General features: G+C 72.6%; 43 protein-coding genes and 1 tRNA gene. 20 read left to right on the top strand and 24 right to left on the bottom strand.

Translation table 11 applies throughout. From position 1 onward, the window contains the following. Positions 1 to 149 precede the first annotated feature (149 nt). Entirely contained in the window at positions 150 to 476 is a 327-nt protein-coding gene (locus AB8A24_RS33010; RefSeq protein ID WP_328959610.1) for a hypothetical protein, read from the bottom strand. Positions 477 to 750: 274 nt separating this feature from the next. Between AB8A24_RS33010 and AB8A24_RS33015 the strand changes: the two genes are divergently transcribed. Continuing rightward, complete coding sequence (locus AB8A24_RS33015; RefSeq protein WP_328959609.1) at positions 751 to 1,263, top strand: nuclear transport factor 2 family protein; 513 nt, start codon at positions 751 to 753, stop codon at positions 1,261 to 1,263. A gap of 66 nt (positions 1,264 to 1,329) precedes the next feature. Here the strand turns inward: AB8A24_RS33015 and AB8A24_RS33020 are convergent, their stop codons facing one another. From AB8A24_RS33020 to AB8A24_RS33030, 3 genes are all read right to left on the bottom strand, one after another. Next, on the bottom strand, positions 1,330 to 2,019 hold the full coding sequence (locus tag AB8A24_RS33020) for an HAD family hydrolase (RefSeq protein WP_328959608.1): 690 nt from the start codon (positions 2,017 to 2,019) through the stop codon (positions 1,330 to 1,332). Between the two features lie 36 nt (positions 2,020 to 2,055). Next, complete coding sequence (locus tag AB8A24_RS33025) at positions 2,056 to 2,433, bottom strand: hypothetical protein (protein WP_328959607.1); 378 nt, start codon at positions 2,431 to 2,433, stop codon at positions 2,056 to 2,058. A 54-nt stretch (positions 2,434 to 2,487) separates the two neighbouring features. Beyond that, a tRNA-Trp gene (locus AB8A24_RS33030) sits at positions 2,488 to 2,562 on the bottom strand. 223 nt (positions 2,563 to 2,785) lie between these two features. Between AB8A24_RS33030 and AB8A24_RS33035 the strand changes: the two genes are divergently transcribed. Further along, positions 2,786 to 3,907 carry a glycosyltransferase gene (locus AB8A24_RS33035; protein WP_328959606.1) on the top strand — a complete coding sequence of 374 codons (1,122 nt, stop codon included), beginning with the start codon at positions 2,786 to 2,788 and terminating at the stop codon, positions 3,905 to 3,907. 15 nt (positions 3,908 to 3,922) lie between these two features. Here the strand turns inward: AB8A24_RS33035 and AB8A24_RS33040 are convergent, their stop codons facing one another. Further along, complete coding sequence (locus tag AB8A24_RS33040) at positions 3,923 to 4,441, bottom strand: hypothetical protein (RefSeq protein ID WP_328959605.1); 519 nt, start codon at positions 4,439 to 4,441, stop codon at positions 3,923 to 3,925. Positions 4,442 to 4,521: 80 nt separating this feature from the next. Next, a complete protein-coding gene (locus tag AB8A24_RS33045; RefSeq protein ID WP_369478352.1) occupies positions 4,522 to 5,274 on the bottom strand; it encodes a dienelactone hydrolase family protein in 753 nt (250 codons plus the stop codon). 400 nt (positions 5,275 to 5,674) lie between these two features. Here AB8A24_RS33045 and AB8A24_RS33050 point away from each other — a divergent pair, with 400 nt between their 5' ends. The 3 genes from AB8A24_RS33050 (at position 5,675) to AB8A24_RS33060 (ending at position 8,326) form a co-directional block, all read left to right on the top strand. After that, entirely contained in the window at positions 5,675 to 7,282 is a 1,608-nt protein-coding gene (locus tag AB8A24_RS33050) for a phospholipase (RefSeq protein WP_328959603.1), read from the top strand. Beyond that, positions 7,222 to 7,773: an NAD(P)H-dependent oxidoreductase gene (locus tag AB8A24_RS33055; RefSeq protein WP_369478353.1), complete on the top strand. Its 552-nt coding sequence runs from the start codon at positions 7,222 to 7,224 to the stop codon at positions 7,771 to 7,773. The genes AB8A24_RS33050 and AB8A24_RS33055 overlap by 61 nt, the downstream gene beginning before the upstream one ends. Before the next feature lie 133 nt (positions 7,774 to 7,906). After that, positions 7,907 to 8,326 carry a hypothetical protein gene (locus AB8A24_RS33060; protein ID WP_328959601.1) on the top strand — a complete coding sequence of 140 codons (420 nt, stop codon included), beginning with the start codon at positions 7,907 to 7,909 and terminating at the stop codon, positions 8,324 to 8,326. 167 nt (positions 8,327 to 8,493) lie between these two features. On the opposite strand, the gene AB8A24_RS33065 is transcribed toward AB8A24_RS33060, so the two are convergent. The 3 genes from AB8A24_RS33065 to AB8A24_RS33075 all read right to left on the bottom strand — a co-directional run bounded on the left by AB8A24_RS33065 (position 8,494) and on the right by AB8A24_RS33075 (position 12,954). Beyond that, positions 8,494 to 9,483 carry a phospholipase gene (locus tag AB8A24_RS33065; protein WP_328965739.1) on the bottom strand — a complete coding sequence of 330 codons (990 nt, stop codon included), beginning with the start codon at positions 9,481 to 9,483 and terminating at the stop codon, positions 8,494 to 8,496. Between the two features lie 146 nt (positions 9,484 to 9,629). Beyond that, a complete protein-coding gene (locus AB8A24_RS33070) occupies positions 9,630 to 10,118 on the bottom strand; it encodes a hypothetical protein (RefSeq protein WP_328959599.1) in 489 nt (162 codons plus the stop codon). A 97-nt stretch (positions 10,119 to 10,215) separates the two neighbouring features. After that, entirely contained in the window at positions 10,216 to 12,954 is a 2,739-nt protein-coding gene (locus tag AB8A24_RS33075) for an AAA family ATPase (RefSeq protein ID WP_369478354.1), read from the bottom strand. Positions 12,955 to 13,088: 134 nt separating this feature from the next. Here AB8A24_RS33075 and AB8A24_RS33080 point away from each other — a divergent pair, with 134 nt between their 5' ends. From AB8A24_RS33080 to AB8A24_RS33090, 3 genes are all read left to right on the top strand, one after another. Beyond that, a complete protein-coding gene (locus tag AB8A24_RS33080) occupies positions 13,089 to 14,093 on the top strand; it encodes a GNAT family N-acetyltransferase (RefSeq protein ID WP_328959597.1) in 1,005 nt (334 codons plus the stop codon). A gap of 44 nt (positions 14,094 to 14,137) precedes the next feature. Continuing rightward, a complete protein-coding gene (locus AB8A24_RS33085) occupies positions 14,138 to 14,350 on the top strand; it encodes a hypothetical protein (RefSeq protein WP_328959596.1) in 213 nt (70 codons plus the stop codon). A gap of 88 nt (positions 14,351 to 14,438) precedes the next feature. Further along, positions 14,439 to 14,780 carry a VOC family protein gene (locus tag AB8A24_RS33090; protein ID WP_328959595.1) on the top strand — a complete coding sequence of 114 codons (342 nt, stop codon included), beginning with the start codon at positions 14,439 to 14,441 and terminating at the stop codon, positions 14,778 to 14,780. A gap of 82 nt (positions 14,781 to 14,862) precedes the next feature. Here the strand turns inward: AB8A24_RS33090 and AB8A24_RS33095 are convergent, their stop codons facing one another. Beyond that, positions 14,863 to 15,321, bottom strand: a complete 459-nt coding sequence (locus tag AB8A24_RS33095) for an RICIN domain-containing protein (RefSeq protein WP_328959594.1) — start codon at positions 15,319 to 15,321, stop codon at positions 14,863 to 14,865. A gap of 157 nt (positions 15,322 to 15,478) precedes the next feature. On the opposite strand from AB8A24_RS33095, the gene AB8A24_RS33100 reads away from it, so the two are divergent. Continuing rightward, positions 15,479 to 19,264: a hypothetical protein gene (locus tag AB8A24_RS33100; protein WP_369478355.1), complete on the top strand. Its 3,786-nt coding sequence runs from the start codon at positions 15,479 to 15,481 to the stop codon at positions 19,262 to 19,264. Positions 19,265 to 19,578: 314 nt separating this feature from the next. Here the strand turns inward: AB8A24_RS33100 and AB8A24_RS33105 are convergent, their stop codons facing one another. The 7 genes from AB8A24_RS33105 to AB8A24_RS33135 form a co-directional block, all read right to left on the bottom strand. After that, positions 19,579 to 20,049, bottom strand: a complete 471-nt coding sequence (locus tag AB8A24_RS33105; protein ID WP_369478356.1) for a hypothetical protein — start codon at positions 20,047 to 20,049, stop codon at positions 19,579 to 19,581. A gap of 139 nt (positions 20,050 to 20,188) precedes the next feature. Then, the gene (locus tag AB8A24_RS33110; protein WP_369478357.1) at positions 20,189 to 20,488 is read right to left on the bottom strand and encodes a hypothetical protein; all 300 of its coding nucleotides are present in this window, start codon (positions 20,486 to 20,488) and stop codon (positions 20,189 to 20,191) included. 61 nt (positions 20,489 to 20,549) lie between these two features. Further along, complete coding sequence (locus tag AB8A24_RS33115; RefSeq protein WP_369478358.1) at positions 20,550 to 20,738, bottom strand: hypothetical protein; 189 nt, start codon at positions 20,736 to 20,738, stop codon at positions 20,550 to 20,552. A gap of 16 nt (positions 20,739 to 20,754) precedes the next feature. Further along, entirely contained in the window at positions 20,755 to 20,961 is a 207-nt protein-coding gene (locus AB8A24_RS33120) for a hypothetical protein (RefSeq protein WP_369478359.1), read from the bottom strand. Positions 20,962 to 20,991: 30 nt separating this feature from the next. Further along, positions 20,992 to 21,198 (bottom strand): hypothetical protein, encoded by a 207-nt coding sequence (locus tag AB8A24_RS33125; protein WP_369478360.1) that lies wholly within the window; start codon positions 21,196 to 21,198, stop codon positions 20,992 to 20,994. Between the two features lie 85 nt (positions 21,199 to 21,283). Then, positions 21,284 to 21,463, bottom strand: a complete 180-nt coding sequence (locus AB8A24_RS33130; RefSeq protein ID WP_369478361.1) for a hypothetical protein — start codon at positions 21,461 to 21,463, stop codon at positions 21,284 to 21,286. Positions 21,464 to 21,757: 294 nt separating this feature from the next. Continuing rightward, positions 21,758 to 24,382 (bottom strand): S8 family serine peptidase, encoded by a 2,625-nt coding sequence (locus AB8A24_RS33135; RefSeq protein WP_369478362.1) that lies wholly within the window; start codon positions 24,380 to 24,382, stop codon positions 21,758 to 21,760. 294 nt (positions 24,383 to 24,676) lie between these two features. Between AB8A24_RS33135 and AB8A24_RS33140 the strand changes: the two genes are divergently transcribed. Then, entirely contained in the window at positions 24,677 to 25,384 is a 708-nt protein-coding gene (locus AB8A24_RS33140) for a BTAD domain-containing putative transcriptional regulator (protein ID WP_369478363.1), read from the top strand. 174 nt (positions 25,385 to 25,558) lie between these two features. Here the strand turns inward: AB8A24_RS33140 and AB8A24_RS33145 are convergent, their stop codons facing one another. Further along, complete coding sequence (locus tag AB8A24_RS33145) at positions 25,559 to 25,729, bottom strand: hypothetical protein (protein ID WP_369478364.1); 171 nt, start codon at positions 25,727 to 25,729, stop codon at positions 25,559 to 25,561. Between the two features lie 994 nt (positions 25,730 to 26,723). Here AB8A24_RS33145 and AB8A24_RS33150 point away from each other — a divergent pair. Continuing rightward, positions 26,724 to 28,733, top strand: a complete 2,010-nt coding sequence (locus tag AB8A24_RS33150) for a DUF6777 domain-containing protein (RefSeq protein ID WP_369478365.1) — start codon at positions 26,724 to 26,726, stop codon at positions 28,731 to 28,733. 315 nt (positions 28,734 to 29,048) lie between these two features. On the opposite strand, the gene AB8A24_RS33155 is transcribed toward AB8A24_RS33150, so the two are convergent. After that, complete coding sequence (locus AB8A24_RS33155; RefSeq protein WP_369478373.1) at positions 29,049 to 29,990, bottom strand: LysR family transcriptional regulator; 942 nt, start codon at positions 29,988 to 29,990, stop codon at positions 29,049 to 29,051. Between the two features lie 107 nt (positions 29,991 to 30,097). Between AB8A24_RS33155 and AB8A24_RS33160 the strand changes: the two genes are divergently transcribed. From AB8A24_RS33160 to AB8A24_RS33170, 3 genes are read left to right on the top strand one after another with little or no spacing between them, the layout of a single operon-like run. Next, positions 30,098 to 31,075: a zinc-binding dehydrogenase gene (locus tag AB8A24_RS33160; RefSeq protein ID WP_328959591.1), complete on the top strand. Its 978-nt coding sequence runs from the start codon at positions 30,098 to 30,100 to the stop codon at positions 31,073 to 31,075. 4 nt (positions 31,076 to 31,079) lie between these two features. After that, positions 31,080 to 31,733, top strand: a complete 654-nt coding sequence (locus tag AB8A24_RS33165) for an NAD(P)-binding oxidoreductase (RefSeq protein ID WP_369478366.1) — start codon at positions 31,080 to 31,082, stop codon at positions 31,731 to 31,733. Beyond that, a complete protein-coding gene (locus AB8A24_RS33170) occupies positions 31,733 to 32,806 on the top strand; it encodes a hypothetical protein (RefSeq protein ID WP_328959589.1) in 1,074 nt (357 codons plus the stop codon). Before AB8A24_RS33165 ends, AB8A24_RS33170 begins: the two co-directional genes overlap by 1 nt. 144 nt (positions 32,807 to 32,950) lie before the next feature. Here the strand turns inward: AB8A24_RS33170 and AB8A24_RS33175 are convergent, their stop codons facing one another. From AB8A24_RS33175 to AB8A24_RS33195, 5 genes are all read right to left on the bottom strand, one after another. Then, complete coding sequence (locus tag AB8A24_RS33175; protein ID WP_369478367.1) at positions 32,951 to 33,784, bottom strand: helix-turn-helix transcriptional regulator; 834 nt, start codon at positions 33,782 to 33,784, stop codon at positions 32,951 to 32,953. A 119-nt stretch (positions 33,785 to 33,903) separates the two neighbouring features. Further along, positions 33,904 to 34,770 carry a helix-turn-helix domain-containing protein gene (locus tag AB8A24_RS33180; protein WP_033226239.1) on the bottom strand — a complete coding sequence of 289 codons (867 nt, stop codon included), beginning with the start codon at positions 34,768 to 34,770 and terminating at the stop codon, positions 33,904 to 33,906. Between the two features lie 440 nt (positions 34,771 to 35,210). Then, positions 35,211 to 35,945, bottom strand: coding sequence for an Ldh family oxidoreductase (locus AB8A24_RS33185; RefSeq protein ID WP_369478368.1), 735 nt, complete (start codon positions 35,943 to 35,945; stop codon positions 35,211 to 35,213). Between the two features lie 154 nt (positions 35,946 to 36,099). Continuing rightward, a complete protein-coding gene (locus tag AB8A24_RS33190; protein WP_369478369.1) occupies positions 36,100 to 38,592 on the bottom strand; it encodes an alpha/beta fold hydrolase in 2,493 nt (830 codons plus the stop codon). A gap of 54 nt (positions 38,593 to 38,646) precedes the next feature. Then, entirely contained in the window at positions 38,647 to 39,045 is a 399-nt protein-coding gene (locus AB8A24_RS33195) for a nuclear transport factor 2 family protein (protein WP_328959585.1), read from the bottom strand. 224 nt (positions 39,046 to 39,269) lie between these two features. Here AB8A24_RS33195 and AB8A24_RS33200 point away from each other — a divergent pair, with 224 nt between their 5' ends. The 6 genes from AB8A24_RS33200 to AB8A24_RS33225 all read left to right on the top strand — a co-directional run bounded on the left by AB8A24_RS33200 (position 39,270) and on the right by AB8A24_RS33225 (position 46,254). Beyond that, positions 39,270 to 40,667 (top strand): MFS transporter, encoded by a 1,398-nt coding sequence (locus AB8A24_RS33200; RefSeq protein WP_369478370.1) that lies wholly within the window; start codon positions 39,270 to 39,272, stop codon positions 40,665 to 40,667. Positions 40,668 to 40,766: 99 nt separating this feature from the next. Then, positions 40,767 to 42,311, top strand: a complete 1,545-nt coding sequence (locus tag AB8A24_RS33205) for an FAD-dependent monooxygenase (RefSeq protein ID WP_369478371.1) — start codon at positions 40,767 to 40,769, stop codon at positions 42,309 to 42,311. Next, positions 42,308 to 43,351: a ketoacyl-ACP synthase III family protein gene (locus AB8A24_RS33210; protein ID WP_328959582.1), complete on the top strand. Its 1,044-nt coding sequence runs from the start codon at positions 42,308 to 42,310 to the stop codon at positions 43,349 to 43,351. Before AB8A24_RS33205 ends, AB8A24_RS33210 begins: the two co-directional genes overlap by 4 nt. Before the next feature lie 64 nt (positions 43,352 to 43,415). Next, positions 43,416 to 44,507, top strand: coding sequence for a ScbA/BarX family gamma-butyrolactone biosynthesis protein (locus AB8A24_RS33215; RefSeq protein ID WP_266385360.1), 1,092 nt, complete (start codon positions 43,416 to 43,418; stop codon positions 44,505 to 44,507). Beyond that, positions 44,504 to 45,199, top strand: a complete 696-nt coding sequence (locus AB8A24_RS33220; RefSeq protein WP_328959581.1) for an HAD-IB family hydrolase — start codon at positions 44,504 to 44,506, stop codon at positions 45,197 to 45,199. Before AB8A24_RS33215 ends, AB8A24_RS33220 begins: the two co-directional genes overlap by 4 nt. Continuing rightward, the gene (locus AB8A24_RS33225) at positions 45,196 to 46,254 is read left to right on the top strand and encodes a 3-oxoacyl-ACP synthase III family protein (RefSeq protein WP_369478372.1); all 1,059 of its coding nucleotides are present in this window, start codon (positions 45,196 to 45,198) and stop codon (positions 46,252 to 46,254) included. The genes AB8A24_RS33220 and AB8A24_RS33225 overlap by 4 nt, the downstream gene beginning before the upstream one ends. Positions 46,255 to 46,286: the final 32 nt, after the last annotated feature.

A 46,286-nucleotide genomic window follows, 5' to 3' on the forward strand; every position in this document is an offset into this window, starting at 1 on the left:
CCGCCCACGGCGCGACCGCCCACGGCGCGACCGCCCACGGCGCGACCGCCCACGGGGCGGCCGGCCCACGACGGCCCGGGGCCGAGGCGGCCGCCCCGACGGTTGACCGGTCCGGACCTCCGGCCCGGCGCACCGCGCCCGAACGTGCGTCAGCCGAACCGCACGGTCTTGAACTCGGCGGAACGGCGCGCCCCGGGCCGTAGGACGACCCCGTCGTCCTCGCAGTCGATGCTCATGTAGAGGGTGGCGGTCCGGTCGGTCGTGTTCCTCGCGGCGCGGGCGCGGCCAGAACCGCCCATGGAGGCGGTCACGTCGATGCACACCCCGTCGGCAGGGTTGTCCAAGGCCCCCGCCCGGCTCTGGCCCGCGGCGGTGAACCGGAAGGTGAACGCCCCCCGCGCCGCCTCGGCGGGCTGTGACGCGGCGAGGATCAGGAGAGCCGCGAGCGGGGCGGCGGCGTGATGTGCAAGACGCATGAGAAGAGGTCCCGTTCCGTGAGCGATCTTCAGTCGAGCGCACGACCGCCGCCGTACCGGGCCCGGACACTCCCACCTCCTCCAGGAGATGACGTCCGGTGGGCCGTCCGGCACGGTCCGGGTGGACACCGGTGGGCAGCGCTGGACAGCCACCGGCCCCGTAGGGCCTGGAGAGTGGACACCGCCCGACACGAGTCTGTGCCCATGAGGCCGCACGACACACCGACGGCCGACCACACCACCCGCCCCCCCCGCACTCCCAGGAGCACCCACCATGACGTCCCGCACGCTGCGCACCCTCACCGTGCTCACCGCCACCGCCACCGCCGCCCTCTGCGCCACCGCCCACGCCGCCCACGCCGCCCAGGACACCGGCCGGCGCACGCCGGGGATCGCCGCCGCCTGGGCCCGCGCCTGGAACGGCACCGACCCCCAGGCCCTCGGCGCCCTGTTCACCGCCGACGGCACCTACACCGACGAAGCCGTCGGCATCACCTTCCGCGGCCGCAAGGAGATCGCGGGATGGAAGGCCCGCGCCGACACCCTCATCGACGACGTCCACGTCACCATCCGCACCACCCGCCTCGACGGCGACCGCATCACCGTCCGGGCCGTCTACTCCGGCCACCTCAAGGGCGCGCCCAAGCCCTTCGCCGTACCGATGACCACCGAGCTCGACCTCGACCGGAACCACTGCCGGATCGCCGCCGACCAGGACCACTACAGCCTGGCCACCGTCCTCACCCAGTCCGGCCTGCCCGCCGACTGGACCCCGCCCACCTCCTGAGTCCCGGGACCGGGTGACGGGACGGTCGGGGCGGCCGGGACGGTCGGGGCGGCCGCCGGCGGGCCGTCAGACCCCGCCGGCCGGGGCGCCGGCCGGTGCCGGTCGCCGCTGCCCGGTGATGAGGCCGGGCAGCTCCCGCATGTCGTCGAAGACGACGGTGCCGGGGCCCACGAGCCGTCCGGACGGGGTGAGCCCGCCCGCGTAGCCGAAGGCGCGCATCCCGGCGGCGCGGGCGGCCTGGACGCCGGGGCGGCTGTCCTCAACGACCACGCACGCGGCGGGGTCGACGCCCATCCGCCGTGCCGCGTGCAGGAAGAGGTCGGGGGCGGGCTTGCCCCGGGCCACCTCGGAGGCGCTGAAGATGCGGCCCGCGAAGCGTTCGTGGAGCCCCGTGACACCAAGGGTGTGGCGCATCTTGTCGTGCGAGCCGCTGGAGGCGACACAGACCGGCAGGTCGATCTCCTCCAGTGCCTCGGGCAGCCCGTCGACCGCCTCCAGCCCGGCGTCCACCGCGTCCCGGTGGCGCCGCAGGAGCTGCTCCCACCAGAAGGCGGCCGTCTCCTCGCCCAGCCGCTGCGCGATCTGTTCGCAGATCGACTCCTTGGAGCGTCCGATGAACCGGTCGACGACGTCCTCGGGGGTCAGCGGCCAGCCGAGTTCCGTTCCCAGGGCGATCTGGACGCGCAGGGCGATGCGTTCGGTGTCGACGAGGACCCCGTCGCAGTCGAATATCACGAGTTCGATCGGCTTGATCATCCCAGCAGCATAGAAAACGAGGGGGCGCGACGCCGCTCAGCGGCCGCGGCGCCCACCGAGGTGCAGCGCGATCCCGGCGGTGGCGGCGAGAGCGGCGGCGGTCGCGGCGGTGACGCCGGCCACCATGAAGCCGTCGCGTGAACGCCAGGACAGCACGGACCGGCGCGACCGCGCGGACAGCAGCGAGCCCGTGCTGAGCCAGGAGGCGGCGGAGAGCACGGACAGCGAGGATCCGATGGAGGCGGCGGACAGCGCGCAGCCCACGGAGCCGATCGACAGCACCGAGCCCACCGAACCGATCGACAGGACCGAGCCCACCGAGCCGATCGACAGGACCGAGTCCTTCGACCAGAGGGAGAGACGGGACCCTTCACCGCGGCACCACGGGTCCGCCCACGCACGAGATTCGGTCACGGGCCCATCCTGACAGGGGCCGAGGTCCCGGGGGACCGGCACGCGCCGGGAGGGCGGAGCCGACCGGAATCGAACCGGCGTCCTCGCGATGTTGGAGACCGCGCGCGTCGACCTCTGCGCTACGGCCCCGCCCGTCCCGGGATCGTAGCGGTGCCGCCCCACGGACGTGACGCCCGGCCCGGCCGCCGCGGCCGCCCCGGCACACCCCCGCCCGGCCGGCCGCGTACCAGAACGTCCGATTATCGATCCTCCCGGGGGGAACGCCGCGCGCACGTCCGTCGGTTCAACCGGAGGGGAACCGGGTCGAGCCCGCCCGGCCCCGACCGGTAGACCGAGGCAAGGAGAAACACCCGTGCGCATACTCTTCACCGGACCGGCCGCGGCCGGCCACCTCTTCCCGATGATCCCGACCGCGCAGGCCTTACGCGCCGCCGGTCACGAGGTGCTGTTCGCGGGCTCGCAGCCGCTCGGCCAACTCCGCGAGACCGGCTTCCCGATCGTCGAGATCGGCGACGGCCGCAGCATCATGGAGGTCTTCGAGCAGTCCTTGGACCAGGAAGTGCGCTACGTCGCACCGGACATGACCACGGAGCAGATCCTCGACAGGGCGGCCCGGGGCTTCGCGCTCGTCTCCCGTTCCACCGTGGACGGTCTGCTGGAGACCGCCGACAGCTGGCGCCCCGACCTGCTGGTCCACGACTCCTTCCAGGCCTCGGCCCCGCTGGTCGCGGCCAAACTCAAGATCCCGTCGGTGGTCCACAACTTCGGCGTCACCTCCGGCATCGACATGGTCGCCCGCCTCGCCGCCAACTTCACCGAGGCGTACGAGACGTACGGGGTGGCCGGCCCCGCCGAGCCCACCGCGCTGAACATCGTCCCCGCCTCGCTCGGCGGCGACCCGGGCGGCCTGCGCGTGCGCTACCTCCCCTACAACGGCGGCGGCACCGTCCCCGCCGGACTGCTCCGGCGCGGCGGCCGTCCGCGCGTCGCCGTCACCCTGGGCACCGTACTCACCGCACTGGACGGCGTCCGCGCCATCGTCCGCCTGATCGAGGCCGCCGCGTCGGTGGACGCCGAGTTCCTGCTCGCCGTCGGCGACGTGGACCTCGGCCCGCTCGGCACCCTCCCGGACAACGTCCGACCGCTGCCCTGGGTCCCGCTCGCCGAGCTGCTGACCACCTGCGACGCACTCATCCACCACGGCGGCTCCGGCACCCTGCTCACCGCCCTGCAGGCCGGTCTGCCCCAACTCCTGCTTCCCCAGGGCGCCGACCACTTCACCAACGCCGACGCGCTCACCGCGACCGGCGCCGCCCTGCGCTCCGCCTCCGACGACGTCGACGCCCCGCTCCTGGCCCGCCTCACCGCCGACCCGGCCCTGCGCGAGGCGGCCGCCCGCCTCCGCGCGGAGAACACGGCCCTGCCGACCCCGGCCGAGACGGTCCCCGCGCTGGAGGCCCTGGCCGCCTCCTGAAGGGTGCCCGCGCGGTCACCGCACGGTCGGCACCCCGGGTCCCTCGGCGCCCGGGGCGGGCAGGGGTGTGCGGCCGACCGCGGCCAGGAGTTCGAGCGGGAGTTCCGTGTCGTGCTGCCCGACGGTGAGGCCGATCCAACGGCCGCCGCCCGGCAGGGGCCACACCCGCATCTCGGTGGCGTTCTGGCACAGGTACCCGATGGGCTCCGGGGTGCCCTTCCCGTCGTCGTCGGCGATCAGGTACGACCACAGGTCGACGACGAGCGGATCGCCCCAACGCACCGTGAGGGCCGCGGCCAGGGCGTCGAGTTCGGCGCCCATCTCCTCCTCGGCCCGGTGCAGGGCCGCATGGTACTCGTCGTCCCAGAAGTCCTGGCTCCTGCGCAACACCCGGACGAGATGGTCCGGGCCGCCGTGGCCGGCGCCGTCGTCGAGATCCACCGGCGGGAAGGGCCGTACGGCCGTCTCGTCGATGATCGGCAGGTATCGCGCGAGCGCCTCCCGAGCGGCGCCTTCCGGGTCTGCGGTGGTCATGGGCACAGTCTGCGGGACGTCCCGGACAACCCCGACGCCGCCCTGCGTCGGGGCTGTCCGCCGCCACCGGGCGGCGGCCCTCAGCCGGCGGTCAGGGTGCGGCCGAGGAGGGGCAACAGGCGGTCCCAGTGGCGCCGGAGCCCGGCGGGGTCGAAGGCGTCGGTGTCGGACATGGTGAAGCCGTGGACGGTGCCGGGGTAGACCTCGCATGTGTGGCGGACCCCCGCCGCGGTCAGGGCCCGGTCGAGCTCGCCGAGGGTCTCGGGCGTCATGTCCGACTCGGCGTGGCCGAGGTGGACCTCGGCGGTCAGCCCGGAGAGCAGGCGGCGCAGGTCGTCGGGCGAGTCGGCGCCCACGGGCCCGTGGAACCCGGCGGCGGCGGCCACCCGGCCGGGGTGCGCCGCCGCGGTGCGCATCGCGAGGAGGCCGCCTATGCAGTAGCCGGTCACCGCGACCGGTCCGGCGTCGACCTCGGGCCGGGTGGTGAGGAACCGGAGGTAGGCGTCGGCATCGCCGAGGACGCGCTCGGTGGTGTGCGCCCGGATCAGGGGCATCAGCCGGGCGAAGACCGCGGTGCGGGCCTCCTCCCCGATGTGCTCGGGAAGGTCGATCACCGGTGCCGGGCCGTGCCGGTGGAAGATGTCGGGGACGAGTACGTAGTACCCGTGCCCGGCCAGTTCGAGGGCCATCTCCCGCAGCACGGGCCGGATGCCGAAGCCGTCCGGGTACATCAGCACCCCGGGGTGGCGTTGTCGTCCGTCGTGGTCGGGGAAGGCGGCGAAGGCGTCGGCCGGGCCGTCCGCGGTGGGGACGGACAGTGTCTTGACGGGCATGGGTTCTCCGGCCGTGGTCGATGTGGCGAGCTCGTGATCGACACGACGCAGGCGGGGCCCGCGCGACAGCGCCGCGGGCTCCTCGCTCGAACCGGTGGCACGCACCGGCCCGTACGGCGCTCAGCGGAGCACCGGGTCACCGATCCGTGTGTGGCGTGATGCCGTCCCGGGAGTCATCTCCCGACCCCAGCCGCAGGGCAGGGCGGTTCGCGAGGTCGATCTCGGCCGGCGCCCCGGATCCCGGCCCCCTCGGCGCCCCCCAACCCCGTGTGGCCGGAACTCGTCCGAGGCGGGCGAACAGAAGGCTACGTGCTGGTAACTTACGCGGGTTGATCAAGGTCGGGGTGTGGCCGACCACGCTCCCGGCCGGAGCCACCCCCACCCCAGTCAAGGAACCACATTGGCACGCACCGTCGCCGCGGCGGCCCTCGTCCCCACCACGGCCCTCGCACTCGGCCTCTCCCTCCTCGGCGCCGCCGCCCCCGCGTCCGCCGCCGACGCACCCACCCCGCACCTGGACTCGGTCGAGCAGGCCCTGCGCCAGGTCTCACCCGGCCTGGAGGGCTCGGTGTGGGAGCGCACCGCCGGCAACCGGCTCGGCTCCTCCGTCCCCGGGGGCGCCGACTGGCTGCTCCAGACCCCCGGTTGCTGGGGCGACGCCGGCTGCGCCGACCGCCCCGGATCGCGCCGCCTCCTGGAGAAGATGCGCCAGGACATCGCCGGCGCCCGGGACACGGTGGACATATCCACGCTGGCGCCCTTCCCCAACGGCGGCTACCAGGACGCGATCGTCGCGGGCCTGAAGGAATCCGCCCGGAAGGGCAACCGGCTGAAGGTCCGCGTCATGGTCGGCGCGGCGCCCGTCTACCACTCCACGGTGATCCCCTCCTCCTACCGCGACGAGCTGCTCGCCGCGCTCGGACCGGCCGCCGCGGGGAACATCACCCTCAACGTGGCCTCGATGACCACCTCGAAGACCGCGTTCTCCTGGAACCACTCCAAGCTGGTCGTCGTGGACGGCACCTCGGTGATCACCGGCGGCATCAACAGCTGGAAGGACGACTACCTGGAGACCACCCACCCGGTGAGCGACGTCGACCTCGCGCTGACCGGGCCGGCCGCGGGCTCCGCCGGCCGCTACCTGGACACCCTGTGGGACTGGACCTGCCGCAACAGGAGCAACTGGGCCTCGGTCTGGTTCGCAGCCTCGTCCGGCGCGGACTGCATGCCCACCCTGCCCCGACCGGCCGCCCCGGCGGGCGGCGGGGACGTGCCCGTGCTCGCCGTCGGCGGCCTCGGCGTGGGCATCCGCCAGAGCGACCCCACCTCCTCCTTCCGCCCGGTCCTGCCCACCGCCGGCGACACCAGGTGCGGCATCGGGGTGGCGGACCGGACCAACGCCGACCGGGACTACGACACCGTCAACCCGGAGGAGAGCGCCCTGCGCGCCCTGGTCGCCGGAGCGACCTCGCACATCGAGATCTCCCAGCAGGACGTCCACGCCACCTGCCCGCCGCTGCCCCGCTACGACGTCCGCCTCTACGACGCCCTCGCCGCGAAGCTCGTCTCCGGCGTGAAGGTCCGTATCGTCGTGAGCGACCCGGCCAACCGCGGCACGATCGGCAGCGGCGGCTACTCGCAGATCAAGTCGCTCTCCGAGGTGAGCGACGCCCTGCGCGGCCGCCTGACGGCCCTGACCGGTGACGGCGGCCGGGCCCGCACGGCCCTGTGCGAGAACCTCCAGCTGGCCACGTTCCGCGCGTCCGACCGGCCCACCTGGGCGGACGGCAAGCCGTACGCCCAGCACCACAAGCTGGTCTCGGTCGACGGGTCGGCCTTCTACATCGGCTCCAAGAACCTGTACCCGTCCTGGCTCCAGGACTTCGGGTACGTCGTCGAGAGCCCGGCCGCGGCCGGACAGCTGAAGAGCGACCTGCTGGACCCGCAGTGGCGCTACTCCCAGGCCACCGCGACGTACGACTACGCCCGCGGCCTCTGCCAGGGCTGACCCCCACCGCCCCGGCACCCCTGCCGGCGCACCCTGCCCGTGTCCCGCCCCCGTCCCGCCCGGCCGTCCGCCGGGCGGGACGCGGCCTGTTCAAGTCGTTCTTCGACCTCATCGACAAGGACGCCCTCACCGGCACACCGGTCCTCATCGGCGCGACCGGCGGCACGGCCCGCCACAGTCTGGTCACCGAACACGCCATGCGCCCGCTCTTCACCCACCTGCGCGCACCGGTCGTGCCCACCGCCGTGTACGCGGCCTCCGAGGACTGGGGCGCACAGGGCCTGGCCCAGCGGATCACCCGCGCGGGCACGGAACTGGCCCGCTCCATGGGCTCCATGCGCCCCACCGCCCGGGACGGCGCCCCGGACGTCGACACCGCAGCCGCGATCGCATCCCGTTCCCCGACCGGGGCGATCACCTCGGCGGATCCGACGAACGGCCTCAGGACGGTGCCGTTCGCCCAACGACCGGCCGCGCTGCAGGCCGGATGACGGCAGGGCGGCCGCCCGACAGGGGGAACCGGGCTCATCACGAAGGGGAACGACGCACGAGGCACCCGTCGAGCACGACCTCCGGCCAGGTGCCGGGTCCACGAGCCGGTTCCCGACTGCCTAGGCTCCGGCCATGACTACCGACCAGTGGTACGTCCTCATCGAGGAGGACACCCGGACGACCCGGCACGCCGACGGCGTCGAATTCAAACTCCATCGCTGGACACTCGCCGCCCGCCACCTGGTCGACGGCACGCGCGAACAGGCTCTCGCCACGGCCGAGGACGCGGCCCTCAACCACCTGCCGGCCCTCCTGGCCCGCCACACGAGACCGGGGGACACCCCCGCCCGCCACGCCTTCCTCACCCCGGACGGCACCTGGCTGGTCCGGCTCCAGCAGCGCCACCGCGAGTGCCACATACGCGTCACCGTCGCCCGTCTCGTCCACACGCGGGAGGAGACCCAGGCCCCGCCGAAGACCCTCAAGGAAAAGCTCCGCCAAGCCCTGGAAGGCCCCGAGCCCACCGTCACCCCCTGGACGCCCAAGAGCTGAGGGGGCGGCCGCGTACCGGTGGACACCACGAAGGCCCCGACATCGACCCGGGGCCTTCGTGCACTTCGCCGACCTACCCGTTCAACGACCCCGACCGCCGGGCGTCACGCCCCTCCCGTCGCACGGGGGAGGGGAGAACCGCCCGCCGGGTCCGGGTGGTCCGGGTCCTACCGGAACAGGCGGTCACCGGGAGTGGCCATGCGATGGGTGGCGCCGTGCCGGTCCACCCAGTCACGGACGAGGCCGACGGAGTTGGCGCACTGCCAACCGCCGTCGTACTCACGCACCCCGGTGAAGGCCCCGTAGCCGGCGATGATGCCGTCCACACGCCCGTCACCCAGCAACTTGTCGACGTACCACGGATCGTTGTAGGTGGTCGTCCACGACAGCGTCGCCGCGAGCCGTCCGGCGTCACGGTCCGCGGCGCCCCTCTTCAGCTCCGCGCACGTGTAGTACGTGGCCTCCGTGCAGTTGCCGAACCCCTTGGTGATGTCGCTGTCGCCGTAGTCCATCACCCGGCGACCGGCCGGGAATCCGGCACCGGACCGGTCGAACGCACTCTGGGCCCGGTCACGGGTCCCGGTCGTCGTGATCCCCTCCAGCGCGCCGAGCCGGCCCTCCAGGCTCTTCCAGCCCCTGCCGCCGACGTCCGGGGTACTGCCGCCGTGGTACTCGTAGAACCCGTACAGCACCTGGATCCCCGCGGCCGTCAGCCGCTGCGCCTTGTCGCGGAGCCCGGCCACGCTGCACCCGCGGTTCTCCCGCTCCCCGCAGTAGTTCGGGTCCTTGATGTCCAGCCAGACCAGCGACAGCCGCCGCCCCGAACCGGCGTGGGAGAGAATACGGTCGATCATGCTGTCGAAGCTGGGGCCCAGCCGGTTGTCACCGGCCGAGGAACAGTCGTGATACGCCCGCCATTCGTTGGGGTTCCACCAGGCACAGACGTCTATCTCGATGCCGTTGGCACCGTGTTCGAGCGCGGCGTCCACGCCGCCCAGGGTGTCGACGCGATGCGCGATGGCGTAGATCGGATGACGCCCGTCGGCGGCCGCCGCCGGGGCCGTACCGAGCGCGGTGGTGCCGATGACGGCGCACAGGGCCGCGAGCAGCGCCAGGAGCATCCGTGGTCCGGCACCACGCCTGAGGTGAGAGGTCAAGGGAAACACTCCGTCATGTCGGTGTTCCAGGTGGACGGTCGATCTCACCGATCATGCTGGCACGCGATAAATGCATGATGAACGAAACCGGGCGGAAGTCGCCCGTGAACGGCGGGAAACCGGCCCCGGCCCCCGGCCCCGGCCCCCTACCGTACGGAGCGGAAGTCGTAGTGGTCCGGACCCGCGACGAGGACCGAGGTGAAGGAGACGGGCAGGCCCTGCCCGTCACGCGGCACCTCCTGGGAGGTGCGGCGGGTGAAGCCCGGCGACACGCCCGGCACCACGACGTTCTCCGGGTCCGCCGCGTCCACGGTCCACCCGCGCTCGCGCAGCCCCGCGAGGACGTCGCCGGCCGCACTCGTGAAGACGTCGCGCCCGTCCAGCAGGACCCGCGTGGTGCTGCGCCGGCCCTCGCCGGGCCACCACAGTTCCACGGCCGCCGCACGGTCGCGCGTATCGAAGAGGACCGTGCAACCGATGCCGTCGGCATCGCACATGAGCCGACGCGCCCTGCGCGAGGTCGGTCCGAGCACCCGGGGCCCACCCCACGGCCGGACCGCCACCAGCACCTCCTCGTACGTACTTCCCGGACGCACGGGCCCCGCCGCGGCCGGCGGTGTCAGCAGCAGATCCATCTCATCCCACCGCCGTCTTCCGGAACTCCCCGCCCACCACGACGCACCCACCCCACACCCCGCACCCCGTACCCGCCGCACCCGGTCCGGTGCACGCTCACCGCTCCCGGTCCAGGATCGACGGGAGGTCGTTGCGGGTGGTGATGCCGAGCTTGGGGAACGCCCGGTAGAGGTGGTGGCCCACCGTGCGCGGGCTCAGGAACAGCTGCGTGGCGATCTGACGGTTGGTCGCGCCCGTCGCCGCGAGCCGTACGACCTCCCGTTCCTGCGGGCTGAGCCGGCCGAGCAACTCGTCCGGACGGCCCCCCGTCTCCAACGTCTCACCGCCGGCCCGCAGTTCGGTACGGGCCCGCGCCGCCCAGGACCGGGCACCGAGCCCGTCGAACGCCTCCAGGGCGCGGCGCAGGTGAGCGCGGGCATCGGTCCGGCGCCGTTCACGGCGCAGCCATTCCCCGAACAGCAGCTCGGTGCGGGCCCGTTCGAACGGCTGGGCCGCCGGGCCCGCGTCGTGCAGGCCCAAGGCGGCCGTGAACCGCTCCTCGACCTCCTCGTCCGGACCGGTCAGCGCTCGGCAGCGCGCCGCGAGGGCCGCCGCCGCGGGCTGCCGCGCCGCCCCGGCCCACCGCGTCAGCAGCACCACGGGCTCCGCCGCGCGCTCCGGCCGCCCCGCCCGGACCGCCGCCTCGACCAGATCGGGCAGGAGGAAGGCCGTCAGAGCCGGATGTCCCACCCGCGACCGTGCCGCCTCCAGACGGGTCAGCGCGCTCCCCGCGTCACCGCTGCCGAGGTCGATCAGCCCCAGGGCCCGGTGCGCGTGAGCGGCCGCCAGCCCGATGTCGTGGGCATCGGCGTACTCCAGGGCCGCCCCGCCCAGAGCGGCGCACCGCTCCTCCTCGCCCCGGACGGCGGCCAGCGTCGCCAGGGTCGCCCGCAGATACGTCTCCCGGTGGCGGCGGCCGAACTGCTCGGCGATCGCCAACCCCTCCGTCGCGGCGGCGTGTGCCTCCTCGTACCGCCCCAGCGACAGCTGGGCCTCGGCGAGCAGGTGCAGCGAGGTGTGCAGCCAGCCGACCACGTCCTGGGTCCGGCAGTCGCGCACGCAGGCGACGGCGGTGTCGAGCGCGGTGCGGTGATCGGCGAACAGTTGGCCGTGCACCCCGGCCAGGATCCGTTCGGCGAACCCGTCGCCGTCCGCCCCGTCCGCCCCGTCCGCGTCACCGTCCCCGGCGCGCGTCGGCTCCGTCGCCGCCCCGGCCGTGGCGAGGGGACCGGCCATCGCGCGCGCCAGCGCGTACTGCGGCGAGTCGGGGAGCCGGGCCGCGACCTCGGCCAACAACGGCCCGTCCCCCGAGGACTGCGCCGTCTGGACCGCCTCGGTCAGCACCGGCGCCAGATCGGCGCACCGCCCGATCCGGTCCGCGCACTCCAGGAGGATGCGGGCGGCCCGGCCCGGCGATCCCCGGTCGAGCTCGACGATAGCCCGGACACGCGCCAGGTCGGCGAGCATCCGCGGGTCCAGGGCGAGCGCGTTGACACGGTCGGTGAGGGCGGCGGTGCGCTCGAACTGCCCGGCCTCGGCCGAGGTGATGGCCGCGGCCGCCAGGAGCTGGGCGCGTCCGGCGGAGTCCGACGTCAGCTGCGCCGCCCGCTCGTACGCCGCCGACGCCGACGCGGTCCCCTGCCGGCCTCCCGCCCGCTCGGCGACGCCCACCATCTCGGCGGCGACCGCCTCGTCGGCACCGGTCGTCGCGGCCGCCAGATGCCAGGCCCTGCGGTCGGCGTGCTGGCCGACACCCACATCCCCTCGCAGTGCCTCGGCCAGCGCCCGGTGGGCCGCCAGCCGCCGGGTCAGGGCGGCGTCCTGATAGGTCGCCGACCGGATCAGGGGATGACGGAAGGACAAGGTGTGCTCGCTCAGCAGCACGAGCGTGGCGTCCTCGGCCGGCTCCAGATCCTCCAGCGTGGCACCGAACCGGGCCGACGCCCGCAGGACGAGGTCGAGATCACCGCAGTCGTCGGCCGCGGCCACCAGCAGCATCGCCCGGGTCGCGGCCGGCAGCCGGCGGATCTGCTCCTGGAAGGCCTCCTGGATCCGGCTGGACGGCGAGGCCAGACCGGCGGGAAGGGTCACGGGGTTCAGTCGGCCGCCACGCTGCTCGGCGGTCAGCGCCGCGGGCAACTCCAGCAGGGCCAGCGGATTGCCCTGCGCCTGCTCGACGATCCGCTCCCGCGCGTAGGGCGACAGCGCGACCACACGGTCGGTGAGCAGGGCATCGACGGCCGCGGGGTCCAGACCCTGCAGCAACAGCTGCGGCACCCCCTCGATCTGCCCCCCGGGCACACCGTCCCGGACGGCGAACAACATCACCACACCCTCGGCGTGCAGCCGCCGGGCCGCGAACACCAGAGCGTCCAGCGACGCCCGGTCCAGCCACTGGGAGTCGTCGACCAGGACGAGGAGCGGACCGCCGGCCGCGGCCCGCGCCAGCATCGCCAGCACCGCCGTCCCCAGGCCGAACCGGTCGCGCACCGCCTCACCGGACACCCCGAACGCCGCGTTCAGTACGGCGGCCTGCGGCCCCGGCAGCCCCTCCAGGTGACCGGCGACGGGCCACAGCAACTGGTGCAGACCGCCGAAGGCCAGCTCCATCTCCGACTCGATGCCCACCGTCCGCAGCACCCGCCCAGGACCCGCCACCCCGGTCGCGTACTCCAGCAACGCCGTCTTGCCCATCCCGGCCTCACCACGGATCACCAGCGCACAGCTCGCACCGTCACCGGCACGCACCAGCATGCGATGTATCCGTTCCTGCTCGATCCCCCGCCCGTACAGCATGGGGTCAACCTACCCAACGCCCCCACGTTCCCGATCAACGCGTTAAGTAGGGCCGACCGATGTGCCGGCCCGTCAGCCACCCGTAACTTTCCGGGAGTCAGCCCCCACCACCCCGGATCAGCGGAGCCGCCACCGTGTCCGAGCACATCCACCTCCTCCCGCTCCACCGCGTCCAGGTCACCGACGCCGCCGCCTGGCACCGGGTCGTCGCCGCCTCGATGGCCCACGACCTACCGGGAGTTCCGCCACCGGGACCCGGACACATCCACGCCCAGCTCACCGAACCCGCCCTGGACAGCCACCGGCTGACCTGGTCGGCCGCCGCCGCGGACGGCACCACGGTCGCCGTCGCAGGACTACGGCTGTTCACCTCGCCCACCAGGGACCACCTGGCCGAACTGGAACTCCACGTCCACCCCGCACACCGCCGCCGGGGAACCGGCTCCCGCCTGCTGTCCGCGGTCGTGGCGGCCTGCCGCACCGAGAGCCGCCGCGCCCTGACCGTCGAAGCGGCCGCCGGCAGCCCCGGCGAGGCCTTCTGCGAACGATGGGGATTTCGCCGGGCGATGACCCTCGACCACCTCCTCATGCGCCTCGACCGGACCGACGAGGCCGCCCACCTCCACCCGGCCGACGCTGCCGCACCCCCCGGCTACCGGCTGACCGGCTGGACCGGCACGGTCCCCGACCACCTCGCCGACGCCTTCGCCCAGGCCAAGAACGCGATGAACGACATGCCCATGGGAGACCTGGACCACGGCACCACCGCCTGGGACGGCGACCGCGTCCGCGCCATGGCCAAGGTGATCGCCGACCGCGGGGACACCCTCCTGACCGTCGCCGCCGTCCACGACGACGCCACCATGGCCGGCTACACCGAGATCGTGCTCCCCCAGGGGACCCCGACCCGGGCCCAGCAGTACGACACGGCGGTCGCCCCTGCCCACCGCGGCCACGGGCTCGGACTGTGGGTCAAGGCCGCCATGGTGCGCCGGCTGCGCGCCGAACACCCCGACGTCCTCGAGATCGAGACGGACAACGCCGAGGACAACGTCCACATGCTGGCGGTCAACCACCGCCTGGGGTACCGCTCCTACCGGCGCACGAGCCAGTTCCAGCTCGACGTGCCCGCGCCCTGACCCCGTACCCGCACCCGCATCCGCACAGAAGAAGCGAGAACCGCTTGCGCAAGCTGACCCGCCACCTCACCACCACCCTCGACCGGGCCGCCCAGCGGTTCCACCTCACCCCGGACACCGCGCGCCACCCCCAGGTCATCGGATCCGGCATCCCCCTGCTCGACCGCCCTGCCGTACGCCCGAACCCCGCCCGGAGCACCACGCGCACCATCGACTCCGGCCTCACCATCACCCACTTCTCGAGAGGACTGTCGTGAACACCCCCCAGGGGTGAGGACGGACCGCCCGGGTCACGGACCGCGGCCGTCCGCACGACGGCCTGCGAGCGAGTGTGATGATGCGGTCATGACGATTAGTTCAGTGGTCCTTCGACGACGCGTGGACGACCTCGAATCCGCCGTGGTCTTCTATCAGGAACTGACCGGCGAACCGGCGACCCGGTTCGAGTTCGCCGGGTTGCATCTGGCGAGCACGGGTCCGTTCCTGCTCTTCAGCGGACCCGAGGAGGTGGCGGACCGGTTCGCCGGGGTGGCCGCCACCTTGTCCGTCCCGGACGTCGACGTCACGGTCGCGGCCGGCGAGGCCGCGGGCGCCGAGGTGATCGCCGCTCCCGCCGTCACACCGAACGGACGGCGAGCGGTACTGCGACACCCGGACGGCGGCGTCTTCGAGTACGTCAGCCGCTGACCCCCGCGCCCGGCCGACCTCGAACGGGCCCGACCTCGAACGGGCCCGGCCCGGCACGTGACGTGCCGGGCCGGGCCGACGCTCAGAAGTCCCAGCTCTGGCTCCGCGCGCCGTTGCAGCTCCAGCTCACCAGGAGTTGGCCGATCTCGGGCCGGCCGGCCAGGATGTCGAGGCACTTCCCGTTCACCCGGTTACGGATCTCGCTGCCGTTGCGGTACCACTTCTGGTGCAGACCGCCGTTGCAGTCCCACAGGCTCACCGAGCCCTGGTCACCCAGATGGGGACCGTAGATCTCCAGGCACTTCCCGTTCATGCTCGAACGGATCTGCTCGCCGTCCCAGTACCACTGCTGGTTGGTGCCACCGTGGCAGTCCCACGTCACCGTGGAGGCGCCGTTCTCCTGATGGAACATGAAGACGTCGGCGCACCTTCCGTTCAGGTTGGACCTGAGCAGCGGTGCCGCGGCAGCCGCGGGCGAGCCCGTCAAGGTGACGCCGGCCAGCAGCCCCGTGACCGCCGCCAGCAGCATCAGTCGTCGCACGGACCTCATGATTTCCCCTTCCCAACGCCGTTGCGCGGTTGCGCTGGACCCTGTCTAGCCGCGGGTTCTTGTCCGGCGCCGGAACGAGGGTTCCGGACATCAAAAGCTGGACAAACACCTCCCGACACGGCTGCGGAAAGCCGCAGGAAGGAAGGCAATGCCACGCCCCGAACGCCCGCTCGACCTGGACTCCGGTCCGCTCACACAGTTCGCGACCGACCTACGCAAGCTCCGCGAGGCGGCGGGCCGGCCGCCCTACCGGGCACTGGCGAAACGGGCACACTACTCGTCCACGACACTGTCGGACGCCGCGGGCGGGAACACCTTCCCCAGCCTCGCCGTCACGCTCGCCTACGTCGAGGCCTGCCAGGGCGACCGCGGCGATTGGGAGACCCGATGGCACGCGGTCGCCGCCGAGATCGCCGCGAGCACACCTCGCGACGAGCCCGCACGCACCGACCCCCAGCGCGCGCCCTACGCGGGCCTGTCGGCATTCCAGCCGCAGGACGCCGACCGCTTCTTCGGACGTGAGCGGCTGACCGACGAACTGCTCGCGAAGGTCCACGACCGCCGCTTCCTCGCGGTCTTCGGACCGTCCGGATCGGGGAAGTCCTCGTTGCTGCGCGCCGGACTCGTCGCCCGCGCGCGGGCATCGGGGTGGCCGGTGATCCTCTTCACGCCGGGCCCGCACCCCGTGGAGGAGTGCGCGATCCACCTCGCCGCGGCGACGGGAGAGGCCCCCGGCGCGCTGGTGACCGAGCTGCTGGACGATCCCGCGGCACTGCACCTACGCATCCGACAAGCCATGATCGACCACGCACCGGACACCGACACACTGATCGTCGTCGACCAGTTCGAAGAGGTCTTCACCCTCTGCGGGGACCGCGACGAACGAAGCGCCTTCCTCACCATGCTGATCGCGGCCGCCACGACCGGGACCAGCCGCACCCGGGTGGTACTCGGCGTACGCGCCGACTTCTACGGCCACTGCGTCCAGGACCCCCACCTGGTCGAGGCGATCCGCGACGCGCAGCTCGCCGTCGGTCCCATGAGCAGCCAGGAACTGCGCGAGGCCATCACCCGCCCGGCCGCCCTCGCCGACTGCACGGTGACCGGCCCGCTGCTGGCCGCCGTGGTCGCGGACGCCACCGGCCGGCCGGGTGCGTTGCCCCTGGTCTCGCACGCGATGGTCGAGACCTGGCACCGGCGCAGCGGCAACCGCCTGACCCTGGAGGGCTACCTGGCGGCCGGCGGCATCCGGCACGCCCTCGCCCACACCGCGGAGGCCGCCTACAGGGCCCTGTCCCCGACGCAACAGCACCTCGCCAGGTCACTGTTCCTACGACTGACCGCGCTGGGCGACACCACCGAGGACACCAGGCGCCGGATCACCGACGACGAACTGGACCCGAGCCCCGACACCGCCCACGTACTGGAAACCCTCGCCCGGCAACGGCTCGTGACGCTGGACCAGGGATGCGTCGAGATCACCCACGAGGCGATCATCCGCTGCTGGCCCAGGCTGCGCGACTGGCTGACCGAAGACCGGGACCAGCTGCTCCTGCACCGGCAGCTCACCGACGCGAGCGCCGCCTGGCAGGCACAGGACCACGACCCGCACGCCCTGTACCGCGGCGCCCGCCTCGCCGCGGCCCTGGACCTGGCCGCCACGGCCGCCGACCACCTGACCTCCAGGGAACGACGCTTCCTCGACGCGAGCCGCGCGGCGCAGGCCGACGAGACGGCCGCGATCAGGCGACGAACGGTCCGCCTGCGCCAACTGGTCACGCTGCTCACCGTGCTGGTGGCCGTCGCGGCGACCGCCGGCGGGCTGGCCGTCGACTCGCGCGACGCGGCCATCGGCCAGCGCAACGTGGCCATCGCCCGCAAGGCCGCCGCGAACGCGGCCGAGGTACGGCAGCACGACCCCGCGCTCGCCGCGCAACTGAACCTGGCCGCGTACCGGTTGGCGGCCACCGACGACGTCCGCGACCAGCTCATGAGCACGTTCGCGACGCCGTACACGAGCCGGCTCACCGGCCACACCTCCGACGTCGTCTCGATCTCCGTCGCCCCGGACGGCAAGGTCCTGGCCGACGCGAGCTGGGACCGCACGGTCCGGCTGTGGGACATCCAGGACACCCACCGTCCCGTACAACTGGCCGTCGTGGACCAGCCGGAGCGACTGATGTCGGTGGCCTTCGACCGGAGCGGCCGCATCCTGGCCACGGCGAGCGAACGCTCGGTGCGGCTGTGGGACGTCACCGACCGGGGCGCGCCCACCGAGCTGAGCACCCTGGCGGACCAGCGGTCCGCGCCGACCTGGGTGGCGTGCGGGCCGGGCGGCCTCGTCGCCACCGGCCACACCGACGGCACCGTGCGCCTGTGGAACGCCGCCGATCCCCGCCACCCGCGACCGCTGACCACCCTGCCCGGTCACTCCGGCCCGGTCACCTCGGTGACGTTCGCCCCCGACGGCCGCACTGCGGCGACCACCGGCGACACCACCACCAGGCTGTGGGACGTCGAGGACCCCGCGCACCCGCGCCTCCTGGACGTCCTGCGCGGACACACCGACACCGTCACCTCGGCCGCCTTCAGCCCCGACGGCCGGACCGTGGCGACCGGGAGCTGGGACCGCACCGCACGGGTCTGGGACATCGCCGACGGCCGGCACACCCGGCCGCCGGCCGTGCTGCCCGGGCATCCCGCGATCGTCTGGTCGGTGGCGTTCAGCCCCGACGGCACCACGCTCGTCTCGGTGGGCGGCTCCACCCAGTTCTGGGACGTCACCGCCCCGACCGACCCGAAGCGGACCAGCACGGTCCAAGGCGGCTTCTACCAGGCCGCGTTCAGCCCGGACGGCCGCGTGCTCGCCAATTCCGACCGGCTCCTGGACCTGCGGGACCTCTCGCTCGCGACCCACGACGACGTGGTCACCTCCCTCGCGTTCGGCCCCGGCGGCCACCTCCTCGCCAGCGCCAGCTGGGACGGTACCGCCCGGCTGTGGCAGGTCACCGACGGCCGGGCCCTGTGGCCGCTGTCGGTCCTGCGCGGCCACACCGAATTCGTACGGTGCGTGGCGTTCAGCCCGGACGGCCGCACCCTGGTCACCGCCGCCGAGGACGGCACCGTCCGCGTCTGGGACGTGAGCGATCCCCGCAAGCCCCGGCCGACATCGGTCATCACCCCCGAAGGCGGCGAAGTCGCCGGCGCCGCCTTCGGCCCGGACGGCCACCTGCTGGCCGTCTGGGCACAGGACACGGCCGGACTGTGGGACCTGACCGATCCCGGCGCCCCCGAGCCACTGAGCCGGATCGCCGAGGACGGACCGCACATCACGACGGCCTCGTTCCGGCCGGACGGCCGCACCCTGGTGACGAGCACCGGCGAGTCCGGCTCGCTGAGGTTCTGGGACATCAGCACCCCCCGCACCCCCCGGGAACTGCCGTCCCCGTTCCGCTCCGACCCCCTGACCGGCGGCGTGTTCAGCCCCGACAACCGCAGACTGGCCGCCTTCCACCGAACGGACAGGACGGTCTGGCTGATCGACGTCGACGACATCCACCACGCGGTGAGGAGGGCCCGACTCCCGGCGTCCGGCTTCTGGCTCTACACGATGGTCTTCGCCGCGGACGGCCGCCGACTGGCGGCCGGCGCCGCGGACAGCAAGGCCCTGCTGTGGGACCTGACCCGTACGGCCACCCCCACCACCCCCACCGTCCTCACCGGCCACGCCAACCCCGTACCGGCCGTGGCGTTCGGCCCGGACGGCACCGTCCTGGCCACCGGCGGCAACGACTTCACGATCCGGCTGCGGGACACCGGCCCGGACAAGGTCGCCGCCCGCGTCTGCGACAGCGCGTACCCCCGGATCACCAGAGCCCAATGGACCCAGTACTTCACGGCGGTCGACTACCACCCACCCTGCCCCGCCGGATGACGGCACCGCCGCCCCGGACCGCCCCCGGCCCGAGCGACCGGGGAACCTGAGCCGGGCATCGGCGCTGCACTCCCGTATGCCGGCCGACCGTACGAAGACGGGGGGCGGGCGGCGGGGGCGTAGCGGCCGTCGAGCACTCCCAGCGGTACGTGATGACGAAGCAGGACGACGGCCGCCGGTCGAGCTGGGCCGTCATGCGGCGTCCGCAGGACCTGCTGATCTTGACGATGGTCATCGGCAAGCCGGCGAGGACAACGACGGAGAGGACGGGGACGAGGTCGAAGGTCGAACGGGTGGCTGGACGCTGTCAGGCCTCACGGAGAGAAGAAGGTGACGAGGAACTCCACGCGGCGGTTCAGCCTGCGATCCTCCTCGGAGGCAGGGTTGAGCCGCTCCAGCTTCGCCGCGCCGCAGGGCACGGTGAACAGCGAAGTGCGGTGCAGGTCCGCCGGAGTCGCCGGTGGTGTCTGTCCGTCATCGACGAGCAGTTGCCGGATTTCCTGGAACACCCAGTTCCTGGCGCTCTCGGCACGTTTGGTGGAGGCGCTCAATTCGTTGGCACGGCGCTGGTCGCCGGTGAGCCCCGGGGTGTCGTCACGGTCGGAGTGACCGACGACGGTGATCACGCAGTGGATGGTGCCGAACTTCTCGGCCTTGGCTCCGCCGAGAGGAGCCTTCTCGATCTCGTCCTGCTCACTCTGCGGCTTGGTGGCGAACAGTTCCGCGAAGTCGTTCTTGCCGGCCGCGAACCCTCGCACGGGCGTTACCACATCCGACTTGGGCATGATGGTGTCCTCTTCAGGTGGTCCCACGGCGGCCCCGCCGGGGCTCCGCGTGGTCCGGGCCGGTCTGCGGGCCTGTCATGAGGGCCGAGCGACCGGTTGTCCCCGGTCGCCGTGAACTGCGACCGGGGACAACCGCCTCCTAGACCGGGCCGAGCCATGTACACGGCTCACCCGGCGGGCAGCTCCAACCCCAGCCGTCCCGGTTGTCCAGGGCGGACGGGTCCCCCACGGCTGAGCCGAAGGTGGACTTGGGCGGGGGCTCCTCCATCAGGAAGCCCTCCCTGGTCTTGTCGGGATCCTCCTCGTCCGGGTAGAAGTAGACCCGCACCCGCTTCAGGAAAGGCTGGTACGTGTCCCAACGGCGCTCCACCGTCCCCAGCACGGGGAGGTTGAGCCGGGCGCCTGAGTCTTCGGCGCTCGCTTCGGGGTTATCGTTCATGCCACCGTCCCTTCAGGATCTCGTTGACGGCCGCGGAAGACCCCGCCGCCGACACGCGGCCTCACCTGAAGAGGCCGCCGATCGCCTTCGCGGCCAGAGGCAGCAGCCAGGCGAAGTCCGCCTCGACACCGCCCGCGTTCTCGGTACCTGCGGCCTTCGGTGCCGTGGCGGCACGGTCGACCGCCGGTGACTGGAACGGTGTCCGCAGAACGGCCGACGGGGCCGCTCGCTGCGAGAATTCCTCGTTCATGTCCGTGCTCCTTTCCTTACGGTGCCCACCCGTCGGTGATGTGGGCCATGCCGCCCTTGGACCGGGGGTGGATCAGATGCCAGGGGATCGCGTTCGCCTCGGCACCTGCTGTGTCGGTGTCGACGTGTGCCGGAGCGGTGGGGCTCCGGTCGACCGCGGGCGCCTGGAACGGCGCCTGCGGGGCGGGCGACGGGCCGGCTCGGGGTGGGGGGTTCTTGTTCATGTCCGTGTCCTTCCTTACGGAGCCGAGGTACTAGGACCGGCCGGAGAGCCAGGCGTCCAGCATTCCCTTGGCTCCATGGCCGATCAGGGTCCAGGGCACATCCCAGTTGGCCTCGACTCCAGGTGAGCCGGCGTCGGCGCATGCCGGGGTGGCGGAACTCCGGTCGATCGCAGGCGCCTGGAAGGGCGTCCGCGGGGTGACGGACGACGTAGCGCTGTGAGGGATTTCGCTGTTCATCCCGGTGTCCTCTCAGGGCCGTGCAGCGGTGGCGGGGACCCGGGCCCCCGCCACCGCTGCTGCGTCGAGTGGTGCACGGCGGCCTCTAGAGGAAGATGTCCTTCAGGAGCCCGCCCCAGTTGATGTTGGCCGCGACGCCGTCGGTGCCTTCACCGGAATCCTTGGGCCCGACCGGGTCACGAACGACGGCGGGGGTCTGGAACGGCGTCCGGGGAGCGCCGGACGGCGCCGGCTTCTCCTCGCGCCGGATAAGCGACTCGTTCATCTTTCTCACCTTTCACCTGGTGACTGGCCGGCGAGCGGTTGCCGCCGGTGGTTTGCGTGCTGTTCCGCAACGGCGATCTCACAGCTCTCGCGACCGCTGCGCGTAACACATCTGTCGGGCAGGTCCCCAGAGCTCGGCGCAGCCGGAGCGGGCCGCCTGGACACCGTCGCCGTCGCTCTGTTCCTGCGGTTCCTGCCACGGTTCGCGGCAGACCGGCGGCGCCTGCAGGGGGGCCGAGGAAGGTACTGGGGTACTGGTCTTGTCCATGGGGTGCTCCTCTGTGTGGTCCGGCAGTCAGACACTGCCGATGAAGGTGTGGACGGGAGCGAGGCTGACCGGCACTTCCTCGCTCACGTCGAACGTGAACATGTAGGAAACCTCTGCCCGTTGGTCGTTCTCCGGGTCGAAGAAGGTCAGCACGACGTCCATGCAGGTCGAGCCGGGGCGACAGAAGGGGCTCTTGGACACACGGACGGTGTTCAGCGTGTAGAAGTTCTGGTCGCGTCCGGGGAGCTTGTCCGCGGAAAGGATGCCGTTCTGGATCTCGTGCCCGACCAGGAACGCGTTGGTGCCCGCCGCGTTCAGCGCACGGTCGGCGGCGCTCTGGCCGAGGTTGCGGAACTGCCAGTAGACCTTGTCGAGGACGGCGCGCACGGTCGTCCTGAGGAACGCCCCCTTCTTGCCGTCGAAGTCCTCGCGGACCTTCGTCTCCGCAGCGTCCTGTGCTGCCAGGCCCTTGTCGGCCACCTCCTCGCGTGCGTCCTGGATGGCCTTCGCGCGTACTTCCTCGAACACAGCGGTGACCAGCAGCGTCTCGTTCCATGTGAACAGGGCGCTGCTCTTGACCTCGACCACCTGGAGGACCTGGCCCGAGAACAACCGGACCGTACGGTCCGTCAGCACTCCGGGTACCGAGACGCGGGAGATGTAGTCGAGATCCTTCTTGTCCTTGGCCTGTCCGAGGATGGCGTCCCGGAAGGTTCGGTGGACGTAGGAGACCGGCGGGTACGAGAGGGTCTCGAGGAGCTGGGTGAGCTGTGCGTGGTCGCTTGCGGCGCGGTCTGCGAGGTCATGCACGACCTGCGTCGAGGCCTTGCGGTTCGTGATGATGGGCCGGGTCCAGTCCATGCCCACCGGCGCCTCCGCCTCGAGGGCGTAGATCGGGGTTGCGTCCGCGTTGAGCGTCCAGGTCAGCTTGTCGGACTCCCACGGGTTCTTGCTGAGGTAGGCGTGCAGTTGCCTGGGGTCGTAGATGTTCGGCTGGACCTCCTGCTCCGGCTTGTTGCCCTCGGCCGGTATGACGACGTTGGGCATCAGCTGACGGAAGCTGTCCCGGCGGGCCTCGGTCTGGTAGTCGAACCCGATGGTGCCGATCGCGTAGATCACCTGCTTGCCGGGGGGCGGCGGCGGGGCGGAGGGGGTGGCACCGCCCCCGCTGGGCTGCCCGCCCGGGTGCCCGCAGGTACCGCCGCATCCGGCGCATGACGGGCAGACGCCGGTGTTCGCCGGGTAGGCCGCGGGTGCCGCGTAGGCGACGGGTGTGGCAGGTGCCGTGTAGACGGGCGGTGCGGCGTAGACCGGCGGTGCGGCGTAGGCGGGAGGTGCAGGAGGTGCAGGAGGTGCGGAAGTTGCGAAAGGTGCGGGAGGTACGGGAGGTACGGGAGGTACGGGAGGTACGGGAGGTGCCGCGTCGGCGGGAGCTCCCGCGGGTTGGACTCCTGCCTGCACCGCAGGCTGCATCGCCGGAGGTGCGGGCGGCATGGGAGGCGGCGCGGGCCACGAGTCCGAGGAAGGGGGCATGGGAACCGGCGCCTCACCGGGAACTGGTGCCTGCGCGGGTGCGACCTGCGAGGGCGCGGTCTGCACGGCGGGCACCGGGGTTCCGGCGCCCGCGGGTGCCTGGGACATGGCTGCGGGCACGGCCTCGGACGGTTCCGCGGCCTGCGCGTTTACGGCGTGCGTGTCCATGACGATGGCTCTCTCTTTCTCTTCGGTGTGCATCGGGCCATGAGCGCCGGAAATCGGCCTTTCCCTCCCGCTGACCAAGGCGAAGGTGCCGGCGGCGTTCAGCCGGCCGCCGAGCAGCCTGCGGCACTGGGGCGCGTTGTCCGGGGCGCAGGGCGGGCGGATCGCGGACTCGAGTACGGCACGCCCCGCGGCGAGCGGGTCGGCCTTGCGGCCCTCGGCCAACTGCCGTGCCACCAGCAGCGCGACGACCCCGGTGACGGCGGGGGCGGCGAAGCTGCTGCCGGTCAGCGAGGCGAGCGAGCCGCCGGGCGCGGCGCCCCGGATGTTCTCTCCGGGCGCCAGTACTCCGTTCAGCCGGTGCGCGGCGCCCCAGTTGTTGATGTCCAGCGGCGCTCCGGCGGCGTCGGCCGCTCCCACGGCGAGCACGGACGGTGTGGCGGCGGGGGCTTGCAGGCAGTCGCATCCGTCGTTCCCGACGGCCGCGACCACCAGCACCCCGTTTTCCTCGCACAGCCGCAGCGCACGCGCCAGCATGCTGTCGGGTGCGCCATCGGGGGTGCGCTCTCCGCCGCTGATGTTGATGACGTGGGCCCCCGCCTCCACGGCCTGCTCCACGGCCCGCGCCAGGTCCAGCTGGGGCACGCGCGTCGCCCGACCATCCGGGGACTCCCGGAAGACCGGCAGCAGCAGGCCGATGCAGCGCGGCACGAGACCGGGCGCCTGGGAATCGAGCCCCCCGAAGAGCAGGCTCGTGACATGCGTGCCGTGCAGCGACATCAGGCCCGGACCGGCCGGATCCGACACCAGAGTGGGCAGTCGGGTGAGGGCCGATCCCTCGAAACAGGGGTGTGTCAGGTCCACCGGACCGTCGAGGACCGCCACCCGCACCTCGGGGCTGCCGACGAGCTCCTGTTCCCCGGGTATCCCCCGCACGACCGACCGGATGTCCATGCCGAACCTCCGTGTGGCGACGTAGCGCGATGTGCTCCGATTCCGGGTCGACGTCGCGTACGACGCGCCCAGCAAGAGGTATCCCACCAGCGCGTTCCGGGGATGTGCCGCCGTGCGGCGGAGGCCGTGCGGCAGTCGTCGCAGAGGCGTGAGGAGTTCCGTCGCCATGCGTTGCAGAAACGTTCCTGCGTTGTGGATCCGGCATGTGCGTGTGCTCCGCGCCGACATCACCGGGAATGTGCCGGAGCGTCGCCCCGGTTGCAGGCACATAGGGCGTCGCCGACAGTGAGAGGCGTGTCGCAAGGAGCACGTCTCGAGATCCTCGGTCCCTTCCAAGTCACCTGCGGAGGGCGGCGCATCGCCATATCCACGGGGGCTCAGCGGCTGCTCGCCTTTCTCGCTCTGCACCGCGAGGGCACGCACCGGCGCTCGGCCGCTGAGCAGTTGTGGCCCGACGGCACGTGCTGCCGGGCGGCCGCCAATCTGCGCTCCGCGCTCTGCCGGGCCAGAAGGATCGGATCGGCTCCCGTCATAGACATCGCCGACCACAGCCTCGCGCTCGCGCCCTCCCTCTCGGTCGATTTCCACGACGCGTGGGACTCGGCCCGCCGCATCGTGGCCGACGGCGTCACCATCCAGGACGGGGACCGGCTGGTGGCAGACCTCAGCCAGGTCCTGCTCCCCGGCTGGGACGACGAGTGGCTGCTCCTCGAACGCGAACGCTGGGACCAGCTACGGCTGTATGCCCTGGAGGCACTGGCTCAGCGCTTCCAGAGCGAGGGGCGCCACCTGTCAGCGCTGCAGACGGCGCTCGCTGCCATCTGCATCGACCCGCTGCGCGAGACCCCGCACCGGATCGCCGTCGAGGTGCACCTGTCGGAGGGCAACGTGGCCTGCGCGGTCAAGCGGTACCAGGAATACCGGCGATTGCTGCAGCTGGAGTTGAAGGTTGCCCCTTCGCCTTTGCTGACCAGCCTTGTCTGTGACCTGCCGCGGTCGTAGCCGGGCGCGTCCTGCCACCGAGTTTGCGTGGTGAGAGCTGATCGGGATGCGCGTCACAGGGTGGTCGCAAGGATATCGAAGTGCTGAGAGGCCCAGGCACCTGACGTAACACCGGGGCGTTGGATGGGCGTATGCCTTCGCCGCCGCTTGTTCCCCGTCCGGGACGTCGCCTTGCTACCTGACGCCGCCCTCGACTCCGCCCGCCGCGTCGAGGGAGGTCTTGAGGACTTCCTTGGAGGGGGAGGGCGCGACCGACGTGACCGTGTCACCCTCGTCGGCGTGTGCGGGGCCCGCGAGGGCGATGCCGGCAAGGGCGAGAGCAGTAGCGGCAAGGATCTTCTTCATACCCTGCAACGAGGCCGCCTGACGCGGACGCGGAACCGTCGCGCCCGGTCCTGGCCCCACCCCATGAAGCCGCGACGTCCGATGCCGCAATGCGTCGTTGCCTCCCAGAAGTGATGTCGAGACGCCCTCTCGAGACCATTCACTGCTCAAGAACCTCTTCCTACACACGGCCTGGGGCCCCGTTGTGAGAGGTGCCGAACGGGCCTGATTCCTAGGTGGTCTGCAGCGGTTGGCGTGCGCACCCAGGGCGGATGCAGAGGCTGCGCCCGGCGCGGGCGAGCGCACCGCGGGCCGGCTGAGCCTGCTTCGCGCGCCGGCTGCGGTACGCCTGATCCGGCACAGGCGCGCTCGCGTGCAGTACGGCCTCGCCGAAGCCGGTCCACCGCCCGCAGTACGGCCACGGGCTCGTCCACCGGCTCGGCACGACCGCATCCCTGGCCGTCGACGCGTCCGGACCATCGAGGGGCGGATCGGCCTCGCCGCGGACACCCCGGTCGTCGCCTTCGACGGGACGAAACCCCGACGACCTGCTCCCGGCAGGAGGTCTGTCAAGTCCCGAAAGGTCGCGGCATGACGTGGTGCGGGGGAGAGGGCCTACTCAGGAGATGGACGCACGCGTGGTGGACGGTCCCCGCCGGGGCGTTTTCGGATGTCCAGGTCCCACCTCCGGGATGTGGAGGCGTTGACGGTTCGGAAGGAGTGAGCGCATGCGAGTCACCACGGTTTACCCACTGCCCTGTGCCGGGGGGCGAGCGTCGTGAATTCCCTGCCCCCCTCCTCCGAGCACCCCACCGGCCCGCCGCCCGGCCCCTTGTCCGGCCGGGGCGCGCATCCGGAGCCCCCGCCCCCACCCCCGCCGCCCCCACCAAGCCCTCCGCCTCCCTCGGGGCCCCCGTCGGGGCCCCTTCCGGTCGCTTCCGGCGGGTTCTCGCTGCCGGCGGCGGACGGCGGCGGCCGGGTGCGCGGACGGCGGTCGCGCAGGATCCTGCTGAGCGTGAGTACGGCGGTGGCCGTGGTCTCGGCGGTGGTTCTCAGCTTCACCGTGCTGGGCGGGAACACCGCGGCGGGCGGCGAGGTCTTCCTCCAGGCCGCCCCGGAGGCCGGACCCGACCCGTTCACCCCTTCGACGGCCACACAGGCCGAGAGCGTCGCCAACGCCATGCCCATGAACGCGGGCGTGAACACGAAGGACGGTACGAGCGCCAAGGGCGCCACGGGCAACACGGACGGTGCGCGCACGCTCGAGGTCGACGGCGGGTACCCAGGGCTGTACGGCGGCACGCGGAACGTCGCGAGCTGTGACGTCGAGAAGCAGATCCGGTTCCTCACGCAGCACCCGGACAAGGGCAGGGCCTTCGCCGCCTCGCTGGACGTCCGGCAGTCCGACATTCCCTCGTACCTGCGGTCACTGACCCCCGTCCGGCTGGGTTGGGACACCAGGGTCACCAATCACGGATACCGGGACGGCGCGCCCACCAGCTACCAGGCGGTCCTGCAGGCCGGTACTCCCGTGCTGGTCGACGCCCAGGGCGTGCCCCGGGTCCGCTGCGCCTGCGGCAACCCCTTGGACCCGCCCGTCGCGGTCAGGGGCACGCAGACGTACAGCGGCGCGAAGTGGTCCTCGTTCCGGTCCTCCGGCCTCGTCGCGGTCAAGCCCGCCGTGAAGCCGGTGAAGACCGTCACGGTCTTCGACCAGGACGGCAAGGGATGGTACGAGCGCCCGAGCGGAGCGGCGCAGGGCAAGCACGACCGCGCGGTCCCGCCCCCGAAGGGCCAGACCCCCGGCTCTGCCTACCCGGTCCTGCCGGCGGCCCACCAGGGAACGGTCCAGTCACCCCCTGGCACGACCCCGAACCGGCCCCCGGGCGATGCCCGGGAACCGGCCCCTGGGAAGGAGCAGGCCCCGCCCTCGGGCCGTAAGCCGGGCAAGGATCCGGACGAGGGCCCGAAGAAGGCGCCGGGCCAGGATTCCGGCACGGACCCGGGCAAGGCCCCCGAGAACGCGCCGGGCAAGGACTCGGTGAAGGAGCCGGGCGAGAACCGGGAGGAGGAGCCGGGCCGGAAGCCTGACAAGGCGCCCGGACCGGACACCGGCAAGCGGCATGGCCAGGACCCGGACAAGACCCCCGCGGAGGACCCGGCCAAGGACCCGGGCGAGGAACCGGGAAAGGCGCCCGGCAAGGAGCCGGGCAAGGAGCCGGGCAAGGAGCCGGGCAAGGAGCCGGGCAAGGACCCGGGTGAGAAGTCGGGCCAGGACCCGGCGAAGGTGCCCGGTCAGGAGTCGGGCAGGGACTCGGGTCAGGGGTCGGGCAAGGACCCGGCGAAGGACCCGGGTCGGAAGTCAGGCCAGGACCCGGCGAAGGTGCCTGGTCAGGAGCAGGGGAAGGCGCCCGACCAGGAGCCGGGCGAACAGCCGGGCAGGGAGCCCGGTCAGGAGTCGGGTGAGAAGTCAGGCCACACTCCTGGGAAGGTGCCCGGCCAGGAGTCGGGCAAGGATCCGGCGAAGGACCGGGGCCAGGAGTCGGGCCACGACCCGGCGAAGGAGCCCGGTCAGGGGTCGGGCAAGGCGCCCGGAACGGGCGCGGGCGAGGAGCGTGGCCAGGCCCCGGACACGGCTCCCGGGAAGGCGCCGGACTCCGGCCGCGACTCCGGGAGGGCCCCCGGTCACGACACGGGCAAGGACACCGGCCAGGGGTCCGGGCGCCCGCCGGGCCAGGCTCCGGACACGCCCCACGGGAAGGCGCCGGACTCCGGTCAGGAGCCGGGCAAGGACCCGGACAAGGGCGCCGGCAACGTTCCCGGAACGGCGCCCGGGAAGGCGCCGGGCAAGGATCAGGGCCAGGATCGCGCAAAGGCGCCGGGCCAGGACTCGGGCTCCGGCAACCGCCAGGGGAAGGCACCAGGGAACGAGCCGGGCGGGAGCACGGGCCCGAACCCTGGTGACGAGCCGGGGCGACAGCAAGGTGGGGATCCCGGCGGCGACCCGGGGGAGCAGTCCCGGTGATCCGGTGGTCCGCATTCCCGGGCGACGACGCCCCGACCGGGCCACCGCCGGCCGATGCCCGCGCTGGCTGCGGCGCACGTGGGCGACGACAGCCGGACCGTCCTCGACGGCCTGGTCCCGTCATGGGAACGGGGTTCCGCGCACCGCCGGTGATCCCGCGGACCGGGCCCGCCGAGCGGCACCCTCCGACAGCACGGCCGGCCTGCCGTCCTCACCCTCGGGCTCGGATTCCCCGAGGCACCGGAGGCCAAGAGGGCTCCTCCGCCCCTCACCCGCCGACCACGACCACGGCCACGACCACGACCACGGCCACGGTCACGGTCCTGCGTCGGGACGTCCCGGCGCCGCCGTCCCGCCGTCCAGCCATCCCGCCTCCCGGGCCGCGTCCAGCGCGGCATTCGTGAAGTGCGTGACGATCGGTGACGGCGAGGTCTCCGGGAGCACCAGGTGGGTGGCGAGCGGCCGGGTCCCGGGAGCGAGCGGGACCCAGCGCAGCCACCCCGGCAGCTGGTCGCCGGACGACGCGGCGACCAGACCCACCGTGCGGGCGTCCCGCAGCACGCTCTGCGTCGGGTCGAAGGCCATCGGGCGCTCGGTCAGCCGCGGTACCAGGCCCGCCCCCCGGAAGACCGCCAGCACCTCGTCGTAGTGGCCGGGGTTGGCCTGCCGTTCGTGCAGCACCAGCGGGAACGCCGCGACCTCGGCCAAGGCGAGCTCGCGCCGTCCGGCCAGCGGATGGGCGGCCGCCAGCAGCACCCCGCGCGGTTCGGTCCGCACCAGCAGCAGCCGGACCCCCGCCACCACCTCCGGCGAACGCGCGATCCCGGCGTCCGCCCGCCCGTCGAGCACCGCGTGCGCGATGTCGGGGGTCCGCAGCACCTCGGCGGCGACCTGGACGTCCGGCAGCCGCACCCGCAACGCCTCCACCAGGCTCGGGACGGTCCCGTACCCCGTACTGGTGCTGTACACCAGGCGCAACCGGCCCAGTTCGCCGCGCCCGGCCCGGCGGGCCGCCTCCCATACGTCCTCCAGCGCGGCGAGCGCACCCGCACCGCGCTGGTACACGGCCTGTCCGGCCTCCGTCAGGCGCACGACACGGGTGGTGCGGTGCAGCAGCAGCACGCCCAGCCGGCTCTCCAGCCGGCGGATCTGCGTGCTCAACGCCGGTTGCGCGATGTGTAGTCGGGCCGCCGCCCGGGTGAAGCTGCCCTCCTCGGCCACGGCCAGGAAGTAGCGCAACAGTCTCGCCTCGGGCATGGTCACCCCGCCATCGTAGGGACACCACCCCATTCATACCCGGGAGTTATGAACCGAGACAGAGCTGGTCTTTCCCTCCCGGCCGAGGCCCCACCTACGGTCGACGCATGACCTCTTCCCGCACATCTCCCGCCTCCGCGCACCCCGTTCCGCCGATCCTCCCGCAGCGGATGCGTGCCTGGATCGGTACCCCCGACGGCCCCGACCTGCGCATCGTCGCCCTGCCCGAACCGGCCCCGCACGAGGCGCTGGTGAGCGTCGCGGCCTTCTCCGTCAACCGCGGCGAACTGAACCTGTTCCGGCGCCGCGCCGAGGGCTGGCGGCCCGGGCAGGACCTGGCCGGGACCGTCGTACGGGCCGCTGCCGACGGCAGCGGACCCGCCGCCGGTACCCGGATCGCGGCGATGAACGACTTCGGCGGCTGGGCCCAGTACGCGGCCGTCCCCGTCGACCGCCTCGCCGTCCTCCCCGACGCGGTGGCCTTCACCGAGGCGGCCACCCTCGGCGTCGCCGGACTGACCGCCCTGCGCGCCCTGCGCCGCGGCGGGCCGCTGCTGGGCCGCCGCGTCCTGGTCACCGGCGCGAGCGGCGGCGTCGGCTCCTTCGCCGTACAACTGGCCGCCGCCGAGGGAGCCGAGGTGACCGCGCTGACCGGCACCCACCGCGACCTCGACCTGAAGGCACTGGGCGCGCACCACGTCGCCACCTCCCTCGCCGACACCGAGGGCGATTTCGACGTGATCCTCGAATCCGTGGGCGGGGAGGTGCTGGTCTCGGCCCTCAAACGACTGTCGACCTTCGGCCACATCGTGGTGCTCGGCACCTCCTCGGGCCGCACGGCCAGCCTCAGCATCTCCTCCTTCGTGCCCCACGCACGCCAGACCCTGCACCCCTTCTGGGTGTTCGGGTCCGGCGAGCCCGTCGGCGAGGACCTGGAACTGCTCGTCCGCCTCATCGACCTCGGCCGGCTGCGACCGGTCCTGGGCCACCAGGACGCCTGGGAGCGGCTCCCCGAGGTGATGACGTCGCTGCGCGAACGCCGGATCGCCGGCAAGGCCACCCTGCTCGTCCACGACGGGGCGTGAGGACATGGCACGGATCGTCGTCGTCGGCTCGCCCTACCGGGCCGGCAGCGGGAGGATCATCGCCTCGGCGGCGGCCGAACGGGGCCACACGGTCCGCTACGTCGGCGACCTCGGCGACCCGGCCCGGCCGGAAGACCTCGGCGAACTGACCGACGCGGCCGCCGTGTTGGAGGGCGTCGAGGCCGTCGTGCTCGTGCCCAGGCGGGGCGACGCCCGGGTGCACACCGAACGGGCCACCCGGGTGCTGCTGGAGCAGGTCCGCCGCCACGCTCCCGGCGCGCACTTCGTGCTGTTCAGCTCCTTCGCGGTGGGCCACGGACCGGCCCACCCGCTCAACCGGATCAACGACACGCTGCTCCCGGCACGGGTCGCCGCCGAGCGACTGGTGCGCACGAGCGGCCTGCCGTACACCGTCGTGCGGCCCACCTGGATGACCGACGACCCGCCCGGCAGCCACGCCCTGACCCTCACCCAACATCCCTACGGGGACGGCATGGTGGCCCGCTCCGACATGGCCGCCGCGATCGTCGCGGCCATCGAAGAGCCCGCCGGCCGATACACGACCTTCAGCCTGTTCAACGAACCCGGCACGCCCGTGGCCGACTGGGCCGCGGCGTTCGCGGCCCTGCGCCGCGACGAGCCGCAGGAGGAGCTGTGATGCCCTTACGTCCCGCCGCCCAGCACGCCTGGGAGGACACCTTCCGCTCCGACGAGGCCGGCCGCGCCCTGCCGCCCCGGCACCACCGGCTGCTGATGCTCGACGTGGTGGGCTCCCCCCTGCCGCGGGACGCCCGACACCTGGAGGCCGCGCTCGGCGCCCTGGAGGAGCGGTACGGGTACGGGCCCGACGGCATCCTGATGTGCATGGGCTGGGGCCCGGGCTGGTTCGAGCGGCACACACCGCTGCGTTCCCCGGTGGGGCGGCCCGTCCCGATGGCCCGCTGGGAGAACCCGGTGCTGGAGGAGTACGACGCCTGCCTGCACCTGGCCTCCGACCGGGAGGAGACGGTGACGGAGGCCGCCGCGTCGCTCTTCGGGCCCGGACCGCAGGACCAGCGCGGGCGCCTCGTGCTGCGCGAGACCCGCGGCGGCTTCGTGGGGGAGGGCCTGCCGGCCGTGCGACGGCCGCAGGCCGGCGTCCCGGCGAACGCCCCGCTGTTGCTGGGCTTCCACTCGGGACTGCGGCGCAACCAGGCCACCGAGGAGGAGGTCTCGATCACCGAGGGGCCGCTCGCCGGCGGCACGACCATGCACGTCAGCTACATCGTCCTCGACACCGACAGCTGGTACGAGCAGCACGAGGACGAGCGTGCCGCTCTGATGTACTCGCCCCGCATGACCGCGAAGGAGGCGCACGGGCTGGTCGAGGACGCGGAGAGCGACCGTACGGAGCTGGCGGCGGTGGCCGCCGCCCACGGGCGGGTCGGCCATGCCCAGGCGACCGGGCGGGCCCGGCTCGCCGGCCGGCCGCGGATCAACCGCAGGGACTTCGCGACGATGGACCACGGGGTGCCCGGGACCCACTTCGTGTCCCTGCAGCGCACCATGGAGGACTTCCACGCCACCCGGGCGATGATGAACGCGGCCGACGCGTCCACCCACCACGGTGGGATCGGCGTGCGGCGCAACAACGGCATCAACGCGTTCATGGACGTCCGCAGTCGGGCCACCTTCGCCGTGCCCCCGCGCGCGGAGCGCGCCTATCCGGGGTTGCCGGGGCCGCCCGCCTGAGCGGGCCGGGCCCCCGCGCACTCCTGGTACTCCCGCACGTGCGGAACGACGGCCGCCGAGCGACGGGCTCCGAGCGACGGCCGCCGGGGACGGCCGCGGCGTGGTGGCGGCCGTCCCGCCGCCGCGGCGACCGGCCGCGGCGGGTCAGCCGGACCGGCCGGAGATCCGGGCGAGCAGGTCGTCCAGCGCGGCGGCGGACGCGGAACCGGGTTCCGGGCTGAACACCACGGCCCATTCCCCGTTCTGCGCCCCCTCCTCCAGCACCACCCGGGAGAGCTCCATGGGGCCCACCGCGGGATGCTCGAAGCGGACGAGGACGCCGCAGTCCTCCTCGCCCCCCCGTTCCTCGACCGGACGGAACCAGAGCTCCGCGAACTCCCGGCTGGTGGCCGCCAGTTCGACCACCATGCAGGACAGTTCCTCGTCCGGACGCTGCTCCGTCGCCCGCCGCAGGGCCCCGACGAGCCCGGCGACCTGGCGCTGCCCGTGCCCGTACAGTGCCCGCGTCGCCCTGTCGAGGAAGAGCATCCGGGCGAGGTTGGGCTGTACGTGCTCCACGGGCCAGTCCAGGTCCCAGGCGAGCAGCGCCTGCCCGGGCAGGTTCCATCCGGTGATGTCGTAGCGGTGGTTGAAGGCGATGACCGGCAGCATGGGGACCGCACGGGTGAGGTGGCCGAGCCCCCGTAGCCGGGACGTTCCGGGGGAGGCCCCGAGCCGGAACAGTTCGGCCCGGTCGTCGGTGTCGAGGTGCAGGGCCGATGCCAGCGCGTCGAGGACGGACAAGGACACGCGGCCGGCTCGGCCGTCCTCGATGTCGGTGTAGCGGTCGGCGTCGAGCCCCGCGGCCCGGGCCAGTTCGGCGGGCAGCAGACAGGGCGCGGTCCGCGCCCCCGCGCCCGTCGACACCCCCGTCTGCTCAGGGGTCGTGCGGAGGCGGTGGGAGCGCAGGAAATGGCTGAGGTCGGCGAAGGAGTCCATGGGTCCAGTCTCGGCGAGGCGTTGATCCCCTCGCCTGCCCCTGCTGGTCATCCTCAGCGGGTATTGACGGATTCTCGACTGTGTCCGGACCGGCGCCGACGTCCTGACGGCGAGGGCGCTCAGCCGCCGCCGCGGCCTTCCAGGAGGACGCGCAGCGCCTCTTCCTCAAGGGAGGCGGGCTCCGCGTGGTACAGCACGATGCACTGGTCGGGGGAATCGGGAAGGCGCAGACTCTCGAAGGCGAGGGTCAGCTCCCCGACGGCCGGATGGTGGAGATGGCGCGTACCGAACGTCTTGTCCCACACCACGTGCCCCGACCAGATCTCGGTGAACTCCGGGCTCGCGAGGGAGAGACGCTCGATCAGCTCGACCAGTTCCGGGTCGCCCGGGAAACGGCCGGCCATCATCCGCAAGTACCCCGCCATCTCGACCGCCTCGTCGTTCCAGCGGGGGTAGAGGGCGCGGGCGCCGGGGTGGAGGAAGACGAGCTCGGCCAGGTTCGGCGGCGCGTCCCGGGCGAGGAGCTCCTCGATGTCGATGTGTCCGGAGAACATGGTCCGGGCGAGGGCGTTCCAGGCGAGGATGTCCATCTGCCGGCCCAGCACGACCGCCGGCCCCTGCAGATAGGCGGAGATCATCCGGGCCACCGCGGGCCGCACTTCCTCGGCGGCCTTGGCCGGGCGCGCGAGCTCGGCGGCGCGGGACAGGTTGTGCAGGTGGGCCCGCTCGCCCGCGTTCAGGCGCAACGCGTTGGCGATGGCGTCCAGGACCTCGGGAGAGGCGCTGCGGTTCTGTCCCTGCTCCAGGCGCGTGTAGTAGTTGACGCTGACCTGGGCGATGTGGGCGACCTCCTCCCTGCGCAGCCCCCGCACCCGGCGTCTCTTGCCGTCGCCGGGCAGGCCGATGTCGTCCGGCGTCAGCAGGCTGCGCCGTACCTGAAGGAACTTTCCAAGATCAGAATCTCGAACTCCCGCCGCCCGCTGCATTCTCTTTTCGCCTTTCGCTGCCCGCGCACTGCGCTGAAACATCCGCCGAATACTAGCCGATGGGAACATGGGGAAGTGCCCGTCCGCGGCCGGTCCGATTCACGCCACGGGCCTCCTTACAAAGGAAACCCGGAACAGCGAATTCCGGCCCGTGACGTCCGTCACTCCGCAAGGCCGTTGGCCAAGATCCCATGCCACAAGGCGATTTGGCGAGCAGGGCAGGACCGACGAGTCCCCCTGCAGGGGAACACCGACAACAATTCAGCCATGCGCCGCCGTATTCCCGGGCGGGCCGCCGACGTCGTCGTTACTGGTCACTTACCGTGTAAATCCACCTCGATTGTTGAGGTGTGTACGATTTTTGGTTCGGGTGTGTACCACCTGCCTTCCCGCGCCTTCTCCCGCACGACCGGTAAATAAAATAAGTCCGGAGTGTTTACTCAAGGGTCCTCGGAACGGGTCGGCCGACGCGTGTCCAGCGCCCGTACCGGCGCCACCTTGACCAGAGCCGCGATCCGGCCGAGTTCCTCCAGAACCGGAACCGGCAGGGTCAACCGCGGCCGCACCACCCCCGCACCGGCCGGCGCCACCAATGCCGAGGGCCGCACGCCACCCGCGGCGGTTCGGTCCAGACACATCAAGAACTGGCTTGTTACCGCCCCCTCCCGGAACGCCCCCGCACCCCCCGCGGACCCGGCAGCACGCGTGGTGATGACACCGAAGACGCCACCACGCGCCGCCCGCCCCGCGTACCAGGCCGTGATGCCGACATGGCGTGAATGCTGCACCGAGACCGCGGACGCACCCCGCACCCGGGCCTGCTCCACCGCCCGGTCCACGGCGAAGGCCAGCGCGGGCTGACCCAGCCCGTGATGCGCGTCGATCACGGTGACGTCCCCGTACCGGCGCACGATCTCCGGCCGGGCGCCACCGTTGATCGTCCCGCCCAACAGCCCCCGCACATAGGGGAGCAACCGGACCACGCCGTGCCGGGCCGCCCCCGCCAGATCGGCGGCCACCAGCACCTCGGCCGTCAGAACCGCGTCGGCCGGGCGGGCACCCGCCGCGGCAAGGGCCGCACCGACGAACGCGGTCAACTCATGCCCGGCCACCACCGCCACCAGGCCCGACCCGCACCCACGCACCGGCACGGGCGCCGCCGTCACCTTGGGCATCCCTGCGACCTCCTCCCGCTCCCACGCCGGCCCACGACCGGTCCCGGACAAGACAGAAGGCGGACGCCCGGGCAACCGACAGGAGAGTCACCGGACATCCGCCTTCGCCTCCTCGGCGCCCCGCCCGCGGGGGACGGGGGAGGGGCAGCCAGGACTATTGGGAGAGGAACTCCTCCAGCAGGGTGGCCAGCGCCACCGGGGTCTCCACCATCGGATAGTGGCCCGCGTTGCCCACCACGGCCAGCCGACCGTTCGGGTAGTGCTTCATCCACGTCTCCTGCATCGACTCCGCCGTCACCGCCGGGTCGTGCTCACCGACCACCACCAGCGCCGGCACCTGGGCACCGCTCACCCGGTCGGCGAAGTCGGTGGTACGGAAGGAATCCAGGTAGCTGCGGAAGGCGACCGGCCCGACCTCCTTCATCGAGGACTCGGCGAACGAGGTCACCCAGTGCGGCGACAGCCGGTTCCCGGTGGTCAGATCGATGACGATGCGACGGTTCTCCACCTTGTGCGCGGCCTCCGCGAACAGCGGGAAGTCGGAGTCCGCAATGGGCATGCCGCCCGCGGGGACCGGGCTCAGCCCCACGATCCGCCGCACCCGCTGCGGAGCCTTCAGCAACACCTGCTGGATCGGCTGCCCGCCCAGCGAGTGCCCGATCAGCGAGAACTCCTGCCACCCCATGCTGTCGGCCAGGGTCAACACGTCCGACGCGATCTCGTCGGTCGTGTACGTACCCGCCACGTCCAGGCTGCGCCCGAACCCCCGGGCGTCCATGAACGCGTACGTGAAACGCGACCCGTCCAGGTACGGCCACAACGGCGAGAACGACTGGTGCCCACCGAACAGGGAGTGCAGCACGATCACCTTGTGCGGACCGGAGCCCACGGTGTGGGCGAAGGGAACGGATCCGGCGGTCTGGTACATGTCTTCTTCCTCCAGCGGGAGTTCATCGGTCGGTGAAAGGACGGCCCCGGGGGCGGTACCCGCCCCGGGGACCAGAAGGCGGTCGAGGGTGTCGTACAGCTCGCGCAGCTCCTCACGGTGCCCGTGCAAGGCGATGTGCCCGTCCGGCCGCACCAGATGGAAACCGGCGTGCCGGCAGTGCAGTTCACGGGCGGCCGACACGGCCGGACCGCGCCCGGGCAGAGCCGCCGTGTCCACCACCCGCACCTGGCCGGCCCACGGCCCGACCAGCCGGCGGACCGCCTCGGCCAGACCGCGGTCCGGGTCCTTCTCGCCCGGCAGCACCACCAGGTGCAGCCGGACCGGATCGGCGGCCGGTCCGGCCACCCCCAGCGCCACCGCCAGCGGCCGCGGCAGGGCCGCACCCTCCCGGGCGTGCCGGCGCAGACCCGCCCGCGCCGAGCACCAGTGCACGGGCCTCGTACGCCTCGGCCCGTCCGCGACCGGGCCGTAGACCCAGCGCCGGCCCGCGGCGACCGGCACGTAGAAACGGTCCAGGACCCCCGTACGGTCCAGGGCCCGCATCGCCGTGTCCCGCAGGGTGACCTGGCTGCCCCGGGTCCACATCGCCGCCCGGGTCTGCAGATCGGTGTCGCGCACGACGGCGTCGGCCACCGCCGCCCGCTCGGGCGTGTAGCTCTCCAGCAGCGCGCTCCGCGCCTCACCGCGCACCACCGAGGCCAGCTTCCAGGCGATGTTCTGGGCGTCCTGGATCCCGGTGTTCAACCCCTGCCCGCCCATCGGACTGTGCGCGTGGGCGGCGTCACCGGCCAGGAAGACCCGGCTCAACTGGAAGGAGGCGGCACGGCGCCGATGTACCCGGAAGGTGGTCACCCAGTCCGGGTCGGTCAGCCGCAACCCGCCCGGCCCGCGCAGATCGACCAGCCGCTGCATGTCCGCCAGCGACCCCTGCGCCATGTCCGCGGGAGCGTTGGTGAAGAAACGGAACAGCCCGAACGGCTGCGGCACGATGGCCAGGACACCCATCCGTGACTGGTAGTAGTGGATCTCGTCGCTCTCCAGCGGGTCGCCGGCCACCTTCGCGTCCGTGATCAGGAAGCGGTTCTCGTACGTCGCACCCTCGTAGGCGATACCGAGCTGGCGGCGCACCGCGCTCGTCGCACCGTCCGCGCCGATCACCCAGGGGACGGTGACCCGCTCGACGCTCCCGCCGGCGTGCTCCAACACCGCGGTGACCGGCCGGTCCTCACGTATCGCCCCGCCGAAGTCCACGTCCTGCAGCGACACCAGCCGCACACCGCGCTCGATACGGCCGCCGAGCCGGTGCAGCCCGTCGGTCAACACCTCCTCGGTCAGCCGCTGAGGCAGACAGTAAGGAGCCATGTCGTCGGCCATCCGCATCCGGGTGACCGGCTTCTTCTCCGAGTAGTAGGTCATCTGCCGCAGCTTGACCGCGACCTGGTCGACGCCCCCGGAGAGCCCGAGGTCCTCCAGGATGTCCAGGGTGCGCGGCCACACCAGCATCGCCTTGGAATGGACACTGGGGCCGGGGGCCGCGTCCACGATTCTGACGCGGACCCCCCGACGCAGCAGTTCACAGGCCGCCGTCAGGCCGGTCGGACCGGCACCTACGACAAGGACGTCGTAGGCATCCCGCCGCGCGGCATCCGCGCCGGCATCCGCGCCGGCGTCTTCTTCAGTGGGGTACCGGGTGGTCATCGAAGCCTCTTTCGCGCTCGCCGTCCGAAGCCGGATCGAAGTGGGCCGGACGGCTCAGAGGAAGGCCAAGGAGATGGCGTAGCTGTCCTCGTGCATGCGGTAGCGGGTGATCAGCCCGTCGCGGACGTGCAGTTCGACCGCGAACTGTGAGGCGAACGACTTACCGGTGGCGTTCACCCGGTAACGGAAACGCCCCAACGCCACCGCGATCCCGTCCTCGGCCAGGATCCGCTCGACGGCGAACTCCTCCGGCGTGAGGTTCTCACCCGCCTGCTCGAAGAAGTCCGCGACCTCGCCGCGGGTGGTACGCCGGCCCATCCACGGGATCAGCGCGGTGTCACCGGGAGTGAACCAGTCGAGGGGCTCCGCGAGCAGTTCGAGCGCCCGGTCGGCCTCGCCTGCACCGAGGTGACCGAAGAAGTCTTCGACCACGGAGAGTGTGGAATTCGTCATGCCCCGAAACGTATTCACGGCCGGGCCGCATGAGACAGACCCAGCCAGTGGTACCCACCGCAGCCCTATGAAACAGCGGGTACTGGCTAGCCCTCCCCACCGCGCAGATGCTCGGAGCACACCAACCGGCAGGAAGCGAAAGGTCTCTCATGTCAACGGTCAACAGCCCCGAGGAGACTCGGGCAGATCAGTCGCCGGGCCCGGCGGCCCCCGCGCCGGAGCGGATGACGAAGCGGCAGACGCTCATCCTGCTCCTGCTGCTCGGCGCGCAGTTCACCCTGGCGGTGGACTTCTCCATCATGAACGTGGCGGTCCCGGTCATCGGCCGGGAGCTCGACTTCGCCGCCGAGAACCTGCAGTGGATCGCCACGGCCTTCGCGCTCAGCGCCGCCGGGTTCAGCCTGCTCTTCGGCCGGATCGCCGACCTCATCGGCGCCCGCAAGGTCTTCCTCGCCGGCCTCGTCCTGCTCACCCTCTCCTCCCTGGCGGGCGGCCTCGTCGACGACGCGGGCCCCCTGCTCGCCGCCCGAGTGGCACAGGGCCTCGCCACCGCCATGGTCACCCCCGCGGGCCTCGCCCTGCTCATCACCGCCTTCCCCGAAGGACCCCTGCGCGACCGCGCACTCGGCCTCAACGGCGCGATGCTCTCCGCCGGCTTCACCTGCGGCGCCATCCTCGGCGGCCTCCTCACCGACACCCTGAGCTGGCGCTGGGGCTTCTTCATCAACATCCCGATCGGCATCCTGCTGATCGTCGTCACCCCCATGCTCCTCAAGGGCGGCTCCCGCTCGACGGGCGGCAAGCTGGACATCCCCGGCGCCGTCTCCGTCAGCGCCGGCCTCATCGCCCTGGTGTACGGCATCTCCGCCGCGGGCCAGTACGGCTGGGGCGACCCCACCACCTTGATCTCCCTCGCCGTCGGCGTCGTCCTCCTCGTCGTCTTCGGCTTCGTGGAACTCAACGCCACCGAACCGCTGGCACCCCTGCGCATCCTCGGCCGCCGCAGCGTCACCTGGGGCAACATCGGCGGCGCCGCCACCTTCATCGGCTTCACCGCCATGATCTTCCTGCTCACCCTCTACCTGCAGGAAGTCCTCGGCTACTCCGCCATCGCGACCGGCCTGACCTTCGGCGTCCTCGGCGTCGGCGCCTTCCTCGGAGGCGTCACCGCCCCCCGCTGGATCGGCGCCCTCGGCAGCAGCCGCGCCGTACTCGTCGCCGGCCTCCTCGTCCAGGGCATCACCGTCGGCACCCTCTACTTCGCCGGTGACGCCCGCGGCTGGCTGTACGGAGTCCTCGCCCTCGCCTTCCTCAGCAGCTACGCCCACGTCGCCGCCATCGTCGGCTTCATGGTCACCGCCACCTCGGGCCTGCCCAACGAACAGCAGGGCCTGGCCACCGGCATCACCACCCTGACCCAGCAGGTCAGCATCACCATCGGCATCCCGATCATGAGCGCCATCGCCACCGCCCAGATCCGTAGCCTCTCCAGCGAACCCGTCAAGGCCGCGACCCTGTCCGGCATCAACCTCGCGATCCTCGTCAACGGCCTGATCCTCATCGCCGTCGCCCTCCTGGTCGCCCTCTTCCTCCGCAACCGCCGCACCGCCGCCCGGCACTGACCCACCCCGCCGGCACCGAACGACCGTCGCCGGGGGCCACACCACCCCCGGGGCCCCCGGCGACGGCCACGCCCGCACGCACAGAAAGGCGACGAACCGATGAACCGGAACACCCCCGGTGCCCGGGCGAACGACCACCGCACCACCGACGTCCTGGTCGTCGGCGCCGGCCCCACCGGACTGATGCTCGGCTGCCTCCTGCGCCACCACGGCATCGCATGCACCGTCATCGACCAGCGCGACACCATCGACCCCCGCACCCGCGCCGTCATGGTGCACGCGGCCGGACTGGAGATCCTGGACGCCCTGGGCCTGCGCACCGCCGTCGAGGACAGAGGCGTACGCCAGACCCGCATCGACTTCCACACCCGCCACGAAGCCCTGTTCACCGTGGACTTCACCGGCCTCGACACCGCCTTCCCCTACTACGTGAACGTCCCGCAGCCCGAGGTCGAAGCGGTACTCGCGGACCGCTTCACCGCCACCGGCGGCCGGCTCCTGCGCGGCCTGCGCTACACCGGTCACCAGCAGGACGAACACGGCGTCACCGCCGCGACCGTCGCCGACGACGGCCCGCACACCCTCACCGCCCGCCACCTCGTCGGAGCCGACGGCGCGAGCAGCGCGGTCCGCACCGCCCTGGGCATCGACTTCCCCGGCATCACCTACCCGATGAGCTACCTCCTCGCCGAAGGCGCCCCGCTCCTGCCCGCCGACCCGGACGCCTCCGCCATGTACATCGGCCCGGCCGGTGCCGTCTCCCTGCTGCCGCTGCCGCAGGGCACCGTACGCATCGCCGGACCCGTCTCACCCGAAGCACTCGACCGGGACAGCGAACTGAGCACCCGCCACTTCCAGGAAACCGTCGACACCCTGGGCTTCGGACCCGCCCTGCGGTTCGAGCGCGTCGACCGCATCGCCCACTACCAGGTCCACGAACGCCTCGCCGAACGCTTCACCCACGGCCGGACCGTCCTGGCCGGAGACGCCGCCCACCTCAACTCACCCGCCGGCGGCCAGGCCATGAACACCGGCTTCGGCGACGCCTGGGCACTGGCCTGGCGCCTCGCCGCCCTCCTCACCGGCCCCCCGGCCCCCCTCCTCGCCGACTACGACCGCGAACGCCGCGCCGCCGCCGCCGAGGTCGCCCGCACCACCGGCGTCCTCGGACTCCTCGACGCGATGCGCCACGCCACCACCGAGCCGGCACGACACTCCGTACAGGAGTCGCTGACCGGATACGCGGAAGCCTGGAGCCAGCTCTACCTGCGCTACCACCCCACCCCCGCACCCGCGGCCACCCCGTCCGGTGCCGCCCCCGCACCCGACGCCACCACAAGGCACCCTCCGCTGCCGGCCCGCACCGGCCACCGGCTGCACCCCGGCGCCCGCGTCCCCGGCCACCGCCCCGAACCCGGCCACCACACCTGGCTGCACCTGCCCGGCGCCACACCCGACCAGGCCCACCTGCCCCCGTTCACCCGCACCGCCGAACTCACCCCGACACAGCGCGCCTGGCTCCCCACCGGCGCCACCGCCGTCCTCGTACGCCCCGACGGCCACGTCGCCCGCACCGTCCCCGCCGACCCGGACACCACCACCACCGCCGGCGCCACCGCCGAAACCGAGAAGGAGGCGGCATGACCACGACCCCACCCCGCCCCCCGTCCGGCATCAGCATCGCCGGCACGGGCAGCTACCTCCCCGAGCAGCGCCTCGACCTCACCGCCGAAGCCGCCCGCCACCCCGAACCCGACGCCGAACGCATCCGCGCCACCGGCTACCGCACCATCGCCGCCGAGGACACCCTCTACCCCGGCGACATGGCCCTCGTCGCCGCCGAACGGGCCCTGGCCGCCGCCGGAACCAAACCGCAGGACATCGACCTCATCGCGGTCACCGCCATCCACCGGCACGGCCACCAACGCCTGTGGTCCCCGGCCTCCTGGCTCCAGTCCCGGCTCGGCGCCACCCGCGCCCTGCCCTTCACCGTCGCCCAGGGCTGCAACGCACAACTCCTCGTCCTCGACCTCGCCGCCGACCTCCTGTCCGCCGAAGGCCGACGCACCGCCCTCATCGTGGCCACCGACCGCTTCGCCGCCTCCGGCTTCGACCGGTTCACCGCCGACTACGGCATCGTCTACGGCGACGGAGCCGCCGCCGCCGTCCTGACCGCCGACACCCCCGCCCCCGAGGCCCCCACCTGGCACGTCCTGGACACCCACAGCGTCAGCGACCCGGAACTCGAAGGACTGCACCGCCTCGACGAACCGGCCCCCGAGACCCGCGCCCTGTTCGGCGCCGAACACGACGTACGCGCCGCCAAGAAGCGCTACCTCGCCGCCCACGGCACCGACAGCCTGCGCGAAGCCACCCGCCGAGCGGTCCGCGAGATCCGCGAGACCCTCCTGCCCCACGGCACCGACCCCGCACTGCGCCGCGTCGTCTACCCCAACCTGGGCCTGCCCCTGCTCCAGGAGAACTACTTCCCCGAATTCCCCGGCGGCGCCCGGACATCCCTGTGGGAATTCGGCGCCACCGTCGGCCACCTCGGCAGCGGCGACCAGATCGCCGGCCTCGACCACCTCGAACGCCACCACACCTTCGACACCGGCGACCGGGTCCTCCTGCTGGGCGCCGGAGCCGGATTCACCTGGACAGGAGTGCTCCTGGAACGCCGCTGACCGCCCGGACGACGACGCACACGCAAGCCGAACAGCACACCACCCGAGAAAGCAGGTTCCGCACGTGACCACCGCACCCTCGCAGCTGGAACAGGACCTCGCCGCACTTGAGCTGAGCTACAGCCGTACCGTCGACCGCACACTGGTCCACCGGGACTCGCTCGGCGAAGTCTTCCTCACCGACCTCCAGCCCCTCGGCACAGCCTCGTACGTCGCCGCGGCCCAACTTCCGCGCTCCCACGCCTACTACGGCGACCACCTGCTCAGCCCCAACGTCTACGACCCGGTCCTGCTGCTGGAAGCCTGCCGGCAGGCCGCACTCGCCGGCGCCCACGCCTACTTCTCGGTGCCCCGGACGGACAAGTTCATCCTCACCCACCTGCGCGTCCACCTCTCACGCCCCGACCGGATAGCCGTCGGCCCCACCCCCTGCCAGCTGACCCTCCACGTCACCACCAGCAACCACTACGTCCGCGAGGGCCGCACCAACGGCCTCGACTACGACGTGGACCTGCGCGTCGGCGACCTCAGCATCGGCCGCGCCGGCATCGGCCTGCGCTTCAAGTCCCCCGAGTCCTACACCGCGCTGCGGCTGCGCAACCGCGACCAGAGACCGCTGCCCTCCTCCGCCGACCACCCGCAACCGGGCAGCGCCACCGGCGCACCGGTCGAGCCGTACCGCGTGGGCCGGGCCAACGCCGACAACGTCGTCCTCACCGGCATCGAGGTCGCCGCGGACACCCTGACCGCCGGGATCCGCACCCCTGGCAGCCACCCCAGCATGTTCGACCACCCGCAGGACCACCTGCCCGGCATGGTCATCGCCGAGGCCGCCCGCCAGATCGCCCTCTACGGAGCCCTCGACGTCCGCGGCATGTCACCGTCGCGCACCTACCCGACCGACCTGGCGGTGACCTTCAGCCGGTTCGGCGAACTCGACAGCCCCACCACCCTCACCGCCGTCGTCGGCGAACGCCGCGACGCCGGCCGCCCGGGCGAAGGCGCCTCCTACTACACCCAGGGCGGGATCGTCGAGCTCGGCGACGAGAGCACACCCGACACCGACCGCGTCCCGGTGCGCGTCGAGGCCCACCAGGACGGCGAGAGCCTGTGCCTGCTCACACTCGACCTCGCCCGCGTCCGGACCCCACGATGAGCACCGCCGCCGCCTTCTTCGACGTCGACGAGACCCTCATCGGCTTCAAGACCATGTTCCGCTTCCTGGCGTTCCACCTGGAACGCCGGGGAGCGGCCCCCGGCACCTACGAGCGCCTCACCGCCACCCTCCACCGCGCCGCCGCCGACGGCCACCCACGCGCCGAGGTCAACCGCCGCTACTACCGCCTCTACGCGGGGGAGAGCGCGGCATCCCTGGCAGCCTCCGGCCGAGCCTGGTTCACCCACGAACTGGCCGACGCGCCCTTCATCCCGGCCCCCACCGCCCGCTTCGACGCACACCGCCGACACGGCGACCTGACCGTCCTGGTCTCCGGCTCCTTCTTCGCCTGCCTGGACCCGATCGCCGAACACCTCGGCGCCGACCGGGCCTTCGGCACCCGACCCGTGATCCGCGGCGGCCTCCTCACCGGCCAGGTGGTCACCCCACTGATCGGCCAGGCCAAAGGCCGCACCGCCCACGCCGTCGCCGCGATCCACGACCTCGACCTCGCGCACTGCTCGGCCTACGGGGACCACAGCAGCGACCTCGACCTCCTGCGCTCCGTCGGCCGCCCGGTGGTCGTCGGCTCGGACCCCGTACTCACCGCACACGCGCAGCTGGCCGGATGGGAGCGGCTGCCCGACACCCGAGCGGCCGCCGAACCCCGACACCAGGAGACGAGAACGTGACGAACGGACCCCGCGAGACGACCGACCCGATAGCGGTCCTGGCCACCGGCTCCTACCTGCCCGAACAGATCGTCGGCAACGACGAGGTGGCGCACGCCACCGGAGTGACCGATGAGTGGATCGTGCGCAAGACCGGCATCCGCGAACGCCGCCGGGCCGCCCCGCACGAGGCCACCTCCGACCTCGCCGCCCACGCGGGCCGCCGCGCACTGGAACAGGCGGGCATCCACCCGCACGACCTCGCGTACATCGTGGTCGCCACCTCCACCCCCGACCAGCCCCAGCCGGCCACCGCCGCGGTGGTCCAACACCTGCTCGGCGCCGTCAACGCCGCCGCCTTCGACGTCAACTCCGTCTGCAGCGGCTTCGTCTGCGGGCTGACGGTCACCGAACGCCTCCTGCGCGCCGAGCCCGGCGCCGCCCACGGCCTGGTGATCGGCGCCGACATCTACTCCCGGATCCTGGACCACACCGACCGCAGGACGGCCATCCTCTTCGGCGACGGAGCCGGCGCCGCCGTCCTGGGCCCCTCGCCCTCCGGCCACGGCATGCTCGGCACCAGCCTGCTGACCCGCGGCGACCAGCACGAACTGATCGGCGTCCCGGCCGGCGGCAGCCGCCGCCCCGCCTCCGCCCGAACCCTGGAGGAGGGCGCCCACCACTTCCGCATGGACGGCCGCGGAGTCCGCGCCTTCGTCCAGGAGCACCTCCCCGCGGCCGTCGCCGAACTCCTGGCCCGTACGGGACTGCCGGCAGACGCCGTCGACCACTTCGTCCCGCACCAGGCCAACGCGGTCATGATCGGCGAGGTGTGGCCGGCGCTCGGCCTGGACAACGCCACCCTCCACCTGGAGCTGGCCCGCTACGGCAACACCGGCGCCGCGTCCATCGCCGTCACCCTCGACGAGATCCACCGCCGGGGCCTGCTCGCCGAGGACGACGTGGTGCTCCTGTCCGGCTTCGGCGGCGGCATGTCGGTGGGCTCCACCCTCCTCAGCTGGGCCCCCACCGCCCACGCGGCCGCCCCCCGCCTCCTGGCCGCCGCCGCGCGCTGACCCCACCCACCCTCCCCGCCGCCGGGGCGCCG

Source organism: Streptomyces sp. BF23-19, assembly GCF_041106355.1.
Classification (GTDB): domain Bacteria; phylum Actinomycetota; class Actinomycetes; order Streptomycetales; family Streptomycetaceae; genus Streptomyces; species Streptomyces virginiae_A.

Bases quoted from the DNA above. Each gene is read 5' to 3' on its own strand.
- AB8A24_RS33010 (WP_328959610.1), bottom strand. From the start codon at position 476: ATGCGTCTTGCACATCACGCCGCCGCCCCGCTCGCGGCTCTCCTGATC.
- AB8A24_RS33015 (WP_328959609.1), top strand. From the start codon at position 751: ATGACGTCCCGCACGCTGCGCACCCTCACCGTGCTCACCGCCACCGCC.
- AB8A24_RS33020 (WP_328959608.1), bottom strand. From the start codon at position 2,019: ATGATCAAGCCGATCGAACTCGTGATATTCGACTGCGACGGGGTCCTC.
- AB8A24_RS33040 (WP_328959605.1), bottom strand. From the start codon at position 4,441: ATGACCACCGCAGACCCGGAAGGCGCCGCTCGGGAGGCGCTCGCGCGA.
- AB8A24_RS33045 (WP_369478352.1), bottom strand. From the start codon at position 5,274: ATGCCCGTCAAGACACTGTCCGTCCCCACCGCGGACGGCCCGGCCGAC.
- AB8A24_RS33060 (WP_328959601.1), top strand. From the start codon at position 7,907: ATGACTACCGACCAGTGGTACGTCCTCATCGAGGAGGACACCCGGACG.
- AB8A24_RS33070 (WP_328959599.1), bottom strand. From the start codon at position 10,118: ATGGATCTGCTGCTGACACCGCCGGCCGCGGCGGGGCCCGTGCGTCCG.
- AB8A24_RS33075 (WP_369478354.1), bottom strand. From the start codon at position 12,954: ATGCTGTACGGGCGGGGGATCGAGCAGGAACGGATACATCGCATGCTG.
- AB8A24_RS33090 (WP_328959595.1), top strand. From the start codon at position 14,439: ATGACGATTAGTTCAGTGGTCCTTCGACGACGCGTGGACGACCTCGAA.
- AB8A24_RS33100 (WP_369478355.1), top strand. From the start codon at position 15,479: ATGCCACGCCCCGAACGCCCGCTCGACCTGGACTCCGGTCCGCTCACA.
- AB8A24_RS33105 (WP_369478356.1), bottom strand. From the start codon at position 20,049: ATGCCCAAGTCGGATGTGGTAACGCCCGTGCGAGGGTTCGCGGCCGGC.
- AB8A24_RS33110 (WP_369478357.1), bottom strand. From the start codon at position 20,488: ATGAACGATAACCCCGAAGCGAGCGCCGAAGACTCAGGCGCCCGGCTC.
- AB8A24_RS33115 (WP_369478358.1), bottom strand. From the start codon at position 20,738: ATGAACGAGGAATTCTCGCAGCGAGCGGCCCCGTCGGCCGTTCTGCGG.
- AB8A24_RS33120 (WP_369478359.1), bottom strand. From the start codon at position 20,961: ATGAACAAGAACCCCCCACCCCGAGCCGGCCCGTCGCCCGCCCCGCAG.
- AB8A24_RS33125 (WP_369478360.1), bottom strand. From the start codon at position 21,198: ATGAACAGCGAAATCCCTCACAGCGCTACGTCGTCCGTCACCCCGCGG.
- AB8A24_RS33130 (WP_369478361.1), bottom strand. From the start codon at position 21,463: ATGAACGAGTCGCTTATCCGGCGCGAGGAGAAGCCGGCGCCGTCCGGC.
- AB8A24_RS33135 (WP_369478362.1), bottom strand. From the start codon at position 24,382: ATGGACATCCGGTCGGTCGTGCGGGGGATACCCGGGGAACAGGAGCTC.
- AB8A24_RS33145 (WP_369478364.1), bottom strand. From the start codon at position 25,729: ATGAAGAAGATCCTTGCCGCTACTGCTCTCGCCCTTGCCGGCATCGCC.
- AB8A24_RS33155 (WP_369478373.1), bottom strand. From the start codon at position 29,990: ATGCCCGAGGCGAGACTGTTGCGCTACTTCCTGGCCGTGGCCGAGGAG.
- AB8A24_RS33160 (WP_328959591.1), top strand. From the start codon at position 30,098: ATGACCTCTTCCCGCACATCTCCCGCCTCCGCGCACCCCGTTCCGCCG.
- AB8A24_RS33165 (WP_369478366.1), top strand. From the start codon at position 31,080: ATGGCACGGATCGTCGTCGTCGGCTCGCCCTACCGGGCCGGCAGCGGG.
- AB8A24_RS33170 (WP_328959589.1), top strand. From the start codon at position 31,733: ATGCCCTTACGTCCCGCCGCCCAGCACGCCTGGGAGGACACCTTCCGC.
- AB8A24_RS33175 (WP_369478367.1), bottom strand. From the start codon at position 33,784: ATGGACTCCTTCGCCGACCTCAGCCATTTCCTGCGCTCCCACCGCCTC.
- AB8A24_RS33180 (WP_033226239.1), bottom strand. From the start codon at position 34,770: ATGCAGCGGGCGGCGGGAGTTCGAGATTCTGATCTTGGAAAGTTCCTT.
- AB8A24_RS33185 (WP_369478368.1), bottom strand. From the start codon at position 35,945: ATGCCCAAGGTGACGGCGGCGCCCGTGCCGGTGCGTGGGTGCGGGTCG.
- AB8A24_RS33190 (WP_369478369.1), bottom strand. From the start codon at position 38,592: ATGACCACCCGGTACCCCACTGAAGAAGACGCCGGCGCGGATGCCGGC.
- AB8A24_RS33195 (WP_328959585.1), bottom strand. From the start codon at position 39,045: ATGACGAATTCCACACTCTCCGTGGTCGAAGACTTCTTCGGTCACCTC.
- AB8A24_RS33200 (WP_369478370.1), top strand. From the start codon at position 39,270: ATGACGAAGCGGCAGACGCTCATCCTGCTCCTGCTGCTCGGCGCGCAG.
- AB8A24_RS33205 (WP_369478371.1), top strand. From the start codon at position 40,767: ATGAACCGGAACACCCCCGGTGCCCGGGCGAACGACCACCGCACCACC.
- AB8A24_RS33210 (WP_328959582.1), top strand. From the start codon at position 42,308: ATGACCACGACCCCACCCCGCCCCCCGTCCGGCATCAGCATCGCCGGC.
- AB8A24_RS33220 (WP_328959581.1), top strand. From the start codon at position 44,504: ATGAGCACCGCCGCCGCCTTCTTCGACGTCGACGAGACCCTCATCGGC.